This is a genomic window from Acinetobacter sp. TUM15071 (assembly GCF_008980925.1).
In the GTDB taxonomy this organism is placed as follows: domain Bacteria; phylum Pseudomonadota; class Gammaproteobacteria; order Pseudomonadales; family Moraxellaceae; genus Acinetobacter; species Acinetobacter dispersus.
Genome location: NZ_BKGB01000007.1, coordinates 173,015 through 217,069, shown reverse-complemented (window position 1 = coordinate 217,069; position 44,055 = coordinate 173,015). Strand labels below are relative to the sequence as shown.

Sequence of the window (44,055 nt, the reverse complement as noted above, 5' to 3'; positions counted from 1 at the left end):
ATAATTCTCATTTCATGCTTTATTATTCATCTTTTGCTTGTAAAAATAATTCATACTAAATATGTCGGGAATATAAATAACCATTTATCTACCATGTTCTAATCACAGCTAACTTACTTAGGCTAAAAATTATATTTAGATCATCAAATTATTTAAAGAGTCTTATTCTCTAATTTCGATATACATTGGATTGTTTTAGCAAAGCTATAAATAATATTCAGTACCTTCCAAATCAAGAGAAGATAGGTAGATCGTGTTTTTTACTCTTACATATTAATTTTATTGATTACATAGCACTTACATAAATTTAGCCAATAAAAAAGCACTTACAATTAATGCATGTAAGTGCTTGATATATATGGTGGGCCCACCGTGACTTGAACACGGGACCAACGGATTATGAGTCCGCTGCTCTAACCAACTGAGCTATAGGCCCTAAACTTTATAACTGCTTGTATTCTCTACAATTCAGCTTGAATCCAATATTAGCGAAAATCATTTTTAATTACAAGTTTTTTCTTGAGTAGACCTATAGTAGACCGCAGATAATATTGTAATATGATGCTAAATGTTGTGAAACAAGCGGATTCTAGCTCATGTCTGCAAACAGAGTAAAGCTAACTAAGTCATTTATTGATCAACTCGAATTAATTCCTGCGATTTATCGTGATAGTGAGTTAATTGGCTTTGCTGTGCGTGTAAACACCTCATACAAAACTTATATCGTTGAGAAAAAGGTTAATGGCAGGTCTACTCGGTCTACTCTGGGTATCCATGGTCAAATAACCCTGACTCAAGCAAGAGTATTGGCTCAAGAAGCTCTTTTAGACATGACAATGGGTATAAACCCTATAGACAAGAAAAAGAAGAAAATTGCAGACGCTAAATCAATTTTTGATATTGAAAAGTCTCAGCCGACTTTAAATGATGCGTATTTAGTCTATATAGACGAACGAACTTTAAAGCCGCGTACACTGGATGATTACAGTGATGTGGTTAATGGCTATCTAAAAGACTGGAAAAATACAAAGCTCAAAGACATTACTCGAATGATGGTCCAAGAAAAACATAAAGAGCTATCCGTTAATAGTAAAGCTCAGGCCAATATGTGTATGCGAGTCTTTCGAGCTATTTATAATTTTTCGATCGAATACTACTTGGATGACGATGAGCAGCCAATCATCCCCCCGCTCAACCCCGTTAAAACTTTAACAGCTAAAAAGTCATGGAATAAGATTCGCAGACGCAGTTCATATATCAATGAAGATAAGCTGCCAGATTGGATCAATGCTGTATTAAATTTTGAAGACCGTGGTCAGCAGCTTGAGACCAATAAAGACTTTCTCATCACATTAATCCTAACTGGTTTTAGACGTGAAGAATGTGAGTCGCTGGCTTGGTCTGCTGTTGATTTGAAATATGGCTATATCACTTCAGTTGATCCAAAGAACAATGAGCCCCACACCCTGCCTATGGGTGACTTTCTTTGGGATATGATGAAAAAGCGTAGTAAGCAAGTTACATCTGAGTGGGTTTTCCCTTCTGCAAAATCTGAATCTGGCCACATTACGAATATTTCCAAAGTAAGGGCAAAGATCAATCAAACCTGTGGCATCCAGTTTACATTTCACGATCTACGCCGTACCTATGGATCTATTGCCGAAAGCTTAGATTATGGAAAATATACAATCAAAAAGCTTCTGAATCACAAGAACGAAGATCAAAATGATGTCACTGCTGGCTATGTTCAGATTAGCGATAAAAAGCTTCGAGCAGCTATGAATGAGATCGAGGTAATAGTTTTAGGTGAGCATAGACAGAACCATTCTGATAAATGATGAAATGGCAGTTTGGTTTGAACGGCAAATATTTAAATCTAAAACATAAAAAACCGCTTAAGTTAGCGGTTTTTGCGGACGCAGGTTCAACTCCCGTCATCTCCACCAAAATATTATTCTGGATTGTGCGATCCGATATAAAAAAGCCTTTAAGCTCAATACTTAAAGGCTTTTTTATTTGCCTTTTTGTCCGATATCATCCGACTTAATTTGACCTTATTTTTGCGTTTTAAGGGTCAAAATTGGGAAAATTTGACCGACAAGATTCAAAATGAGTGGGCGATATATTTAATATTATGATTATTAAGGAAAACCCATATAGCACTGATATAGGGGCTTTCCAGAGAGATTTAGCGTAAGTTGATAAGCAAGGTGATGATATGAGTTATTTTGAGGATCGAACTGCTCGTACCGCATTTGCCTCAGAATCATCTTTATCTGGGAAAAATGTGCTTCCATTATTAAAATCTACCACCCATACATTATTGCCTAATGGTATAGGAGAAGAAGTCCAGTAAGCTGCTTCAGCTCTTGATGAGTTAGTATTGGGGAAGATTTTCTCATTTATGGCAGGTTCACGACAGCTTTCCTCAACAATACTTTGCAACTCTTTAATATTAGGAAGTCGATAGCCATTATTTAAGGCTTTAGCTTTAATTAAAGCTTTATCCCATGTTAATTGCGTGGGGGTTCCTGCACAACTTTGACCATCCCATATTTGACCAATACTACAGCGTTGCCAAATTAATTTGGTCTGTTTATCCAAAATTTCTCTACCATCACTGCTTGCTACAATCTCGTAGCGATTATTAGGAGCAGAGGTTGCTATTTTTAAATTACATGTTTGTGCATGTGCATGGCCGATGAATAGTAATGCATTTATAGTTGTAAACACTATTTTCTTCATAATTAATCTCTTTATATCCTAAATTTAAACTTTTAATTGGAGAGTAGGCTAGAAATTAAACCTTAAATTAGTTATTGCGCAGACCGAACGGCACGAATTAATTGCAAGCTATCTTTCTTATCGGCTCTTGTCCCACCTTCCCAAAAGTTTATACTCCATGCCTCACTATTATCGCTAGTAAAGGTAATATAGCTGTAACCAGGATAAGAAGCATTTGTCCAAAAGTTACCTGCTCTGGTATTGGTAAAAATAGGGTTAATACTTTTATAGGCATGTCCATAATCGATAATGCTTATTAGCTCTGTTCGAGTCGGTAGACGCCAATTATTATAACCACAGTATTTTGCTGTATTGAGGGCAGCTATGTATGCCTCTGTATTACACTTCGAAAGATTGCAATCCTTCTTAATTGATGTACTTGCTTGAATTTTTTCAGAACCTGCAAAGCCACCATTATTGTTGTTATTTGAGTTGTACCAAGTATATGCTTGATTCGCATCACGTAAACCGCCACCAATAGTTTTTTGTTCCCAAATTAAACCAGTAACATTATCTTTGACACATTCTTCACCATTTTGTTTGAGCAATGTGTAACTCATTGGTTGACCTGCTTTTATTTCAGCATCTTGTTCTAATCCATATAGAGAACCAAGACTTATAGCATCACAAGCCAGGAAATTTTGATACAAATTTCCACATTGAAAAATACCAGTTGTAGGTAATGGTGAAAACGTGTAAGCAGGTGCATCAACTCGATTTGTCTTAGTTACAGATAGAGCTGGAAATACTTTGTCTGAACCCGCTTGACTAGCGGTGATTGTACAAATGCCTACTGCTAATCCTTTTACAGTATTTTCTGTCACGCTACAGATTTGGGGTGTTTGACTAATATAACTAATTTTTAAATTTGCACTTGATAAAGCATCAAGCACAATTATTTCACCTGTCGTCATTTCAGGTAACACCAATCCAGTAATGATTTGATTCATCTTTACTTGATTACTCGTGCTGATTGACGTAGCAGGGAGAACTTTATCTGTACCGACTTGAGTGGCCATCACAGTACAGGTTCCAGTTGAAAAAGTATTAACCACATTATTAGTTACCCTACATACTTCGGGAGTTTGGCTTGTATAACTAATCTCTAATCCTATATTGGATTTTGCTTTTAATGTTGCACTTTCATACAACAGTAATTCGGGTAGGTTTAGGTCTGTAATGACTTGAGCTGTCTTAGATTTACATTGATTTGTTGCAGTATCTAGATATTGGAATGATGTGCATTCAGGTGGCTTCGTTGATGTTGAATCACTATTTCCCTCCCCACCGCCACATGCTGTTAATATTAGGCATAATGTTGGTGTGAATGCGATTTTTAATATATGAGGCTTTAATAATTCCATAAAATTAAATTCCATAAGTATGTTTATAAATCATGTGTAGTAATGATTCTTGTTAAAAATCGTCGTTCTAAGGCTTGAAAATATATCTGCCTTGTTATGAGAAGTTCACAGGCATTATTAAAAAAACCATCATTATGTACTTATTGTAATAATTTTGTGTAAATTTGGTCAATAAGTTGAGGCGAAATTCAGCTAAATATTATTTCATTTTTATTGAAAATTATTAGCATGGTGAAGTGTGTAATGCTGGGCTTGTTTTTGATTTTTTATCTAATTTTGGAACATGAGTTTGCAAGCTTTTTGTAAATGTATTATTGAATAAAACAATATTTATTCAATATTATGCCAGTTTAACAGCCATAGATGTTGCTGAGGGTTTGCGTGCTTTTTGAGCGATAAGTTTTGGAAATTTAGAAATCAAGCAGTAGATAGAGATGAAATGAAGCACTTTTATTGAGCCGTATTCAGTCTGTGAAAGAGCGCTCTACCCTTGTTTACGCTGTGGCTACTTAACCCGAGACGAACCATCTAACGGCTACTATGACATTTGCCCTGTATGCTTCTGGGAAGATGATCCTATGCAAGCAAAAGACCATGATTGGTGTGGTGGTGCAAACGTACCTTCGCTAAACCAAGCTCGTGAAAACTTTAAAAAGTATGGGGCAATGGAGGAACGGTTTGTTAAGGATGTGAGAAAGCCTAAAATGAAGAGATTCCGAAGGGTTAGAGTGAACCAATAAGTTGCAGCTTCAATAAATATTAAAGAACTAGAGTTAAGGGTTAAAACGATAAAGCCCTTCTTGGAGGGCTGTATCGTTTCATTAATCTTGAATCATCTATATTTATGAATTACTTATTGAGCATTAAATGCTAAAAATAAACCTAAGCCAATAAATATTGAGCCTCCCATAACGGACATGGCTCTTTGCGTTCCTTCAGACTTTTTAACCTTATTTAATACGAAGTTTGCCAAGAAAACACAAACAACATCAGCAGATACAAAAGCTAAATTAACAAAAAGACCGAGGATCATAAATTGCATCCAGACAGAGAATCCAGAGGATACATTTATAAACTGGGGTAAAAATGAAATATAAAATATTGCTGTTTTAGGGTTAAATACTTCTACCAGAATACTTTGTTTGAAAGAAACATCAGCAGCATTTTGATTAATTTCTAAACTGCCTTGTAATTTTGATCTTATCAACTTGATACCAAGCCAAATTAGGTATGCAGCACCTAAAAGCTTAATTACATCATATAACATTGGTATGATTTTAAAGATTGCTGTCAACCCAACAGATGCAGCAATGATATGAAAACACCCACCAATGAAAATTCCTAATGATGCCATTAGGCCAGCCTTCTTTCCTTTAGAAAGTGTCTGGGCAGCCGCATAAAGCATAGCTGGCCCTGGCATATAAGCAAAAATCAATGTAGTTATGACAAAAGTTATAAGTAATTCAATTGAAACCATTTTTCATCCTTATACTTAAACTATGTATAGTCTCTAGAACCAAATAAAGAACTTCCTACACGAATACAATCTGATCCTATTCTAATTGCACTCATATAATCGTTACTCATCCCCATACTCAATTTATTTATTTGGTACAAAGATTTTAGTTCACTCATTTTAATAAAATATGGCTCAACCTCAGTTGTGTTAGGAGGAATGCACATAAATCCTTCTAATTTAATATTGCCGTTTTGAATAGCCTGTTGATATAGCCCTTCTAATTCATCAAGAGCAATTCCACTTTTTTGTGGCTCATTACCTATATTTATTTGAATAAATATTCTTATAGATTTTTGCATTTCCTCAGCACACTTAGCAATCTTTGTAAGAGTACTAATACTATCTACGGACTCAATAACATCAAAGAAGTGAACTATTTTCCTAATTTTTTTTGATTGAATTCCACCTATAAAATGTAGCTCCACATCAGGATAAATATCTCTCAAGAAAGCCCACTTTTCATGAGCTTCCTCCACTCTACTTTCACCAAAAATACGATGACCTTGTTCCAATAAAGGTAATATTTTTTCAACTGGTTGAAATTTCGAGATCGCAACTAACTGTGTTGATGCATTTAACTGGCGGATATCATCAATAATTCTATTAAAATTATTTACTATTTCTACGCTCATTTTACAACCTTTACAGATTCAGGGAAAACTTCAATTTTCATTATTGATGTCACATCTAAACCAGTAATTTCTTTTACTTTTTCCTTTCCTTTATTTTGTACTTTTTCAATTGCACAAATGACTTTTTCAATACTACTACCCGCAGCTTGTAATGCTTCAGCAAGAGCAATCACAGCACCACCTGTACTTAAAGTATCATCAATAATAACAACTCGATCTCCCTTATCGATTCCATTTAGATACATCTTTCCTTCGAAATATTCAGATTTAATATCTACAACATTATTATTTAATTCACTTAAGCTATAAGGGTACCAGCGTGCCATAGCAAGTGGTTTTCCAGTAAGCAATGAAAGAGTGGTTGCTAAAGGCGCCCCTTTATCTTCTTCAGTGACAATCTTATCGAAGTCACAATCTAAATGCTCTAAAATGGCATAAGCAACCTCAATCAGTACTTTAGGTCTCAACGCAGGCAATTGGTCTGTAAACTCATTAACAGTAGTCAGAGTTTTACCAGAGTTTACGACTCTTGCATTCTTATATATTTCTTCTAATAACATTTTTGTTTTCTCGGCTAATTTAGTATTTATGCTTGTTGAGTTTGATATTCTGGATAAACACCATCCCATCGACTCTTATACTTCCAAGCATTGTCAAAAAATAATGTAATTATTGTTTTGTCACTTACATTATCCATTAAAGATTCACAAACTAATAAATTGGCACCACATGTTGGACCTATTCCAATTTGATCATTTTCAATAAAGTCCTTCATTCGATTCCATGCATCATGGCCTTGAACTGTCGTAATCGTATCAATAACATCAACTGTAGTATTTGCAGACAAGACTCCCGCTCCTAACCCCATCAGATTATGTGGTGAATGTTGAAAGTTAAGTCCATTTTTCATTGCATATATCGGAGCAGACTTATCTACTTCGATCCCTACAGTCTTTATATGTGGAAATTTTTCCTTCAATTTTTCAGCAATCCCTGAAAATGTTCCTCCGGTACCAATAGAGCACACAAAGTAATCTGGAATTAGATTTAGTTCATTCAACTGTTCAATTATTTCATTACCACAAGTGTGCCAAGCCTCTTTATTTAACAAGCTTGATGCTTGATCAAGGAAATATGTATTCTCATTTTCGCTTAAATATTTTCGAGCGGCTTCAACACTGCCATTTAAAAACTTATCCTTATCAGTGAATATAATTTCTGCACCGAAACTATTAATTTGATCAATACGTTCTTGTGTCATTCCCTCTGGCATACAAATAACAACTTTATAGCCTTTTTCTTTTCCAATCCAAGCTAAAGCCGCACCACCATTGCCAGTTGAGCAGTCAACTAAAGTCATGCCAGGTTTAATTTTTCCCTCTCTTTCTAGCGTTTCAATAATATGAAAAAAAGTCCTATCTTTATGACTGCCCGTGGGGTTGCTTAATTCAAACTTTGAAAAAACTTTATTACCATTCTTTGATAGTGAACTAATTTGCTTAAGCTCAGTATTTCCAATTTTCTTTAATCCCAAATTCATTTTTTACTCTTTTTGAATATTTAATAAATCTTATTGATTGTTATTTAACAATTTTTAAGAACAACCAACCAAAGTGTAGTTATCTAAAAACCAATCAGATACTAGATAAAAAATACAGAACTGTCTATATATTTTTTATCAAAAAGTAATAATTAATTTAAAAATCAGTAAAATCAAATAAGAAGAATATTAAATTTTTAAAAGGAAATGACTTGTATTAGCTTGTATTGTCTTAACTTATCCTTTATGCAGATTTTTATTAAAAAATATAATAAATATTATTAAGTTAAAATAATACCTTGCATTATCATTGAAAAATAAAAACCCTCCTCAGAGGGCTTTTACACATATCCCAACATGAATATTGTTGTTTATAGTGTGAGCTGTACAACCAGGTAAAAGAATAAAAATGTAGGTGCTTAGAATCAATGAAACCACTGAGCGCCTGCAGTGATAAATTACTTTTTTAAGAAAAGCTCACGTTCTGCAGCACGGCGGCGCATTAGACTTTTCATAACCTTACTACCTCCCCGAATCCATTGTGGGAATTGGTCAGCAGTCTCTTGAGAGTCTTTCGCATTTAACTTTTTTATCAATTTAGGAAGAATTATCAGCTATAAACAACTAATTTTGATAAGAAAGTATCTAAACGGATAACGAGATATGTCGGCATTTTTAATAATTATTGGATTCATCTTAGCTATCTTTGGATTGATCTTTGGTCCACATATATTTCATAAACACATCAGAAACACCCAAGAAGGTAAAGCGATGAGCTTTTTATGTATGCTCCCTGGTATGTTTGCTGTCATGCTTGGTTTTTATTTGAGATAAAAACTGTTGAAATTTCTTCTTCATTGTTGAATTGAGCCCTTGGGAAAGGACCCAATTCAACTGGGCTCAAGACTTAGAAGTTATAACGTACGCTCACTGTTGCGCTACGTGGTGTGCCCCAGTTCATTGAGTTTGCACCGATCCCTTCGTAATACTTTTCATCAAATATATTATCGACGTTCAATTGAAGCTTAATATTTTTATCGACCTGATAGCCAACCATTGCGCTTGCTAACACATAGGCGTCCTGATCAATACGAGTACTACCAGTGCCAGTATAATATTTACTCTTATAGTTTAAACCTACGCCTGCACTCCATTGATCTAACTTATATTTCACAAATAAGTTAGAAGTAGTTCGAGAGTTTGTGGTATTAACTTTTACACCTTTCGCATCTTTTGCTTCAAAGTTAGCAATCCCGAAGTTGATACCCCAGTTTTCGTTGATTTCACCATCAGCTTCAAATTCAAAACCTTTGCTGACAATACCATCTACACCGCGATATGCTTGCTCGGTTGTTCGTACGCCATTGCGAATAACGAATTCTCCTGGTATTGCTTCGGCGAAGTTAGTTTGCTCAATGCGGAATATTGATAATGCTGTATTTAAGTGCCCACCAAACCATTCACTTTTAATACCAGTTTCATAGTTATTACCGTAACTTGGATCTAGATATTGATCATTTACGTCTTTACGGCTTTGTGGCTTAAATATCTCTGTATAGCTCGCATACACTGAGTGATCACGTGCGAAATCGTAGATTGCGCCAATATACGGCGTAAACTCGTTATTAAACTCGCGATCGCCAACACCGTTTTGTGATTTATATTCCCAGTTAGATAAGCGAGCACCAGCAATGATTTTTAATGGATCAAGAATTTGGAATTTACCCGCGACATAAGCTGCTGTTTGCGTCGTTTCATTCAATGCATTTTTGCCATCTAAGACAACAGGTCGAAGAAGTTCTTGTGCCATATCGTTGTAATTAAGCGGTCCACCTAAATATTTTTCAACCTCACTTTTCGCATTCGATCCGCCAAAAATGTCCTTAGTCTTTTCATTTTTATTCCAAGAGCCACCAATGATGATCTCTTGCGGACGGTTAAAGACTTTGAATGGTGCATTGATGAAAGCATCAATATTGTTCTCTTCATTTCGTGCTTCCGAGCCGTACACTGAAACGTTATCAGTCTTGCCATCTGCATTTTTTAATGGACTGGTATTTGTCGCTTTATCTACTCTTCCACCTGTATATAACAGCATGGTATCGGTATCTTCTTTACGGAAGGTATATGCGATATTGAAATTAACATCATTGAATAAATTTTGCTTTAGATTAGCAAATACAGCTGACGTATTAACATTCCAGTAGGTCCAAGGTGCCGTTACAGTTAGGCTTCTAGAAAAATTGGTGCGTGTTCCATCTGTATAAAATGCTGGTGTACCACCCCAACGGATACCATCACGATTTAACTCTTGATAGGTTGCGCCTAATGACATGCTTGTTTTGTCACTCAAGTCATAATCAACAGCACCGTAAAACACATTTCGTTCTTTCTCATAAAAATCCATAAAAGATTTTTCATCAGAATGTTTGACAAACACGCGTCCACGTAATGAACCATCTGCGTTAAGTGGAGCAGAAACATCAGCCGAGCTACTCCACTCATTCCATGAGCCCAACGACGTACTGAGGTTACCCGTAAGTTCTTTAGCATTTGCATGTTTGCGGACCATATTTAATGCCATTGCAGGGTTACCAGCCCCTGTCATTAAGCCACTTGATCCTTTAACGACTTCAACACGGTCGAAAATATCTAAATCAAGATCTCCCGTACCCAAATTGGTCGTACTGGGCATACCATCTATTAAATAGTAATCGACCTGAAAACCACGTGCGAATACAGATTGGCGTTCATCAGTGCGTGATGTTGAAACCCCTGTAATGTTATTCATTAGATCTTGAAAAGAATCAATATTGCGATCATCCAGATATTCTCGGGTAAAAACCTTAACCGATTGTGGAGTATCACGAAGAGATAAATTTAGTTTTGTTGATGTACTGGTGCTCTTTGCTGTGTAACTTTCAGAACCTTCTGTTACAGCTGGATTCTTCTCTTCTGCTTGTACTTTTATCGTCGCTAATGTTGCTGTTTCAGTTGCCTGTTCTGCATGAACTATAGATGGGACTGCTAAAGCAATAGAAAGGGCTAAAGGATGAACTTTGAATGCTTTTCTAAAGGGAGAGTTGTACATAAGAAAATTCCATAATAACTAATGTGCTGTACGGGATTCTTCTGCTGCTTTAAATCCTTGTTACACGGCAGCAAAATTTCGGAACAAAAGTTAACATGAATGATAAGCGTTATCAACAAACAATTAAGAATCATTATTATTTATTTGGATTGGTTAATGAATAAATTAATTAAATACTTTCAAGAATAAAGCCCTCATCAGAGGGCTTTTACACATATTCCAACATGGATATTGTTGTTTATAGTGTGAGCTGTGCAACCAGGTAAAAGAAAAATGATGCAGACACTAAACAGTAATGAGCTGATAGATCCGCTACATCGGTGAATTACTTTTTTAAGAACAGCTCACGTTCTGCAGCACGGCGACGAACTAGACCTTTCATTACTTGGCCATCACCTCTATTCCATCGTGGGAACTGGTCAGCAGCACCTTGGTAGTCTTTTGCATTTAGCTTTTTAAGCAAAGTAGATCCTTTAAACGCGGCTTCACCAATGTTGTAAGCTAAGCTCACCAGTGCATCAAATTGATTCTGTGATAATGGCACTTTAACAGTACTGTTTACTGCCGCCTCAAAACGCCTCAAATCATGTTGAAAAAAGGACACTGCTTGCGCTTTAGTACAAGTGCCACCTCTTTTCACTCTTATTCCATTAGGATAAACCGTGGTACCAAAGCCAATAGTCCATACACCGACACCATCGTCATAGGCAGTAAGCACTAGATCTTCGAAACTGGTGATTAAGTTAATCCCGACACGACTAGTTGTCATGCCTTTTGCTACTGATAAGCCATCAACTACTTTGTTTAGATCGTCAACTTGGGCTTGTGTAAGTTTACCGCCTGCGAGCACACGTGCTGCATCAAAGAATGGTTTTCTATCCATTTCACTTTCCTCTAGGTAATAAAAAACCGCCTTTCGGCGGTCAATTGAAAAATTAAAACTATTCTAAAGTTACTTTTTCCTCAATTAGGAAATAAAGTGCTTTGTTATTTAAAGGAATAATGAAAAACCTTACAAATACTCCACTTGGTTGCTTCATTTTTGCAAAATAAACATCTAAATCACTTACAACGACATCATCACTAAAGCACCACATTAGATAGTCCATGATGCGATAAGCCAAATACTTTTTCCGCTCAGTTGTATCAACTGTATCAATTATTAAGCCTAAAGGTTTCGTTAATAAATAATCCTGTATTACTGTTTCAATTTTAAAAAAATTAATTTTTTCGTATGTAAAATCTAATCCAATATAATTATCATAATGCTTAAAAAAGTTACTTTCTATTGATAATGAAGGGTCATTCTCAACATCAAAAATGTATAGGTTTTTTTCCCTTATATCACCATCAATTTCAGCAAGACCCTTTAGGAATCCTGATAGAAAAATAATTGAGTCATTAATTAATTCCATGGTTTAGCCACCTTTACTTACCTTCACACCAAACTTTAAAAGCTCGACCCAAATCTTCTTTTTTGTTATTAAGAATTCTAATTCTTTTTTAATGACCAACATAAACAGGTTTCCCTACATCTTTTGGGTTTAAATCACTTTTCCGTCAATTAATTGTTTCATCTAAGTCCTTAATTGCTTCAGAAATTTCATCACAAGGATCATTTGGTTTCATATCAAGTATTTCATTTTCACGGTCATGTGAAATAATGTTAGCTCTAGGTGCACGGCCTGCATATTTAGCATTTTCCTCAAGTTCTTGAACAACTGATTCTGCTTGAACCACATCGTTAAGAATGTTCTGTGATGCAATATTAGTTGCAACCTGAGCATCTAAACTACCAACATCTGCATTGGAGATGACTTGTTCTGCTACAACTTCAAGGGATAGAGTTTTCTTTTCTGGTTCAGCTTGAGGGTTGTAATAAGGGTTCTTAATTTTTAAAACTAAGGCACCGATATTCCCATTATAATTATTTTCTCCTCCATATAAATTACATGCTGAAGATCCATCATATGAAACATCAAAATCAACCATTGCATTTAACGATACGTAATATGCTCTAAGTGCATCACAACTAGCTTGCCCATTCGGAAACTCGCGCACTTCACTGCCAAGTACTATTCTAAAATAATACTGAAGTAGAGGATCTTTAGGTTTAACTGTGTAAACAATTTGATTATTGGTAGGATCCATCACCCAATCAACTGCACCAAGCAATTGATCTACAGCAATAGTTAAAGCAATTCCTGCTGCTCCACCACGCAATACCTCCGCAACTTGTTTGGCATTTGGTCTGATCGAAGCAATAGAACCTAATTGTCCTTTTCCTGCTTCAATTATTGTTTCTGCACCCAATGTGGCACTTGAAAGAACATTCCAACCTTGCAAAGGAGCTACTGCACTCATCGCACGTGGTGAAGCTGCCAAATTGTAATTTGCTACAGCTGGAGTTGCTTCGGCTTTCTGCAATGTACTTACTTGGGTATTAGTTTGGGAAGTATCACTCTGGTTATTATCACCACACCCCGTCAAGCCCAATAACATTGTTAATAAAATTAGTTTTTTAATTTATTCCCCCTTTTTTTCAATTAGTTTATTTTACTTTTTAGTGAAAAACCATGAAATCTCAGAATTAAAAACCGCCCGAAGGCGGTCACGTAGATTTAAAAAATTAATTACTGATTTGGGCTGTCTTTATCTTTTTTCTTTTCTTGCTCAGAACTACCGAAGTAGAAACCACAAGCCGTTGTCATTGCTCCAGCAATAAAACCTAATACGATGGTAGACCTAGCTAACTGAAACAGTTGTGTCAAACATTGCGTTCTCGTCCGTCACAGTAGCAATCACATTAAAATACGCGGTTCCCACAAATGCTGGGATACTTTGTGTTTCACGGAACAGCTCAATCGTTCCATCAGTTGAAGTAATAACATGCTCCACAGCAATTGCTGATACATAAATCATTGAGTATTTTACAGGCAAGTCCGAGGTTTGATATGAACTGCCTTCCAGAGTTAATCCCTGCTCCGAATTGCCTGAATTAAATCCAATATTGGATTGACCTGCTGCGACACCATTCACATCTGCTAATCGTGCACCACTCAATACTCGAGCTAAAGTTGTCACATTAGGAACAATCATTTCAAGCTTGTCACCAATATTTGCCTGAATACCAGCATGATAACCATATACCACGTCTGGGGAATTTTCGGTTCCCAAATCAAGCTGCCCCTCTGTCCAACTCAATATCCCATTCTCGTACGTACAGTTGGTCAGTTTCCAGTCTGATGTATCAGTATTAGGAATACTAGTTACCCCAATTACATTAAACCCAGGCAACACATCAACCTGCTCAAGATTGGTCATAACCTGATCATAGGATACATCATTTTGAATACGTACTAGTGCGATATGGCCTTCTGGAATACTAGTATCTGTTAATTGTTCAAATAGCATTTCTACTGCGTTGTTTACCATGAGTAAACTCCTTTAAAATTATGTTTTAGTTGCTTTAAAAGTTTTGGTTATTCAAATAATTGCCCTTAAGAGCTATTCTGTAGTACTTGAACAACTCCTTTATTTTTAACACTAGATTTTTGTGAAATACAGAGAGTTGAAATCAAATTATAGATTGCGATATCTAACTATCTTTACTTTGGATTATTATTCCCATCAAACAAGTCAAAACCCAGTTGGTTTATAGGCAGTAAGTTCATACCATTCTCTTGCTTGGTAACGATCTGATCTTTATCTAACCAAACAATACCAATGTCTTTAATTTGATTTTCGCATAAGCCCAGCACTAAAGATGCGCAATAGGTATAGGTCGTATTTTTAGTTTTACCACCTTTACCATCTGATTTGGTAGTTGTTGTATGCGCCGTTGCTTTAAAGTCTCCGAACCAAAACATGTTTGCAGCAACACAAGTTTTTCCGTATACCAATGGCTGACAAAGCCCATAAGCACATTACTGGATCCGCATCGAATTGATACGGGTATCAGACATGCTGATTGTTGTACTACCAAATACACCACTCATTTTTTCAGCCTCTGCATACGAAAAAAAGCCCGCTCGACAGCAGGCTAAACTTCCTTTTGTGCCATCTTGCAGAATGACAACTAGATGAATACAGGAATGGATGATGTTGGGCCACTCCACAACAATTGCACCCTGGCTGATACACTTGCCAAAATGATATAAAACTAGATTACCTGATTGAGGCTCTTCCGCTTCATTGCACACACTTAAAACATGCTCTAAATAACGTTGTCCCATCTGATGCATGTGCTAGTCAGACGGGTATGGCCAAGGATTTAAGTGTCCATCAGCCCGACTTTTTCAAACACTTCAAAGATCAAAGTACCCCACTCCACATCCACACCTTTTACACGGCCTTGATAATGGTACGGTGTACCTAATCAAGTCAGAGCTTCATTTACCGCCGCTCTACCTGTAAGATTGTAGCCTATCTTTCTATCGGTTATTCCATACACCATTTTGCTGAACACTCCAAACAGAATTACTTACTGCTACCAATTTAACTTTTGACTGAATTGTGCTTGATTGCAAAGCCTGACCTGTTGCTAATCCAGCAAAAGAGTCGAAACCATTTGGTTTAATCGATACTGGATTTTTAGAATCTAGAGATATTTCATAATTAATGCCAGGTTCTGCTTTGGGTAAAGTAATTGAAATAGCTCCAGCAGTATTAATATTAGAGACAAATGACCCTGATTTATCTTTTGTCAAAGCTATACTCGATTTGGGAGCAAGAACACTCAACATACTGCCAGTTATCGCACCATTAGAATTTGTAGTAATTTTTCCTCCATTTTTTAATGTATCGACCTTGGTACCATCTTTCAAAATATCGGTTCTATACGCAGTATCATTGCCATATTTATAAATCTGGGTAAATCCTCCAGTATCGCTCTCTGGTCTTGAATATTGTGTAGAAAAGGTTTCATTTTCTTTCACACTTGGAGGTTTTCCAAAAGTATAACTTGTCGTTGTATTTTTACTAATTGGAGCATTAAAAGCATATTTACCCCATGCTGGGCCATCTTGATGTCCGATTACTAGGCTTCTAGTCCCATAAACTTTTGAGCCATATTGAACAATTGAAAAGTCACGTATATCACTACCAGGATTAGAAACAAGTTGCCATTTAGCTTCACCGTGATCCCTAAAAATTACTGAAGACCTTCTTCCATTAATACCATCTGACCAAGTGTCAATAAAGAAAGCAGGATGATAATTCCCTGCAATACCAAATGTATTACCAGAGGTTTTTTCTGTTTCAGAATTTGTTTTATACCAAATATATCTCGAGTTTTGCCATACTTTCCTTGGTTTATCTCTACCAGAATCATCGATAATCGTCTGATAATCCTTCATTTTACTATAGATCCCTCTATAATCCCAATCTACCCCTGAAGGGATATAAAGGGTAGAATTCGGACCAATTTCTTTTATAATCTCGTCAATTTTATTGGTCCAATCTGTTTTCTTATCAGGTTTTACCCCAAAAGATCGAACATCAAAATAATTACCCAAATCTGTACGTGCTACAGTACTGACTAAATAATTTCCTTCTCTTGATGAAAGTGCTTTATCTTTTATAGATTCTTGGGGGCTAGAATCTTGTGCACAACCAACAACAGGTATAAAGAGTAAACCTAAAAACCAATGCTTATTTTTCATTCCAAACCTGCCAATAGAACTGTGTTTCAATTGGCATCATCTTAATGCCCTACATATTTCCAAGTATTTATACTTTTCGTACAGTTACATGCTGAATTGAACAAGAGAACTGGCCCTACATCGTGTAATACCACCTACATAATGTTTGTAGTTCGTTGTATCAAACGGATAGATTAAGGTTCCTGAAAACTCTGTTATACGGTGTACTGCTTCAATTGATACATCAGATTTTGAATGAGGCGGTCAGACTTCCACGACCAATGATACTGTCATCATTAACATCTAATGCTTTCTGTAAATTTTTAATGCTCATCACTTATCTTCTTGCATAAAAAACCGCCCGAAAGCGGCTATTTATAGATTGCGATATCTAACCATCTTTATCTTTTTTCTTTTCTTGCTCAGAGCTACCGAAGTAGAAACCACAGGCTGTTGTCATTGCTCCAGCAATAAAACCCAAAGCTGTATTGATCAAGTTGCTGTTCTCCCGTGGCATATCGACAAAAAATAATGCAATTACCAGGACAAACATCAGCCCCACCAATGCAAAAGCCAAATAAGCCCGTGTCTGTTCACTTGTCATCAAAATCCCCTTTTAAACGCTCTTTCGTTTGCTCATATTGCTTCTTACGCAATTCATGAATTTCCTGAGCCCGCTTATCGTCACGACGTTTGAAATACAATGTCGTAAAAAAAGTGATTACACCGATAAAGACTGAAAACCATACTGCCCAATCGATACTTGCTGCATACGCTGCCACTGATGCCCCCGCTGATACATATGAAACCTTTGATCCTGTTGCTGCGATTGTGTTGGTAGCAGCTTCAACCGCGCTTGCTGCTTGTTCTTGCATTTCCTGTCTCCAATAGACAATAAAAAAGCACCCGTTTGGGTGCTTATAAAAGATTTAAGACTGTCAAAGCGTTTGTAAAATTTGACCTCCATTGATAATTTGCAAATTCAGTAGAAGTGCTCCAATAATTGCAGCTCCACCTGGTCCTGGTTCGCCCTCTAAAGTGCCGTGATACCGCCAGTTCCACTCTCCAGCATTAATTGACTTGGTCCCGCGCTGCCCCCAACCACCACCATTACCAGAAAGTGGTGTTACAGAATCACCATTATTCCTTTGATACCCACTACCTGGAATATCTCTTTGAGCATCAGAAATCTTATCGGTCTGGTAGTCATTATTGAAATAACTTCTGAATTGGGGCACTTCTTGAGAAATTGGTACATCAGTTAAAACTCTACCAAATGGCGCACCACCGCCACCTGGAGCACCTTGAATGGCATAGTTGTATTTTGTGCTGATCCCACTTGGAGTAGCACCACCACCTGAGCCACCACGTGCAACAACAGCTCCCTTAACAATCAGATTTACAACTAGATCAGGAGGAAACTCGCCCGTATCGATTGCAGGAACCTCCCTCATCTCAGGCACAATATATTTAATTGAAGGTCGATCATTCCAGTGTTTATAGATCAATTCCGTTAATGGTCGGAACGCACTTGAACTTAAAATCATGACACCAGGCTCTACCACAAAATTGATCTCTCCTGCCATTGGTAACTCACCTCTCTGCATTTGATATAAACGTGCTAGATTGAGATCTAGCTGGTCGTAACGAATATAGATTGGAGTATCGTCTACAGGAGTATCGGTAAAGTCCTTATCATTAAGGTAATAACGCTCATCATAGTTAATCGCGGTGATTTTATTGGTCATCTGATCAACTGGCTCTCTCTTTTGGCCACCAGATAAGGTAACGAGCCTTTAGTATCATCATTCACCACGATATAAGTCGTGTTGATGTAATCCTCTGGATTTAGCTTGAGTGGACTATTCGGTAAACGTCCTAACACGACTTTGTTTGAAGCCGCCCCTGCAGTCACAGGAATCAGATCCACGCTGCCATCACTCATCTGCAGATAGATCACATAGCTTTTTCCCGCGATAAATTCCACATCATGGCTGAGTGTCAGGATTAAGCCTTCTTGTTGACGAACATCACCGCTTTGGTGAATACCATTACGATAATCAGCGACAGCGATACGATCACGTAAAACCAGTAATTCCGACTCGGATGCTGCATCAAAAGTGATGGATTTACGCTGAAAGCGCATCTTGTTCCACAACCGATACGCATTAAAGTGAGCTTGCCACTTATTACGTACACCGACCGATTTGACCTCTTTAGGATTCTTAGCACTTTTGTCAGGCAGATAGATATTGATACGGCTATCGTCAGCAGGATCTGTATATTCATAGATCAGGCCGTCATAGTCATCCATCACACCAAAGCTCAGATCCCTTTGATACGTATCAGGATAAATATTCCTGAAGTTAAATAACAGTACCGAGTTATTCGTAGGCCGTTCAAAATACAACTTGAGCTTATTGTTCTGGCGATACGCCGTACAACCCACTGCATCACAAATGTTGGTTACCAGCTCTTCAAAAGATAGATTGGTATCGTCAATGGTTGCACAGAACTCTGCGGCCAACGGGGTACCAAAGTAATCCACTATCTCAAAGTAAGTCCGATAGATATTCTCTAAATCTAACTCATCGACAGTACGGCGACCAATCTTGTCATCCAGTGCCATCGAGACCAAAGCATCGGCAAAGCTTGAGGTTGGAAATACCTCTTTTGTCATTTCTCCATTTTGATAAAAAGGAAGCATCCGCTGCAGATCAAAATTAATCTTTCTCGTCTTAACTGATAAGGCACCTGTGGTGGCATAGGTTCTAGCACGAAAAACCGTTTCAGACTCATAACGTGTACTTTGCAAAGGGAAAGCACCATAGAGAGCTTGCCACTTCACCTCATCCACAACACTGGGCGCATTGATAACTCCCGTCACACGGCGTGCACGAACACTACAACGCCCCTGAAAGGTGGTCATATCCAGCGTGACACCCACAGTCTGACGTGATTTAGAGGATCCATTCATTTTGATTCGCTGAACCATTGGATTACCTAATGGCTCACCATTCACGTTTACAGGTGTAACTTCAACTTCAATCGTAACGTCTACATATCCCTGATTATTACCCTCATAAACTGCATAAAGACCATTACTCGCCACGAAGTTACACAGCACCCTATTACGCTCAACATTATCCAGGACAAATGGCCCAATCCATTTCTCACCGATAGATACAATCCTTGGTGATAATTCAGCAGTTTTCTGAGTTGCAAGCTCTTTAAGGATCCACCAACCCGGATTGACTGCAGCAGGATTGGATAAGGTCATCCGGTCATTTGGCATTCGTAGCAGCAGTGACGGCAACTTGAGCCTGAGCATAACGTGCTGCCGCTGCCGTAGCGCCGTATTTGGCTTGTGCTTCAGCATTGGTGGCTTGAACATTTGCAAGATGTGCTTTTGCAGCGTTAAGCGTTGCTGTTGCTTCTGTAGCCTCTGCCTGAGCATTTGCAATGGATGCCTGACGACTACGGATCGTTGAAATAATCCCGATGTCAGTGGCAACGGTTTTAGCAATAATTGTCTTGGTCAAATAAGCAAGACCGCCTGCCATAGCAGCATTCATCACAATATCAATATTATCGGCTAGCAGTCCCAATCCTGCTGCTGCAGTATTGGTTGCACCTGTACTCATATTGATTTCACCAAGTAACTTGGTCACGGCGTTAGATAAAGTAGTCAAACCATCTGCAAGGCTGTTCTCCATTGCATCTGCTAATTCTTGATTTGAGTCTCTAGTGGCTTTAAGCGTTTTAATAAGATCCTCTAACGAGATTTTACCAGTTGCACCTAGCTCACGAATTTGAACCTCAGTCTTTCCTGTCGTCTTAGCCATATCTGCAATGATATTGTCTGCTGCAGTAACAATAGAGATCCATGCATCAGCATCGATCTTGCCTTTGGCCATAGATTTAGAAAATGCATCAATTGCAGATTGCGCCTGATCAGCACGTGCAGCATTTGCAGTAAATGAAAAGGAAAGTGAATCAGAAACATGCAGAGTATCGTTAGTTGCATAACCTAAGGCTTTCATCCCACCTGCCAAGCCTAAATAAACCTCCTGCGCTTCACCTAAAGCACGGTAAGTACTTTTCGTAGATTCATATAACCGTCCCTGAACAAGATCAAACTCAGCAACACTATCTGTTGCGTTACGAATACGAGCAGCCATCTGAGTTGCGCCATCAGCTCTGGCAATTGCTTCATTAACAGTGACTAAACCCACCATAAATGCTGCCAATGCTTTGATCGACGTCCCATAGGAATGAATCGATTTTTCCTGTTTATCCAGCACCTGAGATGTATTCTTAATTTCCTGTGAAAACTTTTGATTCTGTTGAGTCGCCTGCTTGGTTACTTCAACCGTTTTTTGCACTGATGAATTGGCATTGTTCACATTGGTATTAAAGTTTTGAACTATGTTATTGGTAACAGAAAACTGTTTGCCCATGTCCTTTGTAGATTGTGATGCTGAATCACCTCGCTCAGTAATTTTAGACATTTCATCAGCCAAGGCTTTGGCATTGCGTTCAGCATTTTTTGAGTCAATCACGATGACTAGGCGGGATTCTTGGGTCATGTCAACTTTCCTTTAGGCAATAAAAAAGCGCCTAAAGGCGCAGTAAATTCTTGGTGTGAAAAAAGCCCCTCGAGGCTTTTCTTTTGAGTTAACTATTTGCTCTTAAAAACTCTTTAATAAATTGTTTTTGATCATCACTAAAAACATGATTATCTTCTTCCCATCGTGTTTGTAATCTAAAAACAAAGCTATCTATAAAAGCTTTATTTTTATTTGTTGTTAGGAAGTGGTTAATAGCAGCAGGTAAAAAGAATTTGAACCCTTTAGAATCTAAGAAACTACATGAATCGCTAAAGTAATATAGATATTCATAACTAACATCTTCCCATGTTTGAATACCTTCTTCGGGCCTACTACGCGAACGAGCCGCTTCTAATCCAGCTTCTACGTAAAAAGCAGGCCAATCAAAACCAAATTCAAGGATTAGATCTTCTGCCGACATTTCTATTGCAGATAAATAATAATCATCAATTTGGTCAAAATATCTATGATGAGTATCATAAAAATCACATTCTAACAATGAATAAGAGGCACCCAGATTATAAAGAGGAAATGTTTTTTCAAGATATTCTTGTGTGATTTTATTCATTATTAACTCTAACAACATCTTTACCTTTCATGATAATTTAAATCAGATATCACCAATTAACTCAATATTATTCAATGCTTTATTTAATCTTTCACTTCCAACATTAGATTTTGAAGCATAAAGTAAAAATTCCTTTAATACTAAAACTTGATCCTTACTAAAACATTGCAATAATTTTGTAACATCCTCATATGTATCAGCCCAAATCAAACGACTTAGCCATGATGTGAAGCTGTTTGAATAAAGTATCTCAGTATCACTTAAAAAGTATTTCATAATAGCAGGTGTGTAGAATAAATATGCCTGAGGTTTTAAATAGCTAAACCCTGTAGAGTAACAATTTAGGTATAGAACAGGTATATCTAGAGGGTTGCTAAATCTGTTAGCCATCTTCCTTTTTTCTTTAATTGCTTGAATTGCCTCTTCCTGATCTGCTGAGAGCCATCCACATGTTTCAAAATAACGAATTTCCTGATCTCTCCACTCCTCATCAGTTAAATTATGATCAATTCCTTTTTCATCGAAATGCCAATGATTTGTATCAGCATAGTCGTCTTCAGCAAGCGTATAATTACTACCTAAAGTAATATTTTTGAATTTTACCTCTATCTGCTCTAATAATGTTTCTGCATTTATATGCTCTAACAGTTTAAGCCAATTCGTAGGTAGGAACTGCTCATCTTTTTCTTCTACTACACCTGAATTTTTAATCCTTATATTTTCAGCAATGAAAATCAGTTCTATTGAAGGGTCATTAAAAGTGAAAATGAACTTAAACTTCTCATTTCCCAAATCTTTTACAATACAATCAACAATATAAAATTGCCCACTACTCAAGTCATTTGTAATACTAAATTTATGAATTGATGCCTTTTCAAAAACAACTAACGCCTTCTCCAATGAATACTTTTCGTCTTCAAAAGTTGAAAAAATATGAACATACAGGAGAACATTCAAACTGAATGTCTTCGGATCTACATCCAATAAAAAGCCATACAACCTAGCATCGTGTAACTCCCCTAATAAATGATGAATTTTCTTATTCATAGTTTTAACTAATCCCCATTATTTTCAAATAGTTTATTTTACTTTTCAATTAAAAACTAGAAATTAAGAGGAATAAAAATAAGCATTTAGTAATTTGTCTGTAATGCTATCCAGTGACTCAAAACCTTTAGATAATAAGTATTCGTCTAGATTCTCTATTGCATTCCCTAAAGGATCAAAGAAATCTGTTCCACTTCTGTTTGACTCATTGTAATAACAAAGCTCACCATGAACATCAAACCATGACATTTTTGAGTAATAAGGATCATCCGAAGTTTCATAACTTGAGGAGTTAATCTGCTTAAATTCACCATCTTTTAGGCGGTGAAAATCTTTAGTACCTTTACGGGTTTCAAATCGAAAATATTCACGATAAGCTACCAGTTCATAATTCTCTCCTGCAAATAGACAAGTACTCTGCACACCATTATTTGAAAGTTGAATCTCCTCAATCCTTTCAAAAAGGAATTTCCCATCTTTGTTAAAAAAAGATGTTCTAAAGCAGTTACCTGTCGAATCTGAGAAATATACCCTTTTTATAGGGTCATATTCTGTTGCTTCGTTAATCGTTACTTCGATCATTTCCTTATCCTTTTGGAAGTAGTTGCGTTGGAGTTTTCTCCTCAGACCATTTCCTAACATAGGTTGATACAGTGCACCCTTCAATAACGGCTTTCGTACCCTGAACTATATTGTCCTGCTTAATATGACCATCCCAAGAGCCAAAACTCCAATGAGCATTCTTAGTACTTCTATATTTTCTATATAAGTCATGCTGGTCTAATAATAGGTCGTTTTGCTTATCAATTTTATTTCCTCGGACATTTGTGGAAAATGAACTAATCCAGCTTGATCCGATAAGATCAACAATCCACTCTCTAAATAATCCCACTCCTCTTTAGGATATGGTTTTGAGTATTGAGAGTTTTCAACAATCACAACAACAACACCTGTCATATCTCCACTTAGTTCAACATAATCACCCAGTTCGATCATTTCCCCAGTTTGGTAATTCATAGCTAAGTAGCTCTCTATATAAGTTGTTCAATTTTTTCTAAGCCACCTTTTTGGCACCAAATTAGGTGGCAAAAAGCCCCGAAGGGCTTTTTTATGGTTTAAGTGTTTTCTTTAACAATCCGATTTAGATATTCATTTCCAATTTCAATAAACTCTCTGGGTTTATAAGCTTGTAAGAAATCGTGTAGTTCATCGGAATCAACCACTTCACCATTTGGCTTAACATATCTAAAATCAAATTTATCACTTGTTTCAAATGTATAAACCAACTTACTAAGGTTGTTATGCCATATCTGTTTCATATAATTATCATCTTCATTGATAATTTCAAAAAATATGGTATTCAACTTTTTAAGTTGCCCATCAATCATTTCAAAATCTTCAGTTCCGATTATCTTACCTGCCGAATCTTTGAGATAATTTTTATAAGCTATTACTTCATAATTTGAATTAAATAAAGTTTCACTCACGATTTGCTTTGTTTCAGAGAACTCTTTTAACTCATCTAAAACTAATTTTTCTTCAAGAAAACTAGCAACTCTAAAACACCAACCATGTTGGTCAGAGAAGTAAATTGTCTTAATTGGTTGCCCTTTTGAAGGCTCAAAAACATCTAATTTAATCACGATAATTATCCTAGAGAATGTACGCCTGGCATCGGAGGTGGAGATTTCGCTTTTTACCGCAAACATCTTGGAGTTTCAGGACATCCCGCAAAAAACGCATTAAAATTGCTAATAAAATTAGTTTTTCATTTATTCACCCTTAATTTCAATTAGTTTATTTTACTTTTTAGTGAAAAACTAGAAATATATGGAATTAAAAAACCCGCTATTGGCAGGTTATTGTTTAATGTGTCTACATAAAAAGCGTTTGTTTAACATTCCGATGTGTTCATATCCACTACTACCCTATAATTTTCCTTAACAAAATAATAAGTCTGCGTAATACCTATACCACCATTCTTTTTTATTGCTTTACTGCTAGCAAATAAACCTTTGCATTCCTGCTCAAGAAGAATTTTTTTTAATAATGGTCGATTAGTCATGCTTATGGCCCTTTATATTTTTCTGTATCAATTGAATGCCGTACATAAAAATGATTCCGACTAAAATCTACTGAATCAAAGCTATGGCCAGTACTGATATCTTTTGGAAGATCATAATAGAAACTATTAATCTCTCTAAGATATAACGGATCTGTTAAGTAGTCTTTCAAATTATATAATTTGAAATTACTGTCAACCAGTTTGTACTTCATTAGAAACTGATCCAATGTACCCAGCACCTCTACAGAATCATCATTTTGATTATTCTGAATAGATGCGCAACCAATTAGACTTATTAAAAAGCTGAATACTAAAATAAATTTCACAAATACCCCTAAATTTTAAAGACGAAACTTAACTTTTTTAAATGCTACTCACAAACAATTTTTAATTTCTGACTGTAATACTCAGTCGTAATTTTTAAATTATCAATTAGTTTTTCTTTTGGTTCATCATTTGAAAGCTTTAGCATTGCAGGCAAAAACTCATATTTATAAATTTTAGGATAGTTTAGACACAATACATATTCCTGATCATCTTTTTCAGCTAGAGGATCATTTAGAATTACTAAAAATGCTTCAATCTTTTTATTAGCTTCAGCCAAATGTTTTTTCGCAACTCGTTCCCCTAGACTTACCTGCTGAGTACAACCAACAATTAATACTGTTATACATATTATTAATATTTTATTCATAAACACCCCGATGTTTGGAGGTAATTTATCAAATGGTTGAAATGAAGTCATTAAAAAACCACTCTAGAGTGGCTATTAAAAAACTAATCTGATGGTCTAAGGATTAATAAAGTAGAAATACAAAATTAGTGTGGCTAGCAGAAGGCTCGCAAGTGTTAGATAAGACCCTACCGTATTAAAGCTTTTAACAAATTTAACTACTTCCATATTTTTCAACCTCTTGGAATCTAAAAGAATTGTCATGCACTTCAAGAAATATGTGAACCAATTCACGATAAAAGTATTATTTTGCCCGACCAATAGCATTTTTAGTCTTTAACTTTTTATAGGCTTCTTCGAGGAACAAATCATCCAAAGCAAAGATGCAGTCGTTAAAAATATGTGGACCAACAGGCAGCTCATTATGCTCTGCATAAACATTAATAGCCTGCTGGTCTATCGATAGCGGCATGCCCTGCTCATATCGTCTGGATCTACAAATCGTACTAAATGCCAGTAAGATTGATTCAGCGGCATAGGATGATTCTGGCGGCTCTGGAATTTGACCGCCTAAGAACTTGATTTGTTCGATTTCGTGTGGCGATTTCGACGCGTACGTTTTTTGATACTTATAGAGCTCAATGACTTTCCCAGGATAACAGCCTTATCTTTGTCAGCATCCTCTTGGATCTGTTGAGCCTCAGTTTTAACAAATAACCAGATGGCCACACCGATGTCACCAAGGTTAAATAGCTTGGATGCATTCTCGGCTGTATATGGCATATCAGTCTCTACGGTCTTACTATCCACCACTTCGGCAAATACCACGCCCTTCCAGTCCTCAATCAGATGTACTGCACAGGCATCCATTAACAACTCATGATAAAGCTTGTCAGTTGGATCTGTGGTCATCACGTCATAGCCTTTGGATGTGATTTGATTGCCTGCTCGCTCCATCGCAACCTGAAAAGGTTTGTAGGCAATTCCACGGATCTTGAATTCAGCCTGAACCTCTCCTTCAGCATTTTTGAACTGGCACCATTTGGATACTTCTGAACTTTTTACAATACCGACTTTTAACGCCATAACGACCTCTAAAATTTAAGCAATAAAAAAAAGCCCATGGCATCCCACAGGCTCTATATTTGAATGTTTTTAATTACACCAGTGCTCGTACAATGGTTGGGCTAGTACGCACCTGGGCAAAGTTGATATCAACAGTGATGATGTCATCACCACCGCCGTCAGGATGATTGGCTTCCATTACTTCGAGCTGTGGGAAGTTCAACGAATATTTACTGCCTTTGCTGTCCGTGATATCAAAGCCCAAGGCGAATACATCACGGGTTTTGATTGCATCAATCCATGCTGCAGATGTAGCTGAGAACATAAAACTCGCACTTACATCAATATCCATCATTTTCTCTAAATAAAACTCAGGAGTGTATTTGCCAGATCCAATACAACGTATTGCCTCAAGGTTATTATTAAAGGTAATGGTGAGTGACTGCAGACAAGCTTTACCTTGCGTCGATTGACCGTTAAGCAACAACTTTTCAACATTCGGCATGCTGACCACTGGACGGCTTGAAGCAGCTACAGGATTCACAACAGGATTAATTTGCTGACGGGTGAATGAACTACCGACCAGACCAAAGTTACCCGTGATCTTGCCAGTAGTCTGAATGGTGATTTCACCGCTATTTACCTGTACACCGCGATAGATAAATACCTGGCCAACATCCTCATAGACCTTAACCAAGGTCAGAGATTTACGTACACCACCACCAAAACTAATCGCGTTTGCAGCCCAATTGTTAAAAGCGAGCACACTCAGGAATAAATCAAAAGTACCAAGTGATAATTCAAATTCTAGCTGGCCACTTACTTCAGCTTCGGTAACCGAAGCACCCTGACGGAAACGTGAATCCACCACCTCATTACTTTGTTCTGTTGAAACGTTTTCTGATAATCCATCTGTTACACGGCGTACGGTGTACCAGACTGGATTTGCTGGAGTTGTGCCGAGCACTGCCTCTTCACAAGCATATAATCGGATTTTTGCGCCTGAACTCATTTATTGTTCTCCAAATTTTAGGCATAAAAAACCCGCTGTTTAGGCGGGCTATTAAATTGATTCGTTTGAGGGTTCGTTCTGGATCTCTGGCGGCTCTACACCGTCCATGGCTGCTTCCAATGCCTGAGCCAAATTGGTTGGCTGAAACTCGACAGGCGTTTCAGAAATGGCACTACCCATTTCATTGAGTAACTGCTCTTCAGAGATAGGCTCTTCATGTAAGCGGATATCAATCCAACGTCCAGCAGGAATATCAAACGGATTGTCCAGGTCAGCCACGACTGCAGCAATTTCAAAATCGAATTTGATCATTAAAAAGACATCCAAATTTCTTTTCATCTGGTGTTTTCGGATATGTATTTTCCTGAAAACTCGTATTACACTGCTGCCATTCATTGCCTATGATGACGAATATGAGAAAATTTTTAGGAAAATCTATTTTTAAAGCAACAGGTTGGGAATACAAAGTTGACCCAAGCATTTTAGAAAAAAAACAAGTCATTATTGGCTTTGAGCATACCTCAAATCTGGATACTATCCTCTCCCTCGCTTTATTTGAAATTTTAGAACTCAAAATTCATACCCTAATCAAAAAAGAATTATTCAAAGGTCCGTTAAAACCAATCTTAGAACGTTTAGGTGGCATCCCTGTCGACCGTAAAGCCAATAAAGATATCGTGACGCAAATGGTTGAGCTGTTTAATCAAAATGACAGCTTTAATCTGGTGATTGCGCCTGAAGCAACACGTGCAAAAGATGGTGAAGAACGCAAACCCATCCGCACTGGTTTTTGGCATATCGCCAAAGCTGCCAATGTGCCAATTATTTTGATGTATGCCAATGCACGTACTAAACAAGGCGGGATTTTAGGTAAAATTTACCCAACAGATTTGCAACAAGATCTAGAAAAAATCAAAGCGCTTTATGCTGAGTATGATATTGATGTAAAAATTAACTAAATTATTCAGTCTATTTGATCAATCTTTGATACTTGATCAAGATTTTAAATTTTGAATATGGGCTCCGAGAGTTTTCAACAAAACCATCGCTATGCTAATATTCCTGCACTTTTTTGAGTTTTAATTTTTTTGGAGTTACTTCCATGGCGGGTCATTCTAAATGGGCCAATATTAAGCATCGTAAAGCGAAACAAGATGCGAGTCGCGGTAAAGTTTTTACTAAATACATCCGTGAAATCGTGACTGCTGCAAGATTAGGCGGTCCAGACGCAGCAAGTAATCCTCGTTTGCGTGCTGTTGTTGAAAAAGCACTTTCAGTAAATATGACACGTGACACGATTAATCGTGCAATTCAACGTGGTGCTGGCGGTGAAGATAATGATGATTTAAAAGAAATCACCTATGAAGGTTATGGTGTTGGTGGTGTTGCAGTTATTGTTGAAACAATGACAGACAACTTAAACCGTACTGTTCCAGATGTGCGTCACTGTTTCAGCAAAACCAACGGTAATTTGGGGACCAATGGTTCTGTTGCCTACTTGTTTACCAAGCGTGGCGAAATTTCTTTTGAAGATGTTTCTTTAGAAGACAAAATCATGGATATCGCATTAGAAGCTGGTGCAGATGATATCGAGATTGATGAAGACAGTATCTTGGTGATCACTAGCCCAGAAAGCTTTGGTGATGTTCAGGATGCCCTTACAGCAGCAGGTTTAAAATCTGACAATGCTGAAGTTGTAATGAGCCCTTCAACTAAGGCTGAAATCACCGATATCGATCAAGCGAAACAAATCTTGAAAATGATTGATATGCTTGAAGATCTTGACGATGTTCAAAACGTCTATACCAACGTTGAATTTTCTGAAGAAGTTTTAGCTCAACTTGATGCTTAATTCTTTTAGATGATAAAAAATGCATCTTTTTAGATGCATTTTTTTATAGCTTATTTAAAAGTTTATAGCAGTTAAATACATTATATTCTTTGATCACGAAGCTTGAATGTAGTGCGACGACACTATCAATCTTACCAATACGGCGTAATAGAATTTCACTATAGTCATCCATATTACGTGCCACCAATTCCAAAATAAAATCGGCACTCTGTCCTGTCACGAGAAAGGCATTGGTCACTTCTGGAATATCTTCAATTTCTTGTAGGAATTTATCAAAAGTTTCGCTGTCGTGTTTGCTCAAGGAAACCTGCAAAAGAATATGTAAGCTAAAGCCCAATTTATTAAAATTAATTTCTCGTTTGAGCTGTCCCATCACTTGGGATTCAATCAGGTTTTTAATGCGACGATGCACTGAACTCACCGAAAGATTAATACGCTCTGATAGCTCATTCAGATTGACATCTTCATGGGTCAAAATTTCAAGAATTTGTTTATCAAAACGATCCAATTCCATTCTACAGTCCTCTCTTTCAATCGATGTTTTTATCGGAACTGCTCACTCAGTAATTTTTAAGGGTCAAGGGAAAACATTCGTTTAACTTTTGACGATGCTGCATGGATAACGCAAACATGATTCCGATAAACTTTTGGTTTATCTTTGTCTCAAAGCCGAAACAAGACCTTTTGAGCAACTGTTCAACTGATCTCCCAATAGTTGAACAACTCGTTTCGATCCCCATCACACCCTGAAACATAAGATAACAAAGCCTTTTTATAATTATTTCCCTCTTTTCAGTTTTTTTAAAGTAAATTTGGCAATAATTTCTAATATTTTCTGCTTAAAACGAATTTTCTTTTAAAAATTAATTTTATTCTTTAATTATTTTTTGCTTTATCAATAGTTTTTCAATTTTCTTTCCCATAAAAAAGCCCCGATTTTATTCATCAGGGCTTTTCGACTCAAAATTTGGTTTACAAACCACGCCAATCGACGCGTGCATTACGCTCAGTTGCGTAAATACGCTGAACGTATTGCCCAATCGGCAGATCTGATAAATAGTCATAATATTGCTTCAGTTCGCCATCAAACTGTTCAATATCGTCATTCTCGAGTTCCCAAGGCGTGCCTTTGATCACCAATAACGGTGCAAGAATAGAACAGACTGAAATATCCGCTAAACCAAGCCGATCACCAACCATATAACGCCCTTGATTATCAATCAGACGCTGATTCAGATCGCTAATTAACTCGGTCATACGCAACTTGGATTGAGCAACTTTTTCAGGGCTCAATTTATAGTTGGTCGACACCAGACTTTTTAATATTGGTTTAGAAATCTTCTCAAACTGACGTAAATAGCCTTGTTCACCCATCATGATTTCAAGCGGATGATCACCCACTGACAGTGCATGTGCCAATGACCAGCGACGAACATGTACACCAAGTTCATCAGTCAATTTGTCGATTTCTAAAGCTTGCTCGCGTAACTGCTCATCGCGTCTCAATAACGCATGTTCAGGATAGGTCGTATCAAGATATAAAGCGATTTGTGTTGAATCAGCAACCCACCGCTTATCATCTTTCAGCATCGGCAATAAATATTGCCCAGACTTTAGATAAGTAAACGCACGATGGAACCCTGGAATTAAATTATGTGCCACATAGTCCAATTCCTTATGATCTAACAACCAGCGAGCTTTTTCACAATAGTGAGACAAAGGAAATTGGTATAAAACCCGCATAAACTCTCCAAATTTATTTTTCTACTCGATCAAACATAAGGTTTTCCCTACTTTAGAAGTAAAAGTTAATGAATACAATGTCCTTTTCGTTCGATCTTTTTTAATTTTGGCGAAATCTCTTTATAAATTTTCATGGTGAGAATATTCCTCTCATTCATAGAAAATGAATTTTTATACTGTTTAATAAACCAGCACAAAATTCAAGCCATTGTTTTATATTAATATTTAATATTAATTTTTCTGTTATTTTTCTCATAAAAAATGCTTAGGAATTATTGTGATATACAAGCCATAACTGATGGTTTAGTTGAAAAGTAAAACTTTTGTAAAGTGTCTCTTATCTATTAGAGGTGCTCACATGTCCAGTAATCAATCAGTGATTCAAGTTCAAACACAACTGATTTCAAATGATCAGCAGGCCATCAATGCTGCCTATCAAGTTGCTGACTTTGCATTAGAAGATCGAAATAATCGTGATCAAAATCGTATTTTACCCACCGAACAAATTATTCAGTTTAGCCAAAAAGGTCTGGGTGGAATCCGTGTACCGCAACACTATGGTGGTGCTTTTGTCTCCAATAAGACCTTAGCCCATGTGTTTCGTATTTTAAGTAAAGCCGATGCCAATGTTGGACAAATTCCACAAAACCAATTCGGCCTTTTAAATTTTATTAATATCACAGGTTCAGATACCCAAAAACAGTTTATCTATACTGAAATTCTGGCAGGCAAACGCATCGCCAATGGTGGACCAGAAAAGAATTCTAAAGACACCAAAGCCATTCAAACCACTTTAACTTTGGAAAATGGTCAATACCTTTTAAACGGGGAAAAGTTTTACTCTACAGGGACCAGCTTTGCAGACTGGTTAGCAATTCGTGCCCTACACCCAGATGGCTATACCGTATTGGCGATCGTTGATCGACATGCTGCTGGTGTTGAAGTGATTAATGACTGGAATGGCTTTGGTCAACGTACTACTGCCAGTGGAACGGTAAAACTACACAACGTTGTCGTTGATCCTACACTATTTTTTGATGAGCGCATTATTGCTGACACCCCAAATGTTCGCGGTGCCTATTCTCAACTTTTACAGGTTGCGATTGATGTTGGCATTGCCGAAGCAGCTTTTGATGACACCTTATCTAGCATTCGTAAAGCACGTCCAATTGTGGATGCAGGTGTAGAAAAAGCCAGTGAAGAACATTACACCCTACAAGAAGTTGGCAAGCTCAATATCCTGCTCGATGCAGCCATTTTATTACTGGATGATGCTGCTGAATATCTAGATGAACTTGATCAAATCGCTGCAATTTCTGCTGAGCAAGCTGCTCACGCCTCTATTTTAGTGGCAGAAGCAAAGATCTATGCCAATGATGCTGCCCTGCATATCTCAGAAAAACTACTCGAACTTGGTGGAAGCCGTGCCAGCCTGAGCCAACATAATCTTGATCAGCATTGGCGCAATGCTCGCGTACATACCTTACACGATCCTGTGCGTTGGAAATTCCATGCCATCGGTGACTATTACCTTAATGGTACACACCCTGCCCGCCATGCCTGGATTTAAGGAGCAAATCATCATGACCTCATATCAAGAATTACAAGGTTTTGCCAAAACCAATTTTAAAGCAGCCCATATTATCCAAAGCGATGCCGAAGCCCTAGAAATTGCGACTCAACTCAGTCAACAGTTTAAACACGCGGCGGTTGAACGTGATGCCAATCGAAACTTGCCGTTTACTGAAATTGAAGCCTACAGTCAGTCAGGTTTATGGGCGATTACTGTACCTAAACAGTATGGCGGTGCAGAAGTTTCCAGCCTAACCGTAGCCAAAGTCATTGCGCTGTTTAGCGGTGCGGATGGTTCAATCGGTCAGATTCCACAAAACCATTTTTATGCATTGGAAGTATTACGCAATACTGGTACGGAAGCGCAAAAGAAACGCCTCTATCAAGAAGTGTTAAAAGGTGCGCGTTTTGGTAATGCGCTAGCTGAATTTAAAACACGTACCTCTGCACATAAGCAAACCACCTTAATTCCAAGCGAAAATGGTTATCGGATCCAAGGGGAAAAATTCTATTGCACCGGGAGCCTATTCGCCCATCGTATTCCAACACTGGTGGTTGATGAAACAGGTAACGAATTTTTGGCTTTTGTACAAAGAGACAGTCAAGGATTAGAACTGATTGATGACTGGTCTGGCTTTGGGCAACGGACTACGGGCAGTGGTACAGTCAAATTTAATCAGGTCTTTGTTGCCAAAGAGGATGTGATTCCGTTTGATACCGCCTTTAAGCAACTGTCTTTAGTGGGACCATTTGCTCAAATCATGCATGCCGCAATTGAAGTCGGGATTGCCCGTGCAGCCTTTGAGGAAACACTGGAGCGTGTACGTGTCGCCCGCCCTTGGATTGATGCCAATATTGATTCCGCTACTCAAGATCCCTTAACCCTGTCTGAGCTGGGTCGTGTGGCAACCGATGTCAAAGCCAGCGAATTACTCCTTAAACAAGCAGCTCGATCTGTTGATGCTGCTAAATACGAGTTGAATGCTGAGACCTTGGCCAAAGCCTCAATTGATGTCGCCAAAGTTCGTGCGCATAGTACTGAAACTGCATTAAAGGCATCATCGAAATTGATTGAGTTGGCGGGTAGTCGTGGCAGTCAACGTGCAGATGGGTTGGATCGTCATTGGCGTAATGCACGTGTACATACCTTGCATGATGCTGCACGCTGGAAATATTACTTCATTGGTAATTATGTGTTGAATGGCATTCTGCCTCCACGTCGGGGGACTTTGTAATGAGTCAAACGACTGCTAAAAAAATCTTGTTAAATGCCTTTGATATGAACTGTGTCGGTCATATCAATCATGGCTTATGGACGCATCCGCGTGATCAATCACATCGCTTTAATGAACTGAGTTATTGGACTGAACTCGCACAAACTTTAGAACAAGGTTTGTTTGATGGCTTATTCCTTGCAGATATTACAGGTGTTTATGATGTCTATCAGAATGGCATCGATCTCACCCTGAAAGAATCGATTCAGTTACCAAGTCATGATCCTTCTACCCTAATTTCGGCGATGGCTTTGGTGACACAGAATTTAAGCTTTGGTGTTACCGTCAATCTCAGCTATGAACAGCCCTACCAATTTGCACGGCGCTTTGCCAGTCTCGATCATTTAACCCAAGGTCGTTTAGGCTGGAATATTGTCACAGGCTATCTGGATAGTGCCGAACGCCTAATTGGGCAAAAAGGCTTAAAAGATCATGATGCGCGTTATGATCAGGCCGAGGAGTTCCTACAGCTTTGCTATAAATACTGGGAAGGCTCTTGGGAAAATGACGCTCTAAAGAAAGACAAGCAACAGCGCGTTTTTACTGATCCAAATAAAGTCCACTCGATCAATCATCAAGGGCAGTATTATCAAAGCCAAGGGGTATTTCAGGTTGCGCCGTCGGTACAACGTACGCCAACACTCTTCCAAGCAGGTGCTTCACCGAAAGGACTACAGTTTGCCACACGTCATGCCGAATGTATTTTTATTGGTGGTGATCAGCCTGAAAAGATTCGTCAGCAAGTTAATAAAATACGACTACAAGCACAGCAACAAGGTCGAGATGAAGATGCGATTAAAATCTTTGTCGGCATTACCGTCGTTGTGGCTGAAACACATGAACTTGCCCAGCAAAAACTGGCTGAATACCGACAATATGCCAGTCCTGAAGCAGGTTTAGCACATTATGCCAGTTCAGTCGGAATTGATCTTGCCAAGTTTGCAGATGATGAAGCGATTCCTTATCAAAAGAGCAATAGCATTGCTTCCGTCAATGAGAAATTTAAAGAACAGCGCATCAGCAAAAATGACCTGAAAGCACAGCATGTTTTGGGTGGACGTTATCCCCTGATTGTAGGGAGTGGTGCTGAAGTTGCGGAATACCTTATTGAACTACTCGATCAAACTGGTATTGATGGTTTTAACCTGACCCGTACGGTTGCACCTGAATCACACCATGATTTTATTCGACTGGTAATTCCTGAGTTACAGCAACGTGGACGTTATAAAACTGAATATGCTACAGGCTCATTACGCAATAAGCTATTTGCCCAAGGCGATCATTTAGCTGCAAGCCATCCTGCAAATCAGTTCCGATGTAGACCGCATAACAACGCAGATGACCTAAAAATAATTGAAGAAATTAGTGCTTAACATTTAAGAAAAGAATTGGAGAAATATATGGCTCAAACAGCCTCTAAAAAATGGCTTGGTATTGGCCTTGTCGTTGTTGTCGCAATTATTGCCTTATTGATTTGGAATAAACAAAGACAGAACCATAGCAGTGAACTGGTGATTGGGATCAGTCCTTCTTTTGCCCATCCATTGCAAGTTGCAGTGGATGAAGCCAAACAGCAAGGTTTGAATGTCAAATTGGTCGAGTTTTCCGACTGGAATACCCCAAACATCACTTTGAATCATGGTGATATTGATGCGAACTTTTTCCAGCATCAACCTTTTTTGGATAATGCCATTAAAGAAACTGGCTTTAAATTAAAGTCATTTGCTGCGGGTGCGGCTTCACATGTTGGACTGTATTCAAAAAAATATAAAAGTTTTGATGAACTTCCAAATGGTGCCACTGTTGCGATTCCGAATGATCCTGTCAATCAAGGCCGTGCGCTATTACTGTTACAACAAGCCAAGTTAATTGAACTCAAAGACAGCAATAATCACCTTTCTGCACTGAAAGACATTACAGCGAATCCGAAGAACCTGAAATTTACCGAAGTTGAAGGCCCGCAAACTGCACGTGCCATTGATGATGTTGATCTCGCTTTTGGCTACCCACATTACTTACGTTTAGCCAAAACGGCTGATCCTGAAAGTGCCTTATTGTTTGATGACAACACCAATAAACGTTATGCGATTTTATTTGTGGTGCGTGATGACTATCAGGACAAAGACAACAAGCTACAGAAATTTGTCGAAATTTATCAAAACTCACCCAAAGTTAAAGCAGCCTTGGATAGCGATTTCGGTCCAACGTTGTGGTTCCCAGGTTGGAAATAAGGAGAACAATCATGGTGAGTTTTGGTTCACAGGTCGATTTTTCAGTCCCGCATCTGAAAATACGCGGTTTAAATAAGTTTTATGATGTACAGGGCCAACGCTTACATGCTTTAAAAGACATTAATATCGATATTCCCAAAGCACAGATTGTTGGGATTATCGGGAAAAGTGGCGCTGGTAAATCATCCCTACTCCGTACCTTAAACGGCTTAGAGTCGATTGATACAGGCAGTATTTTGATTCATCAACAAAATATTGCAGAATTGAGCCATGCCCAGCTGATCAAAACTCGGCAGAAAATCGGCATGATTTTTCAGCATTTTAATTTAATGTCTGCCAAAACGGTGTGGGAAAACGTAGCTTTACCGCTACGTATTGCAGGTTATGACAAGGCTGAGATTGAACAACGGGTCAGCGAGGTACTGACGCTGGTGGGATTAGAGGCAAAGCGAAATGATTACCCTGCTCAATTGTCTGGTGGACAAAAACAACGAGTTGGTATCGCGCGTGCCTTAGTTTCTCAGCCTGAAATCCTGCTCTGTGATGAAGCAACTTCCGCACTGGATCCTGAAAGTACTGCCAATATTCTGTCCTTATTAAAACAGATCAACCAAGACCTCGGTTTAACCATCGTCTTGATCACCCATGAAATGCAGGTCATCCAAGAGATTTGCGATCAGGTCATCGTAATTGATCAAGGTGAAATCGTTGAGTCTGGGCAAGTCTGGTCGGTATTTTCCAATCCACAACAACAGATCACGCAGGAATTACTCAACTTTGAACAGGTGAATTTACCCTTTGAGTTGAGCCAAACCATTCTGCCTCAGAGTACGCATCAGATTTTAAAATTGAAATATGTCAGTGAATCGAAATCGGTGCCTAATTTATATGAACTATTGGATGGCTTTAATAGTCCCGTTCAGGTGTATTACAGTCAAATTAATAGCATTCAGCAACGTACCATTGGCTCATTGATCATCGGAATTCGCAATCTCGAATTTGATCTAAACCGCTCACAATCTGAAAAACATCCAGCAATAACACAACTTGAGGTGATCGGTTATGTACAATCAACTCATTGATCTATTACTGACAGGAACCACCGATACTTTAATCATGGTCGGTGTTTCTGCGATTCTCGCTTTTTTGATTGGTCTGCCAATTGCCTTAATTTTGGTGAGTACTGCTGATTTTGGGATTTATCCTTCCAAGAAAATCAATCAGTCTTTAGGCTGGATCATTAACATCACTCGATCAGTCCCCTTCCTGATTTTGATGGTAGCTTTGATTCCATTTACCCGATGGATCGTCGGTACCAGTTACGGCGTCTTGGCTGCTATTGTGCCGTTGACCATCGCCGCGATTCCTTTCTTCGCACGTATTGCAGAGGTCAGTCTACGTGAGGTCGATCAAGGGTTGATTGAAGCGGCACAGGCGATGGGCTGTAACCGCAAGCAAATTCTTTGGCATGTATTGCTTCCTGAAGCTTTGCCAGGGATAGTTGCAGGCTTTACCGTGACCATTGTCACCATGATCAGTTCCTCTGCAATTGCAGGTGCCATTGGTGCTGGTGGTTTGGGCGATATCGCCTATCGATACGGCTATCAACGTTTTGATATGCAAGTGATGCTGGCGGTGATTTTAGTCCTGATTGTTTTGGTCATGTTGGTACAAACGACAGGCGATAATATTGCCAAACAGCTCGATAAACGCAAAGTTTAAGCTCGAAATAAAAATCCGCACTCGCCATGACCTGACTTTGTCATGGCTTTCATGTAAAATCAGCAGCAATTTTTAAATAACACATTTGTGAGTGGTTTCATGGGTTTTAATTGCGGTATTGTTGGTCTGCCAAACGTAGGTAAATCTACATTGTTCAATGCATTAACAAAGGCAGCGATTGCAGCTGAAAACTTTCCGTTCTGTACCATTGAACCGAATACAGGTATTGTCCCTGTTCCAGATCCACGTTTAGATAAACTTACAACGATTGTTAAACCGCAACGTGTTATTCCAACCACAATGGAATTTGTTGATATCGCAGGTTTGGTTGCTGGTGCATCAAAAGGTGAAGGCTTGGGTAACCAATTCCTTGCCAATATCCGTGAAACAGATGCAATTGCACACGTGGTTCGTTGTTTTGAAGATGAAAACGTGATTCACGTAAATGGTAAAATTGACCCATTAGATGACATCGCAACCATCAATACTGAACTTGCACTTGCTGACCTTGATACTGTTGCAAAAGCGTTATTACGTTTAACTAAAGCCGCAAAAGGTGGCGATAAAGAAGCACTTGCAACCAAAGCAGTTTTAGAAAAAATCCAGCCTTTACTTGATGAAGGTAAACCAGCACGTGCAGCAGATCTTTCTGATGATGAACGTAAAGCAGTCCGTGGTTTTGGTTTAATGACTCTTAAACCAACGATGTATATTGCCAACGTGGCAGAAGACGGTTTTGAAAACAACCCTCACCTTGAAGCAGTAAAAAAACTTGCTGCTGAAGAGAATGCCATTGTTGTACCACTTTGCAACCAAATCGAAGCTGAAATTTCATTATTAGAAGATGAAGATCGCGCTGAATTCTTGGAAGCGATGGGCATGGAAGAACCAGGCTTAAACGTGGTAATTCGTGCAGGTTATAGCTTACTTGGCTTACAAACTTACTTCACTGCTGGTGTACAAGAAGTTCGTGCTTGGACGGTTAAAGTCGGTGCGACTGCTCCACAAGCAGCTGGTGTGATTCACACTGACTTTGAAAAAGGCTTTATTCGTGCTGAATGTGTGGCTTATGATGATTTCATCCAATATAACGGTGAAAACGGCGCCAAAGAAGCAGGAAAATGGCGTTTAGAAGGTAAAACCTATGTTGTTCAAGACGGCGATGTATTACACTTCCGCTTTAACGTATAAATCATTTTTTTGATTTCCAAACCGCCAGTAATGACCTTATTGGCGGTTTTTTTTATTTGCTCAAAGATAACCCCAACTTTAACAGCCCATTAACTCAATAATTTTTGCAATCGCTGAGTCACATGCTGCCGTGCTTTTTTCTGCTTGAAGATCGTTGGAATATGCAATAAAAAGAATGAATAACGATATTTTTTATGGTCACGCAAAGCTTCACTCAAATAATGATAGAGCTCAATTGCGGCTTCACGGTGAAAGGCCCATAAGGCCTGTTGCCGATACATCACCACATAATAGGCATCATTCGGCCAGTTCAATTCATGTTTCTGCCGATAACCACAAGATTCACATATTACCCCACCCCGACTTTGAACTGAATAGCGTGTACTCCAAGCCTTTGAATCATAGCCTTCTGGCAAGTCTTGAATCTGGTCAATACCACTAGAAAGATTCGGATAATAAAATGCAGCATGCCAGTAACCGCCACAGGAATCCTGAAAACGCGCATATTCAAAATCTGCATGATGCTGAAAATAATCGACATCTTTTTTTAACGGAATCTTCGCCAATCGGGCAAATTCAAAATCTGCCTTGGCCTGACATGCGGGACATTTAATGTTTAATTTGCAAGGTAATGACCAATATTCGTAAATTCCTGTCATGTGTTTTTTAATTCTGACTACTACATTTGAATAGAGATAGCTTAGCAACTGAACGAGTTTTTTAGAATCTTTCAATCTAATCAATGAAAAAGCCAAGCTTGATCAACTTAGCTTTGTATATGTGCGTTCATAGCATCAAGCGACTGTTTGCGGCTTCATATCCATTTCAGCGCGTTTCATTTGGGCTTCTTTTAAAATCCTTTGATGCAACGGCTTACGGAAACCTAGTAAGAAAACAAATTCAGCCAAAACAAATAAAGGCCCGATGGCCAAACCGATCAGATCATCAACAAAGGCTGGTTTTTTCTTTTCAAAATAATGGCCCACGAATTGGAATACCCAACCCACCACAAAGATACCGATACTCGCACCTAGCCAACTCCACATTGCTAAAGCCGCAATTTTCACAGCCAATGGATAAGCCAAGACAAATAAAATCAGCATCAAAATACCAAACAACTTATCCAGTGAAATATAATAAATCGTACTTAGGACAATAAGCAGCATGGCTAAAGTAATTGAAAAGCCAGAAATTTCTATACCAGCACGCGCTGTTAAACACAGAATAGAAAATACAATTAAAGGAATACCCACAAAATGAGTCACAACATTATTTCGATCTAAGTGATAAGCCGCATATTGACTAAGTAGACGTTCCAAATTTGTCATTGCTCATTCCTCATATAATTCGTTTATGCTATTAATCTATAAGAAATATTGCAGCGAAGTTGTCATGTAGCTGACAAATGGATTTATTTTTCACCCAGGAACCCGCCGTGCTAAATTCGATTTATATCCAACATTTGCAGCAAAACTCATGGTTTAGCCACCTAGCGGAGCCTTTTCAAAATTTTATTATTGAACATGGCAAGAAGCATATCATCGAGAAAAATGCAGCTGTTTTTAGTGCACAAGATCGATTTGATGGGGTTTATGGCGTATTGGAAGGCTCAATTAGCTTGGGTTATATCGACGTCAATGGCAATGAAGCGATTGCTGCAATTGCGGAACCGATCATGTGGTTTGGTGAAATTTCCCTCATCGACCAGCAACCCCGCTCACATGATGCGATTGCATTGAAGAAAAGCGTGGTTCTACAAATACCAGCACAACTACTGAAAGATTTCTTGCTGCAAAATCCGTATTACTGGTACTACTTTGCCCTGCTGACCAGTCAAAAACTACGTTATGTGTTCTTAGAGCAAATTGCGATTCAAACCCAAAGCATTACCCAGCGTCTGGCACAACGCTTATTGTTTATTTTAGAGGGTTATGGCAATCGTTCGTTTATTCAGGATTTTAGTATTCAAATCTCACAAGACCAATTGGCCAATATGTTGACGGTATCTAGACAGACTGTAAATCAAGAACTCAACCTGTTCGAAAAGCAAGGCGTCATTCAGCTTGGTTTCAAGAAAATCGAAGTCATTGATTTAGATCGGCTTAGAAAATTGGCAACAGTCGGTCACCTAAAAGCGTAAGTATACTATCTTGTATTTTAAATGGATAAGCACAGCATTTTTTGCAATATGCTTTTAAGCTTAAACATAAATTAAAAGATAAACTCTCACTATAAAATACTACTGATGCCCTAAAATATTTCACAAAATCAGTCTGCTTTCCTATCTTCAACACGCATACATTAAAGCTAAGCACTATCGCTTACCCGATGCAGATGACAATCATGAGAAAAATTGCAACGATTTTAACAGCAGGCTTATTTACCGTACTCAGCGCTAGCGCATTTGCCTGCCCGAAAGGAACTCAAATCCAAGGTGGTACAGGACCAAATCACAAAGGTGGCAAATGTGTTGCAACAAGTGTGGTAAAAACCAAGAAAGAAGCAACCAAAACAACAGATACTGCAAAGCATGACATGACGAAAATGAAAGATACTGCGAAACACGATGCAATGAAAGCTACAACAGATACGAAAAAAGCAGCCAGTAGCACTGCAACCAAAGCCAAACAGGAAGCAGCAAAAACGGCCAAAACCTCATAAGCGTTTGATGACTTTAACCATAAAAAAGCGAGATGTTTTATCTCGCTTTTTTATTTGTATAAGCTTACTTAGGTGAAGTATTACCTAGCGCGGGATTATCAATTGCATCCTTACATTGTGCTTTATCGCGCTCATAATCAGCCTGCTTCTGAGTCGATGCACTGGTATTGTCTTTTACATCACGTGCCCATGTATCCAAACTGGTCAATGCTTTACGACACAATGCATATTTGCCTTCCGTCACGGAATCAGTCATTTTGACATTGATACGCCAATCGGTACTGAGCTGACGCAATGGTTTTCTAACTTTTTCTTCAATCTCAGTCACTTGTTTATTATAAACAATCGGATCGATGTCATTAATCAACTTCCATGCTGTATTGGCATAGGTGGTGGCATCATTGTTAAGTTTCGGCGCAGGTTTGATCTCGACCTTTTCTTTTGGCTCATTATTTGAGTTTCCGCAAGCAGCCAATAAAAATGCACTACACAACAGGATTGCGGTTACACGAGAGTTTGGATTAGACATAGCAAATCGCCGATGAAACATTTGGACATTATGCTAGTCAATTTGGGAATAATTCTCAATGCTTGTTACTTATTTACCCAGCAGAATGCTTTTTATTCTAAGCAATTGATTTTATGCTTTTGTTCAGCATACTGTCAGACTTGTCCATCTATAAAAAATTAAAACTTCAACAAGGAAGAAATCAACAATGTCACAAATCAAGATTTATGCCTTACAAACCACTATTGAACAGTTTAGAAATCAACTTTCTCATGCCGTACATCAAGCGCTAATTGAAAGTTTGAACTATCCCATCGAAAAGAAATTTCAGCGTTTTATTGCACTAGCGGAAGAAGACTTTATCTATCCCAATGATCGGAGCCAGCATTATCTAATTATCGAAATTTCGATGTTTGAAGGCAGAAGCACTAAAGCCAAAAAACGTTTGATTCAAAATATTTTCACTTATATTCAGCAACAATGTGGGATTTCAACACAAGATATTGAAATTACAATTTTTGAAACACCGAAATGCAATTGGGGAATCCGTGGTCAACATGCAGATGAATTACAACTGAATTATCAGGTGGATGTGTAAGCAGCCAAATCGCAGATGAAGTGCAATTTTCTGTCTAACAAAAAGCAGGTTTTTTGTGTCAGATTAGCTTAATTCCGTAAAAAGTTCTGCTATGCTTAAACGCAAATTACTCAGGATAGGATTATTCGCATGAGCGTCACTCTTGGAACTCCACTTCAATCTTCTGCATTTAAGGTTTTACTGTTAGGTTCTGGAGAGCTAGGTAAAGAAGTTGTGATTTCTTTACAACGCTTAGGTGTCGAAGTTCATGCTGCAGATCGTTATGATCATGCACCTGCAATGCAAGTCGCACATTATACTTATACCCTGAATATGGCCGATCCAGCCGAATTAAAACAACTGATTGAAAAGATCAAACCCAATTTAATTGTTCCTGAAATTGAAGCCATTGCCACAGAAGTTTTGGTTGAAATTGAACAAAGCCAAACTGCAACGGTGATTCCATCTGCAAAAGCAGTGAACCTCACCATGAACCGTGAAGGCATTCGTCGTTTAGCTGCTGAAGAACTCGGCCTACCAACCTCTGCTTATCGCTTTGCCAATACCTTAGAAAGCTTCCGCGCTGCCTGTGATGACATTGGTTATCCAAACTTTGTAAAACCTGTGATGTCTTCTTCAGGTAAAGGTCAATCTCGTGTGAAGAGCTTTGATGAAGTGGATGCCGCTTGGGACTATGCAATGCAAGGTGGCCGTGTTAATCAAGGTACTGTGATTATTGAGTCGCAAATCGATTTTGATTTTGAAATTACCCTGCTTACCGTCCGTGCAAAAAATCCAGAAACAGGCGAAATCGAAACACATTTCTGTGATCCGATTGGACACCGCCAAGATGCGGGTGATTATGTCGAGAGTTGGCAGCCGCAACAGATGACGCCTGCTGCGCTGGAAGAAGCAAAACGCATTGCCAATAAAGTCACTGTTGCTTTAGGCGGTTGTGGTATCTTCGGTGTAGAGCTGTTTATTAAAGGTGATAAAGTTTGGTTTAGTGAAGTTTCACCTCGCCCTCATGATACAGGTCTAGTCACCTTAGCTTCACAATTCCAAAGTGAATTTGAATTACATGCACGTGCAATTCTCGGTCTACCTGTCAA

Annotated in this window: 44 protein-coding genes, 1 tRNA gene and 7 pseudogenes (1 of these 52 running past the window's edge); 15 read left to right on the top strand and 37 right to left on the bottom strand. The window is 38.2% G+C overall.

Going from position 1 to position 44,055, the window contains the following annotated elements; genetic code table 11:
- Window positions 1–359: 359 nt before the first annotated feature.
- Window positions 360–436: transfer RNA gene (locus GBI66_RS09200), tRNA-Ile, on the bottom strand.
- Between the two features lie 160 nt (window positions 437–596).
- On the opposite strand from GBI66_RS09200, the gene GBI66_RS09195 reads away from it, so the two are divergent.
- Complete coding sequence (locus tag GBI66_RS09195; RefSeq protein ID WP_151715869.1) at window positions 597–1,838, top strand: site-specific integrase; 1,242 nt, start codon at window positions 597–599, stop codon at window positions 1,836–1,838.
- A gap of 385 nt (window positions 1,839–2,223) precedes the next feature.
- Here the strand turns inward: GBI66_RS09195 and GBI66_RS09190 are convergent, their stop codons facing one another.
- Window positions 2,224–2,745 (bottom strand): DUF1566 domain-containing protein, encoded by a 522-nt coding sequence (locus tag GBI66_RS09190; RefSeq protein WP_151715868.1) that lies wholly within the window; start codon window positions 2,743–2,745, stop codon window positions 2,224–2,226.
- Between the two features lie 71 nt (window positions 2,746–2,816).
- Complete coding sequence (locus tag GBI66_RS09185; protein WP_171494285.1) at window positions 2,817–4,148, bottom strand: DUF1566 domain-containing protein; 1,332 nt, start codon at window positions 4,146–4,148, stop codon at window positions 2,817–2,819.
- Between the two features lie 452 nt (window positions 4,149–4,600).
- Between GBI66_RS09185 and GBI66_RS09180 the strand changes: the two are divergent.
- Window positions 4,601–4,875 (top strand): annotated as a pseudogene (locus GBI66_RS09180) (CPCC family cysteine-rich protein).
- 126 nt (window positions 4,876–5,001) lie between these two features.
- Here the strand turns inward: GBI66_RS09180 and GBI66_RS09175 are convergent.
- The 29 genes and pseudogenes from GBI66_RS09175 to GBI66_RS09040 form a co-directional block, all read right to left on the bottom strand.
- Window positions 5,002–5,625, bottom strand: a complete 624-nt coding sequence (locus tag GBI66_RS09175; protein ID WP_151715866.1) for a LysE family translocator — start codon at window positions 5,623–5,625, stop codon at window positions 5,002–5,004.
- Window positions 5,626–5,645: 20 nt separating this feature from the next.
- Window positions 5,646–6,299: a YggS family pyridoxal phosphate-dependent enzyme gene (locus GBI66_RS09170; protein WP_151715865.1), complete on the bottom strand. Its 654-nt coding sequence runs from the start codon at window positions 6,297–6,299 to the stop codon at window positions 5,646–5,648.
- The gene (locus GBI66_RS09165) at window positions 6,296–6,859 is read right to left on the bottom strand and encodes a phosphoribosyltransferase family protein (protein WP_151715864.1); all 564 of its coding nucleotides are present in this window, start codon (window positions 6,857–6,859) and stop codon (window positions 6,296–6,298) included. The genes GBI66_RS09170 and GBI66_RS09165 overlap by 4 nt, the downstream gene beginning before the upstream one ends.
- Before the next feature lie 26 nt (window positions 6,860–6,885).
- Window positions 6,886–7,839, bottom strand: a complete 954-nt coding sequence (locus GBI66_RS09160) for a cysteine synthase family protein (protein WP_228267291.1) — start codon at window positions 7,837–7,839, stop codon at window positions 6,886–6,888.
- Window positions 7,840–8,297: 458 nt separating this feature from the next.
- A pseudogene (locus GBI66_RS19745) lies at window positions 8,298–8,435 on the bottom strand (glycoside hydrolase family protein); the annotation flags it as partial.
- Between the two features lie 311 nt (window positions 8,436–8,746).
- Complete coding sequence (locus tag GBI66_RS09150; protein ID WP_151715863.1) at window positions 8,747–10,930, bottom strand: TonB-dependent siderophore receptor; 2,184 nt, start codon at window positions 10,928–10,930, stop codon at window positions 8,747–8,749.
- Between the two features lie 325 nt (window positions 10,931–11,255).
- On the bottom strand, window positions 11,256–11,813 hold the full coding sequence (locus GBI66_RS09145) for a lysozyme (protein WP_151715862.1): 558 nt from the start codon (window positions 11,811–11,813) through the stop codon (window positions 11,256–11,258).
- A 58-nt stretch (window positions 11,814–11,871) separates the two neighbouring features.
- Window positions 11,872–12,345 (bottom strand): hypothetical protein, encoded by a 474-nt coding sequence (locus GBI66_RS09140; protein WP_151715861.1) that lies wholly within the window; start codon window positions 12,343–12,345, stop codon window positions 11,872–11,874.
- 145 nt (window positions 12,346–12,490) lie between these two features.
- The gene (locus GBI66_RS09135; RefSeq protein WP_151715860.1) at window positions 12,491–13,357 is read right to left on the bottom strand and encodes a hypothetical protein; all 867 of its coding nucleotides are present in this window, start codon (window positions 13,355–13,357) and stop codon (window positions 12,491–12,493) included.
- Between the two features lie 318 nt (window positions 13,358–13,675).
- The gene (locus GBI66_RS09130) at window positions 13,676–14,365 is read right to left on the bottom strand and encodes a hypothetical protein (RefSeq protein ID WP_151715859.1); all 690 of its coding nucleotides are present in this window, start codon (window positions 14,363–14,365) and stop codon (window positions 13,676–13,678) included.
- 179 nt (window positions 14,366–14,544) lie between these two features.
- Window positions 14,545–14,928: pseudogene (locus GBI66_RS09125) on the bottom strand (hypothetical protein); the annotation flags it as partial.
- Window positions 14,925–15,386: pseudogene (locus GBI66_RS09120) on the bottom strand (hypothetical protein). The pseudogenes GBI66_RS09125 and GBI66_RS09120, both read right to left, overlap by 4 nt.
- Window positions 15,364–16,593 (bottom strand): hypothetical protein, encoded by a 1,230-nt coding sequence (locus GBI66_RS09115; protein WP_151715858.1) that lies wholly within the window; start codon window positions 16,591–16,593, stop codon window positions 15,364–15,366. Before GBI66_RS09115 ends, GBI66_RS09120 begins: the two are co-directional and overlap by 23 nt.
- Window positions 16,594–16,963: 370 nt before the next feature.
- The gene (locus GBI66_RS09105) at window positions 16,964–17,176 is read right to left on the bottom strand and encodes a hypothetical protein (RefSeq protein ID WP_151715857.1); all 213 of its coding nucleotides are present in this window, start codon (window positions 17,174–17,176) and stop codon (window positions 16,964–16,966) included.
- Window positions 17,166–17,447 carry a holin gene (locus tag GBI66_RS09100; RefSeq protein WP_151715856.1) on the bottom strand — a complete coding sequence of 94 codons (282 nt, stop codon included), beginning with the start codon at window positions 17,445–17,447 and terminating at the stop codon, window positions 17,166–17,168. Before GBI66_RS09100 ends, GBI66_RS09105 begins: the two co-directional genes overlap by 11 nt.
- A 63-nt stretch (window positions 17,448–17,510) precedes the next feature.
- Window positions 17,511–19,876, bottom strand: a pseudogene (locus GBI66_RS19650) (host specificity factor TipJ family phage tail protein); the annotation flags it as partial.
- A pseudogene (locus GBI66_RS09090) lies at window positions 19,860–21,161 on the bottom strand (tape measure protein); the annotation flags it as partial. The pseudogenes GBI66_RS19650 and GBI66_RS09090, both read right to left, overlap by 17 nt.
- An 88-nt stretch (window positions 21,162–21,249) precedes the next feature.
- Window positions 21,250–21,750, bottom strand: coding sequence for a DUF6714 family protein (locus tag GBI66_RS09085; RefSeq protein ID WP_151715855.1), 501 nt, complete (start codon window positions 21,748–21,750; stop codon window positions 21,250–21,252).
- A 42-nt stretch (window positions 21,751–21,792) separates the two neighbouring features.
- Window positions 21,793–22,797, bottom strand: a complete 1,005-nt coding sequence (locus tag GBI66_RS09080; protein WP_151715854.1) for a hypothetical protein — start codon at window positions 22,795–22,797, stop codon at window positions 21,793–21,795.
- Window positions 22,798–22,860: 63 nt separating this feature from the next.
- Entirely contained in the window at window positions 22,861–23,379 is a 519-nt protein-coding gene (locus tag GBI66_RS09075; protein WP_151715853.1) for a hypothetical protein, read from the bottom strand.
- 198 nt (window positions 23,380–23,577) lie between these two features.
- A complete protein-coding gene (locus tag GBI66_RS09070) occupies window positions 23,578–23,814 on the bottom strand; it encodes a hypothetical protein (RefSeq protein WP_151715852.1) in 237 nt (78 codons plus the stop codon).
- A 98-nt stretch (window positions 23,815–23,912) separates the two neighbouring features.
- Window positions 23,913–24,440, bottom strand: coding sequence for a hypothetical protein (locus GBI66_RS09065; protein ID WP_151715851.1), 528 nt, complete (start codon window positions 24,438–24,440; stop codon window positions 23,913–23,915).
- 251 nt (window positions 24,441–24,691) lie between these two features.
- Window positions 24,692–24,862 carry a hypothetical protein gene (locus GBI66_RS19740; protein WP_228267290.1) on the bottom strand — a complete coding sequence of 57 codons (171 nt, stop codon included), beginning with the start codon at window positions 24,860–24,862 and terminating at the stop codon, window positions 24,692–24,694.
- Between the two features lie 370 nt (window positions 24,863–25,232).
- A complete protein-coding gene (locus GBI66_RS09055; protein WP_151715850.1) occupies window positions 25,233–25,607 on the bottom strand; it encodes a hypothetical protein in 375 nt (124 codons plus the stop codon).
- Between the two features lie 45 nt (window positions 25,608–25,652).
- Window positions 25,653–25,763 carry a hypothetical protein gene (locus GBI66_RS19865; protein WP_373885782.1) on the bottom strand — a complete coding sequence of 37 codons (111 nt, stop codon included), beginning with the start codon at window positions 25,761–25,763 and terminating at the stop codon, window positions 25,653–25,655.
- 76 nt (window positions 25,764–25,839) lie between these two features.
- Window positions 25,840–26,007, bottom strand: coding sequence for a hypothetical protein (locus GBI66_RS19450; protein WP_171494284.1), 168 nt, complete (start codon window positions 26,005–26,007; stop codon window positions 25,840–25,842).
- Between the two features lie 98 nt (window positions 26,008–26,105).
- Window positions 26,106–26,621, bottom strand: a complete 516-nt coding sequence (locus tag GBI66_RS09050) for a hypothetical protein (protein ID WP_151715849.1) — start codon at window positions 26,619–26,621, stop codon at window positions 26,106–26,108.
- Window positions 26,622–26,694: 73 nt separating this feature from the next.
- Window positions 26,695–27,612, bottom strand: a complete 918-nt coding sequence (locus GBI66_RS09045) for a phage tail tube protein (RefSeq protein WP_151715848.1) — start codon at window positions 27,610–27,612, stop codon at window positions 26,695–26,697.
- 51 nt (window positions 27,613–27,663) lie between these two features.
- Window positions 27,664–27,918: pseudogene (locus tag GBI66_RS09040) on the bottom strand (phage tail protein); the annotation flags it as partial.
- 95 nt (window positions 27,919–28,013) lie between these two features.
- Here GBI66_RS09040 and GBI66_RS09035 point away from each other — a divergent pair.
- Window positions 28,014–28,571, top strand: coding sequence for a 1-acyl-sn-glycerol-3-phosphate acyltransferase (locus GBI66_RS09035; protein ID WP_151715847.1), 558 nt, complete (start codon window positions 28,014–28,016; stop codon window positions 28,569–28,571).
- A gap of 143 nt (window positions 28,572–28,714) precedes the next feature.
- The gene (locus tag GBI66_RS09030; protein ID WP_004807814.1) at window positions 28,715–29,464 is read left to right on the top strand and encodes a YebC/PmpR family DNA-binding transcriptional regulator; all 750 of its coding nucleotides are present in this window, start codon (window positions 28,715–28,717) and stop codon (window positions 29,462–29,464) included.
- Window positions 29,465–29,507: 43 nt separating this feature from the next.
- Here GBI66_RS09030 and GBI66_RS09025 read toward each other — a convergent pair whose 3' ends face one another.
- Both GBI66_RS09025 and GBI66_RS09020 read right to left on the bottom strand, forming a co-directional pair.
- Window positions 29,508–29,978, bottom strand: coding sequence for an Lrp/AsnC family transcriptional regulator (locus GBI66_RS09025; protein WP_004661600.1), 471 nt, complete (start codon window positions 29,976–29,978; stop codon window positions 29,508–29,510).
- Window positions 29,979–30,436: 458 nt separating this feature from the next.
- Window positions 30,437–31,207, bottom strand: a complete 771-nt coding sequence (locus GBI66_RS09020; RefSeq protein ID WP_005189386.1) for a glutathione S-transferase family protein — start codon at window positions 31,205–31,207, stop codon at window positions 30,437–30,439.
- A gap of 358 nt (window positions 31,208–31,565) precedes the next feature.
- On the opposite strand from GBI66_RS09020, the gene GBI66_RS09015 reads away from it, so the two are divergent.
- The 7 genes from GBI66_RS09015 (at window position 31,566) to ychF (ending at window position 39,197) form a co-directional block, all read left to right on the top strand.
- Window positions 31,566–32,777 (top strand): SfnB family sulfur acquisition oxidoreductase, encoded by a 1,212-nt coding sequence (locus GBI66_RS09015; RefSeq protein WP_151715846.1) that lies wholly within the window; start codon window positions 31,566–31,568, stop codon window positions 32,775–32,777.
- 13 nt (window positions 32,778–32,790) lie between these two features.
- Complete coding sequence (locus GBI66_RS09010; RefSeq protein ID WP_151715845.1) at window positions 32,791–34,014, top strand: SfnB family sulfur acquisition oxidoreductase; 1,224 nt, start codon at window positions 32,791–32,793, stop codon at window positions 34,012–34,014.
- A complete protein-coding gene (locus GBI66_RS09005) occupies window positions 34,014–35,426 on the top strand; it encodes an LLM class flavin-dependent oxidoreductase (RefSeq protein ID WP_151715844.1) in 1,413 nt (470 codons plus the stop codon). Before GBI66_RS09010 ends, GBI66_RS09005 begins: the two co-directional genes overlap by 1 nt.
- Window positions 35,427–35,453: 27 nt before the next feature.
- Entirely contained in the window at window positions 35,454–36,284 is an 831-nt protein-coding gene (locus GBI66_RS09000) for a MetQ/NlpA family ABC transporter substrate-binding protein (protein WP_005189398.1), read from the top strand.
- Window positions 36,285–36,295: 11 nt separating this feature from the next.
- Window positions 36,296–37,366: a methionine ABC transporter ATP-binding protein gene (locus GBI66_RS08995; protein WP_151715843.1), complete on the top strand. Its 1,071-nt coding sequence runs from the start codon at window positions 36,296–36,298 to the stop codon at window positions 37,364–37,366.
- Window positions 37,347–38,006: a methionine ABC transporter permease gene (locus tag GBI66_RS08990; protein WP_004962596.1), complete on the top strand. Its 660-nt coding sequence runs from the start codon at window positions 37,347–37,349 to the stop codon at window positions 38,004–38,006. The genes GBI66_RS08995 and GBI66_RS08990 overlap by 20 nt, the downstream gene beginning before the upstream one ends.
- Window positions 38,007–38,105: 99 nt before the next feature.
- Window positions 38,106–39,197 (top strand): redox-regulated ATPase YchF, encoded by a 1,092-nt coding sequence (gene ychF, locus GBI66_RS08985; RefSeq protein WP_005189415.1) that lies wholly within the window; start codon window positions 38,106–38,108, stop codon window positions 39,195–39,197.
- Window positions 39,198–39,286: 89 nt separating this feature from the next.
- On the opposite strand, the gene GBI66_RS08980 is transcribed toward ychF, so the two are convergent.
- Together GBI66_RS08980 and GBI66_RS08975 are read right to left on the bottom strand one after the other, a co-directional pair.
- The gene (locus GBI66_RS08980) at window positions 39,287–39,856 is read right to left on the bottom strand and encodes a hypothetical protein (protein ID WP_151715842.1); all 570 of its coding nucleotides are present in this window, start codon (window positions 39,854–39,856) and stop codon (window positions 39,287–39,289) included.
- Between the two features lie 135 nt (window positions 39,857–39,991).
- Entirely contained in the window at window positions 39,992–40,525 is a 534-nt protein-coding gene (locus GBI66_RS08975) for a DUF962 domain-containing protein (RefSeq protein ID WP_151715841.1), read from the bottom strand.
- A gap of 107 nt (window positions 40,526–40,632) precedes the next feature.
- Between GBI66_RS08975 and GBI66_RS08970 the strand changes: the two genes are divergently transcribed.
- Together GBI66_RS08970 and GBI66_RS08965 are read left to right on the top strand one after the other, a co-directional pair.
- Entirely contained in the window at window positions 40,633–41,337 is a 705-nt protein-coding gene (locus GBI66_RS08970; protein WP_151715840.1) for a Crp/Fnr family transcriptional regulator, read from the top strand.
- 203 nt (window positions 41,338–41,540) lie between these two features.
- Window positions 41,541–41,858 (top strand): hypothetical protein, encoded by a 318-nt coding sequence (locus GBI66_RS08965; RefSeq protein ID WP_151715839.1) that lies wholly within the window; start codon window positions 41,541–41,543, stop codon window positions 41,856–41,858.
- Window positions 41,859–41,922: 64 nt separating this feature from the next.
- Here the strand turns inward: GBI66_RS08965 and GBI66_RS08960 are convergent, their stop codons facing one another.
- Entirely contained in the window at window positions 41,923–42,387 is a 465-nt protein-coding gene (locus GBI66_RS08960; RefSeq protein ID WP_151715838.1) for a hypothetical protein, read from the bottom strand.
- A gap of 187 nt (window positions 42,388–42,574) precedes the next feature.
- Here GBI66_RS08960 and GBI66_RS08955 point away from each other — a divergent pair, with 187 nt between their 5' ends.
- A complete protein-coding gene (locus tag GBI66_RS08955; protein WP_151715837.1) occupies window positions 42,575–42,964 on the top strand; it encodes a tautomerase family protein in 390 nt (129 codons plus the stop codon).
- 120 nt (window positions 42,965–43,084) lie between these two features.
- Window positions 43,085–44,055, top strand: the 5' portion of a protein-coding gene (gene purT / locus GBI66_RS08950; protein ID WP_171494290.1) for a formate-dependent phosphoribosylglycinamide formyltransferase. The gene runs 247 nt beyond the window's last position; the window shows 971 of its 1,218 coding nt (coding positions 1–971); its start codon is at window positions 43,085–43,087; its stop codon lies off the right edge, out of view.

Excerpts from the sequence above, each read along its gene's own strand:
- GBI66_RS09195 (WP_151715869.1), top strand. The coding sequence starts at position 597 with ATGTCTGCAAACAGAGTAAAGCTAACTAAGTCATTTATTGATCAACTC.
- GBI66_RS09190 (WP_151715868.1), bottom strand. The coding sequence starts at position 2,745 with ATGAAGAAAATAGTGTTTACAACTATAAATGCATTACTATTCATCGGC.
- GBI66_RS09185 (WP_171494285.1), bottom strand. The coding sequence starts at position 4,148 with ATGGAATTATTAAAGCCTCATATATTAAAAATCGCATTCACACCAACA.
- GBI66_RS09175 (WP_151715866.1), bottom strand. The coding sequence starts at position 5,625 with ATGGTTTCAATTGAATTACTTATAACTTTTGTCATAACTACATTGATT.
- GBI66_RS09170 (WP_151715865.1), bottom strand. The coding sequence starts at position 6,299 with ATGAGCGTAGAAATAGTAAATAATTTTAATAGAATTATTGATGATATC.
- GBI66_RS09165 (WP_151715864.1), bottom strand. The coding sequence starts at position 6,859 with ATGTTATTAGAAGAAATATATAAGAATGCAAGAGTCGTAAACTCTGGT.
- GBI66_RS09160 (WP_228267291.1), bottom strand. The coding sequence starts at position 7,839 with ATGAATTTGGGATTAAAGAAAATTGGAAATACTGAGCTTAAGCAAATT.
- GBI66_RS09150 (WP_151715863.1), bottom strand. The coding sequence starts at position 10,930 with ATGTACAACTCTCCCTTTAGAAAAGCATTCAAAGTTCATCCTTTAGCC.
- GBI66_RS09145 (WP_151715862.1), bottom strand. The coding sequence starts at position 11,813 with ATGGATAGAAAACCATTCTTTGATGCAGCACGTGTGCTCGCAGGCGGT.
- GBI66_RS09140 (WP_151715861.1), bottom strand. The coding sequence starts at position 12,345 with ATGGAATTAATTAATGACTCAATTATTTTTCTATCAGGATTCCTAAAG.
- GBI66_RS09130 (WP_151715859.1), bottom strand. The coding sequence starts at position 14,365 with ATGGTAAACAACGCAGTAGAAATGCTATTTGAACAATTAACAGATACT.
- GBI66_RS09115 (WP_151715858.1), bottom strand. The coding sequence starts at position 16,593 with ATGAAAAATAAGCATTGGTTTTTAGGTTTACTCTTTATACCTGTTGTT.
- GBI66_RS09105 (WP_151715857.1), bottom strand. The coding sequence starts at position 17,176 with ATGACAAGTGAACAGACACGGGCTTATTTGGCTTTTGCATTGGTGGGG.
- GBI66_RS09100 (WP_151715856.1), bottom strand. The coding sequence starts at position 17,447 with ATGCAAGAACAAGCAGCAAGCGCGGTTGAAGCTGCTACCAACACAATC.
- GBI66_RS09085 (WP_151715855.1), bottom strand. The coding sequence starts at position 21,750 with ATGAATAAAATCACACAAGAATATCTTGAAAAAACATTTCCTCTTTAT.
- GBI66_RS09080 (WP_151715854.1), bottom strand. The coding sequence starts at position 22,797 with ATGAATAAGAAAATTCATCATTTATTAGGGGAGTTACACGATGCTAGG.
- GBI66_RS09075 (WP_151715853.1), bottom strand. The coding sequence starts at position 23,379 with ATGATCGAAGTAACGATTAACGAAGCAACAGAATATGACCCTATAAAA.
- GBI66_RS09070 (WP_151715852.1), bottom strand. The coding sequence starts at position 23,814 with ATGAATTACCAAACTGGGGAAATGATCGAACTGGGTGATTATGTTGAA.
- GBI66_RS19740 (WP_228267290.1), bottom strand. The coding sequence starts at position 24,862 with ATGACTAATCGACCATTATTAAAAAAAATTCTTCTTGAGCAGGAATGC.
- GBI66_RS09055 (WP_151715850.1), bottom strand. The coding sequence starts at position 25,607 with ATGACTTCATTTCAACCATTTGATAAATTACCTCCAAACATCGGGGTG.
- GBI66_RS19865 (WP_373885782.1), bottom strand. The coding sequence starts at position 25,763 with ATGGAAGTAGTTAAATTTGTTAAAAGCTTTAATACGGTAGGGTCTTAT.
- GBI66_RS19450 (WP_171494284.1), bottom strand. The coding sequence starts at position 26,007 with ATGCCGCTATCGATAGACCAGCAGGCTATTAATGTTTATGCAGAGCAT.
- GBI66_RS09050 (WP_151715849.1), bottom strand. The coding sequence starts at position 26,621 with ATGGCGTTAAAAGTCGGTATTGTAAAAAGTTCAGAAGTATCCAAATGG.
- GBI66_RS09045 (WP_151715848.1), bottom strand. The coding sequence starts at position 27,612 with ATGAGTTCAGGCGCAAAAATCCGATTATATGCTTGTGAAGAGGCAGTG.
- GBI66_RS09035 (WP_151715847.1), top strand. The coding sequence starts at position 28,014 with ATGATGACGAATATGAGAAAATTTTTAGGAAAATCTATTTTTAAAGCA.
- GBI66_RS09030 (WP_004807814.1), top strand. The coding sequence starts at position 28,715 with ATGGCGGGTCATTCTAAATGGGCCAATATTAAGCATCGTAAAGCGAAA.
- GBI66_RS09025 (WP_004661600.1), bottom strand. The coding sequence starts at position 29,978 with ATGGAATTGGATCGTTTTGATAAACAAATTCTTGAAATTTTGACCCAT.
- GBI66_RS09020 (WP_005189386.1), bottom strand. The coding sequence starts at position 31,207 with ATGCGGGTTTTATACCAATTTCCTTTGTCTCACTATTGTGAAAAAGCT.
- GBI66_RS09015 (WP_151715846.1), top strand. The coding sequence starts at position 31,566 with ATGTCCAGTAATCAATCAGTGATTCAAGTTCAAACACAACTGATTTCA.
- GBI66_RS09010 (WP_151715845.1), top strand. The coding sequence starts at position 32,791 with ATGACCTCATATCAAGAATTACAAGGTTTTGCCAAAACCAATTTTAAA.
- GBI66_RS09005 (WP_151715844.1), top strand. The coding sequence starts at position 34,014 with ATGAGTCAAACGACTGCTAAAAAAATCTTGTTAAATGCCTTTGATATG.
- GBI66_RS09000 (WP_005189398.1), top strand. The coding sequence starts at position 35,454 with ATGGCTCAAACAGCCTCTAAAAAATGGCTTGGTATTGGCCTTGTCGTT.
- GBI66_RS08995 (WP_151715843.1), top strand. The coding sequence starts at position 36,296 with ATGGTGAGTTTTGGTTCACAGGTCGATTTTTCAGTCCCGCATCTGAAA.
- GBI66_RS08990 (WP_004962596.1), top strand. The coding sequence starts at position 37,347 with ATGTACAATCAACTCATTGATCTATTACTGACAGGAACCACCGATACT.
- ychF (WP_005189415.1), top strand. The coding sequence starts at position 38,106 with ATGGGTTTTAATTGCGGTATTGTTGGTCTGCCAAACGTAGGTAAATCT.
- GBI66_RS08980 (WP_151715842.1), bottom strand. The coding sequence starts at position 39,856 with ATGACAGGAATTTACGAATATTGGTCATTACCTTGCAAATTAAACATT.
- GBI66_RS08975 (WP_151715841.1), bottom strand. The coding sequence starts at position 40,525 with ATGACAAATTTGGAACGTCTACTTAGTCAATATGCGGCTTATCACTTA.
- GBI66_RS08965 (WP_151715839.1), top strand. The coding sequence starts at position 41,541 with ATGAGAAAAATTGCAACGATTTTAACAGCAGGCTTATTTACCGTACTC.
- GBI66_RS08960 (WP_151715838.1), bottom strand. The coding sequence starts at position 42,387 with ATGTCTAATCCAAACTCTCGTGTAACCGCAATCCTGTTGTGTAGTGCA.
- GBI66_RS08955 (WP_151715837.1), top strand. The coding sequence starts at position 42,575 with ATGTCACAAATCAAGATTTATGCCTTACAAACCACTATTGAACAGTTT.